This is a genomic window from Blastomonas ursincola (genome assembly GCF_013607875.1).
GTDB lineage: Bacteria > Pseudomonadota > Alphaproteobacteria > Sphingomonadales > Sphingomonadaceae > Blastomonas > Blastomonas ursincola.
This window is the reverse complement of the sequence record NZ_VDES01000001.1, coordinates 280,890-338,560: the sequence shown is the minus strand read 5'-3', so window position 1 is coordinate 338,560 and position 57,671 is coordinate 280,890. Positions and strand designations below refer to the sequence as shown.

Annotated in this window: 49 protein-coding genes and 1 pseudogene (2 of these 50 cut by a window edge); 30 read left to right on the top strand and 20 right to left on the bottom strand. The window is 63.8% G+C overall.

Features of this window, described 5'->3' with window-relative positions; genetic code table 11:
* The 3 genes from FG486_RS01615 to FG486_RS01605 all read right to left on the bottom strand — a co-directional run.
* Positions 1–620: the 5' portion of a tyrosine-protein phosphatase gene (locus FG486_RS01615; protein WP_181266195.1), read on the bottom strand. Its footprint begins 427 nt before the window's first position; 620 of the gene's 1,047 nt are visible here — the first part of the coding sequence; its start codon is at positions 618–620; its stop codon lies off the left edge, out of view.
* 13 nt (positions 621–633) lie between these two features.
* Positions 634–3,306: a TonB-dependent receptor gene (locus FG486_RS01610; RefSeq protein ID WP_181266194.1), complete on the bottom strand. Its 2,673-nt coding sequence runs from the start codon at positions 3,304–3,306 to the stop codon at positions 634–636.
* Between the two features lie 147 nt (positions 3,307–3,453).
* Positions 3,454–4,134 carry an arylesterase gene (locus tag FG486_RS01605; RefSeq protein WP_241695552.1) on the bottom strand — a complete coding sequence of 227 codons (681 nt, stop codon included), beginning with the start codon at positions 4,132–4,134 and terminating at the stop codon, positions 3,454–3,456.
* A 53-nt stretch (positions 4,135–4,187) separates the two neighbouring features.
* On the opposite strand from FG486_RS01605, the gene FG486_RS01600 reads away from it, so the two are divergent.
* Both FG486_RS01600 and FG486_RS01595 read left to right on the top strand, forming a co-directional pair.
* Positions 4,188–4,910, top strand: coding sequence for an ABC transporter ATP-binding protein (locus FG486_RS01600; RefSeq protein ID WP_181266193.1), 723 nt, complete (start codon positions 4,188–4,190; stop codon positions 4,908–4,910).
* Between the two features lie 115 nt (positions 4,911–5,025).
* Positions 5,026–7,557, top strand: coding sequence for an ABC transporter permease (locus tag FG486_RS01595; protein ID WP_181266192.1), 2,532 nt, complete (start codon positions 5,026–5,028; stop codon positions 7,555–7,557).
* A gap of 88 nt (positions 7,558–7,645) precedes the next feature.
* Here the strand turns inward: FG486_RS01595 and bchJ are convergent.
* The 6 genes and pseudogenes from bchJ to FG486_RS01570 all read right to left on the bottom strand — a co-directional run.
* Positions 7,646–8,158, bottom strand: a pseudogene (gene bchJ / locus FG486_RS18085) (bacteriochlorophyll 4-vinyl reductase); the annotation flags it as partial.
* Position 8,159: 1 nt separating this feature from the next.
* Positions 8,160–9,779: a magnesium-protoporphyrin IX monomethyl ester anaerobic oxidative cyclase gene (bchE, locus tag FG486_RS01590; protein WP_181266191.1), complete on the bottom strand. Its 1,620-nt coding sequence runs from the start codon at positions 9,777–9,779 to the stop codon at positions 8,160–8,162.
* A gap of 185 nt (positions 9,780–9,964) precedes the next feature.
* Positions 9,965–11,158: a DGQHR domain-containing protein gene (locus FG486_RS01585; RefSeq protein ID WP_181266189.1), complete on the bottom strand. Its 1,194-nt coding sequence runs from the start codon at positions 11,156–11,158 to the stop codon at positions 9,965–9,967.
* 621 nt (positions 11,159–11,779) lie between these two features.
* Positions 11,780–12,634, bottom strand: coding sequence for a DNA adenine methylase (locus FG486_RS01580; RefSeq protein WP_194249818.1), 855 nt, complete (start codon positions 12,632–12,634; stop codon positions 11,780–11,782).
* Between the two features lie 152 nt (positions 12,635–12,786).
* Positions 12,787–13,626, bottom strand: coding sequence for a phasin family protein (locus FG486_RS01575; RefSeq protein ID WP_181266188.1), 840 nt, complete (start codon positions 13,624–13,626; stop codon positions 12,787–12,789).
* A 153-nt stretch (positions 13,627–13,779) separates the two neighbouring features.
* Complete coding sequence (locus FG486_RS01570; RefSeq protein WP_181266186.1) at positions 13,780–15,600, bottom strand: PHA/PHB synthase family protein; 1,821 nt, start codon at positions 15,598–15,600, stop codon at positions 13,780–13,782.
* 174 nt (positions 15,601–15,774) lie between these two features.
* On the opposite strand from FG486_RS01570, the gene FG486_RS01565 reads away from it, so the two are divergent.
* The 5 genes from FG486_RS01565 (at position 15,775) to FG486_RS01545 (ending at position 20,145) form a co-directional block, all read left to right on the top strand.
* The gene (locus FG486_RS01565; protein WP_060980279.1) at positions 15,775–16,986 is read left to right on the top strand and encodes an LL-diaminopimelate aminotransferase; all 1,212 of its coding nucleotides are present in this window, start codon (positions 15,775–15,777) and stop codon (positions 16,984–16,986) included.
* A 161-nt stretch (positions 16,987–17,147) separates the two neighbouring features.
* Positions 17,148–17,804 (top strand): winged helix-turn-helix transcriptional regulator, encoded by a 657-nt coding sequence (locus FG486_RS01560; protein ID WP_181266185.1) that lies wholly within the window; start codon positions 17,148–17,150, stop codon positions 17,802–17,804.
* Between the two features lie 63 nt (positions 17,805–17,867).
* Positions 17,868–18,557, top strand: coding sequence for a glutathione binding-like protein (locus FG486_RS01555; RefSeq protein ID WP_181266184.1), 690 nt, complete (start codon positions 17,868–17,870; stop codon positions 18,555–18,557).
* Positions 18,558–18,724: 167 nt separating this feature from the next.
* The gene (locus FG486_RS01550; RefSeq protein WP_181266182.1) at positions 18,725–19,351 is read left to right on the top strand and encodes a 2-hydroxychromene-2-carboxylate isomerase; all 627 of its coding nucleotides are present in this window, start codon (positions 18,725–18,727) and stop codon (positions 19,349–19,351) included.
* A complete protein-coding gene (locus FG486_RS01545; RefSeq protein ID WP_181266180.1) occupies positions 19,348–20,145 on the top strand; it encodes a crotonase/enoyl-CoA hydratase family protein in 798 nt (265 codons plus the stop codon). The genes FG486_RS01550 and FG486_RS01545 overlap by 4 nt, the downstream gene beginning before the upstream one ends.
* A gap of 236 nt (positions 20,146–20,381) precedes the next feature.
* On the opposite strand, the gene FG486_RS01540 is transcribed toward FG486_RS01545, so the two are convergent.
* The 4 genes from FG486_RS01540 to FG486_RS01525 all read right to left on the bottom strand — a co-directional run bounded on the left by FG486_RS01540 (position 20,382) and on the right by FG486_RS01525 (position 25,061).
* Positions 20,382–20,909 carry a hypothetical protein gene (locus FG486_RS01540; RefSeq protein ID WP_181266178.1) on the bottom strand — a complete coding sequence of 176 codons (528 nt, stop codon included), beginning with the start codon at positions 20,907–20,909 and terminating at the stop codon, positions 20,382–20,384.
* 306 nt (positions 20,910–21,215) lie between these two features.
* Positions 21,216–22,652 carry an amidohydrolase gene (locus FG486_RS01535; RefSeq protein WP_181266176.1) on the bottom strand — a complete coding sequence of 479 codons (1,437 nt, stop codon included), beginning with the start codon at positions 22,650–22,652 and terminating at the stop codon, positions 21,216–21,218.
* A gap of 71 nt (positions 22,653–22,723) precedes the next feature.
* A complete protein-coding gene (locus FG486_RS01530) occupies positions 22,724–23,740 on the bottom strand; it encodes an SDR family oxidoreductase (RefSeq protein ID WP_181266175.1) in 1,017 nt (338 codons plus the stop codon).
* Positions 23,741–24,005: 265 nt separating this feature from the next.
* Entirely contained in the window at positions 24,006–25,061 is a 1,056-nt protein-coding gene (locus FG486_RS01525; RefSeq protein WP_181266173.1) for a methyltransferase domain-containing protein, read from the bottom strand.
* Positions 25,062–25,146: 85 nt separating this feature from the next.
* On the opposite strand from FG486_RS01525, the gene FG486_RS01520 reads away from it, so the two are divergent.
* Positions 25,147–26,559: a dihydrolipoyl dehydrogenase family protein gene (locus tag FG486_RS01520; RefSeq protein WP_181266172.1), complete on the top strand. Its 1,413-nt coding sequence runs from the start codon at positions 25,147–25,149 to the stop codon at positions 26,557–26,559.
* Positions 26,560–26,653: 94 nt separating this feature from the next.
* Here the strand turns inward: FG486_RS01520 and FG486_RS01515 are convergent, their stop codons facing one another.
* Complete coding sequence (locus FG486_RS01515; RefSeq protein WP_181266171.1) at positions 26,654–27,058, bottom strand: hypothetical protein; 405 nt, start codon at positions 27,056–27,058, stop codon at positions 26,654–26,656.
* A gap of 482 nt (positions 27,059–27,540) precedes the next feature.
* Here FG486_RS01515 and FG486_RS01510 point away from each other — a divergent pair, with 482 nt between their 5' ends.
* From FG486_RS01510 to FG486_RS01465, 10 genes are read left to right on the top strand one after another with little or no spacing between them, the layout of a single operon-like run.
* Complete coding sequence (locus tag FG486_RS01510; protein WP_181266819.1) at positions 27,541–28,161, top strand: XrtA/PEP-CTERM system exopolysaccharide export protein; 621 nt, start codon at positions 27,541–27,543, stop codon at positions 28,159–28,161.
* Between the two features lie 50 nt (positions 28,162–28,211).
* The gene (locus FG486_RS01505) at positions 28,212–29,726 is read left to right on the top strand and encodes an XrtA system polysaccharide chain length determinant (protein WP_181266170.1); all 1,515 of its coding nucleotides are present in this window, start codon (positions 28,212–28,214) and stop codon (positions 29,724–29,726) included.
* Positions 29,727–29,740: 14 nt separating this feature from the next.
* The gene (locus tag FG486_RS01500) at positions 29,741–30,739 is read left to right on the top strand and encodes a P-loop NTPase family protein (RefSeq protein ID WP_181266169.1); all 999 of its coding nucleotides are present in this window, start codon (positions 29,741–29,743) and stop codon (positions 30,737–30,739) included.
* Positions 30,736–32,469, top strand: coding sequence for a hypothetical protein (locus tag FG486_RS01495; protein WP_241695551.1), 1,734 nt, complete (start codon positions 30,736–30,738; stop codon positions 32,467–32,469). Before FG486_RS01500 ends, FG486_RS01495 begins: the two co-directional genes overlap by 4 nt.
* Before the next feature lie 29 nt (positions 32,470–32,498).
* The gene (locus FG486_RS01490) at positions 32,499–33,731 is read left to right on the top strand and encodes an XrtA/PEP-CTERM system-associated ATPase (RefSeq protein WP_181266167.1); all 1,233 of its coding nucleotides are present in this window, start codon (positions 32,499–32,501) and stop codon (positions 33,729–33,731) included.
* A 34-nt stretch (positions 33,732–33,765) separates the two neighbouring features.
* A complete protein-coding gene (locus FG486_RS01485; protein ID WP_181266166.1) occupies positions 33,766–34,662 on the top strand; it encodes an XrtA system polysaccharide deacetylase in 897 nt (298 codons plus the stop codon).
* Positions 34,662–35,756 (top strand): FemAB family XrtA/PEP-CTERM system-associated protein, encoded by a 1,095-nt coding sequence (locus FG486_RS01480; RefSeq protein WP_241695550.1) that lies wholly within the window; start codon positions 34,662–34,664, stop codon positions 35,754–35,756. The genes FG486_RS01485 and FG486_RS01480 overlap by 1 nt, the downstream gene beginning before the upstream one ends.
* A complete protein-coding gene (locus FG486_RS01475; RefSeq protein WP_181266165.1) occupies positions 35,756–36,979 on the top strand; it encodes a TIGR03087 family PEP-CTERM/XrtA system glycosyltransferase in 1,224 nt (407 codons plus the stop codon). The genes FG486_RS01480 and FG486_RS01475 overlap by 1 nt, the downstream gene beginning before the upstream one ends.
* On the top strand, positions 36,979–38,526 hold the full coding sequence (xrtA, locus tag FG486_RS01470; RefSeq protein WP_181266164.1) for an exosortase A: 1,548 nt from the start codon (positions 36,979–36,981) through the stop codon (positions 38,524–38,526). Before FG486_RS01475 ends, xrtA begins: the two co-directional genes overlap by 1 nt.
* Positions 38,527–38,532: 6 nt before the next feature.
* On the top strand, positions 38,533–40,422 hold the full coding sequence (locus tag FG486_RS01465) for an XrtA/PEP-CTERM system amidotransferase (protein WP_181266163.1): 1,890 nt from the start codon (positions 38,533–38,535) through the stop codon (positions 40,420–40,422).
* A gap of 9 nt (positions 40,423–40,431) precedes the next feature.
* On the opposite strand, the gene FG486_RS01460 is transcribed toward FG486_RS01465, so the two are convergent.
* Positions 40,432–41,781 carry an alginate export family protein gene (locus FG486_RS01460; RefSeq protein ID WP_181266162.1) on the bottom strand — a complete coding sequence of 450 codons (1,350 nt, stop codon included), beginning with the start codon at positions 41,779–41,781 and terminating at the stop codon, positions 40,432–40,434.
* Positions 41,782–41,850: 69 nt separating this feature from the next.
* Positions 41,851–42,987 carry a tRNA 2-thiouridine(34) synthase MnmA gene (gene mnmA / locus FG486_RS01455; RefSeq protein WP_181266160.1) on the bottom strand — a complete coding sequence of 379 codons (1,137 nt, stop codon included), beginning with the start codon at positions 42,985–42,987 and terminating at the stop codon, positions 41,851–41,853.
* A gap of 189 nt (positions 42,988–43,176) precedes the next feature.
* Here mnmA and FG486_RS01450 point away from each other — a divergent pair, with 189 nt between their 5' ends.
* Positions 43,177–43,545 (top strand): hypothetical protein, encoded by a 369-nt coding sequence (locus FG486_RS01450; RefSeq protein ID WP_181266159.1) that lies wholly within the window; start codon positions 43,177–43,179, stop codon positions 43,543–43,545.
* A 7-nt stretch (positions 43,546–43,552) separates the two neighbouring features.
* Positions 43,553–43,852: a CtrA inhibitor SciP gene (sciP, locus tag FG486_RS01445; RefSeq protein WP_017670538.1), complete on the top strand. Its 300-nt coding sequence runs from the start codon at positions 43,553–43,555 to the stop codon at positions 43,850–43,852.
* A gap of 115 nt (positions 43,853–43,967) precedes the next feature.
* Here the strand turns inward: sciP and FG486_RS01440 are convergent, their stop codons facing one another.
* The 4 genes from FG486_RS01440 to hisS all read right to left on the bottom strand — a co-directional run bounded on the left by FG486_RS01440 (position 43,968) and on the right by hisS (position 48,484).
* On the bottom strand, positions 43,968–44,858 hold the full coding sequence (locus FG486_RS01440; RefSeq protein ID WP_082751125.1) for a DUF4167 domain-containing protein: 891 nt from the start codon (positions 44,856–44,858) through the stop codon (positions 43,968–43,970).
* A gap of 231 nt (positions 44,859–45,089) precedes the next feature.
* Positions 45,090–45,947 (bottom strand): peptide chain release factor N(5)-glutamine methyltransferase, encoded by an 858-nt coding sequence (prmC, locus tag FG486_RS01435; protein ID WP_181266158.1) that lies wholly within the window; start codon positions 45,945–45,947, stop codon positions 45,090–45,092.
* A gap of 97 nt (positions 45,948–46,044) precedes the next feature.
* Positions 46,045–47,133 carry a peptide chain release factor 1 gene (gene prfA, locus FG486_RS01430; RefSeq protein WP_066281836.1) on the bottom strand — a complete coding sequence of 363 codons (1,089 nt, stop codon included), beginning with the start codon at positions 47,131–47,133 and terminating at the stop codon, positions 46,045–46,047.
* 103 nt (positions 47,134–47,236) lie between these two features.
* Positions 47,237–48,484 carry a histidine--tRNA ligase gene (gene hisS, locus FG486_RS01425; protein WP_181266157.1) on the bottom strand — a complete coding sequence of 416 codons (1,248 nt, stop codon included), beginning with the start codon at positions 48,482–48,484 and terminating at the stop codon, positions 47,237–47,239.
* Positions 48,485–48,554: 70 nt separating this feature from the next.
* Between hisS and FG486_RS01420 the strand changes: the two genes are divergently transcribed.
* From FG486_RS01420 to FG486_RS01375, 10 genes are all read left to right on the top strand, one after another.
* Positions 48,555–50,522 (top strand): M61 family metallopeptidase, encoded by a 1,968-nt coding sequence (locus tag FG486_RS01420; protein ID WP_181266156.1) that lies wholly within the window; start codon positions 48,555–48,557, stop codon positions 50,520–50,522.
* A gap of 60 nt (positions 50,523–50,582) precedes the next feature.
* The gene (gene ppa / locus FG486_RS01415; protein WP_181266155.1) at positions 50,583–51,116 is read left to right on the top strand and encodes an inorganic diphosphatase; all 534 of its coding nucleotides are present in this window, start codon (positions 50,583–50,585) and stop codon (positions 51,114–51,116) included.
* Positions 51,117–51,127: 11 nt separating this feature from the next.
* On the top strand, positions 51,128–51,457 hold the full coding sequence (locus FG486_RS01410; protein ID WP_337957781.1) for a hypothetical protein: 330 nt from the start codon (positions 51,128–51,130) through the stop codon (positions 51,455–51,457).
* Between the two features lie 159 nt (positions 51,458–51,616).
* Positions 51,617–52,816, top strand: a complete 1,200-nt coding sequence (gene sucC / locus FG486_RS01405; RefSeq protein ID WP_060980253.1) for an ADP-forming succinate--CoA ligase subunit beta — start codon at positions 51,617–51,619, stop codon at positions 52,814–52,816.
* 276 nt (positions 52,817–53,092) lie between these two features.
* Positions 53,093–53,842, top strand: a complete 750-nt coding sequence (locus FG486_RS01400; protein WP_181266154.1) for an electron transfer flavoprotein subunit beta/FixA family protein — start codon at positions 53,093–53,095, stop codon at positions 53,840–53,842.
* Positions 53,839–54,768: an electron transfer flavoprotein subunit alpha/FixB family protein gene (locus FG486_RS01395; protein WP_066281825.1), complete on the top strand. Its 930-nt coding sequence runs from the start codon at positions 53,839–53,841 to the stop codon at positions 54,766–54,768. The genes FG486_RS01400 and FG486_RS01395 overlap by 4 nt, the downstream gene beginning before the upstream one ends.
* A gap of 111 nt (positions 54,769–54,879) precedes the next feature.
* The gene (locus FG486_RS01390) at positions 54,880–55,329 is read left to right on the top strand and encodes a hypothetical protein (protein ID WP_137775535.1); all 450 of its coding nucleotides are present in this window, start codon (positions 54,880–54,882) and stop codon (positions 55,327–55,329) included.
* A gap of 336 nt (positions 55,330–55,665) precedes the next feature.
* Complete coding sequence (gene chrA / locus FG486_RS01385) at positions 55,666–56,976, top strand: chromate efflux transporter (RefSeq protein ID WP_181266153.1); 1,311 nt, start codon at positions 55,666–55,668, stop codon at positions 56,974–56,976.
* Positions 56,977–57,091: 115 nt separating this feature from the next.
* Entirely contained in the window at positions 57,092–57,475 is a 384-nt protein-coding gene (locus tag FG486_RS01380; protein ID WP_066281816.1) for a hypothetical protein, read from the top strand.
* Positions 57,476–57,595: 120 nt separating this feature from the next.
* Positions 57,596–57,671, top strand: the 5' portion of a protein-coding gene (locus tag FG486_RS01375; protein WP_181266897.1) for a hypothetical protein. Its footprint extends 578 nt past the window's final position; 76 of the gene's 654 nt are visible here — the first part of the coding sequence; it begins with the start codon at positions 57,596–57,598; its stop codon lies off the right edge, out of view.

Sequence of the window (57,671 nt, the reverse complement as noted above, 5' to 3'; positions counted from 1 at the left end):
GCGAGCAGCTTTTCCATGCCGGTATAGACATATTCGCCCTTCATGCTGCCCATGTTCGCCATTAGGGGTTTCAGCGAATAATCGTTGGAGACAAACAGCGCGCCGGTTCGGTCGTCGAGCTGGGTCGCGGCAACTTCGCGTTCCTCGAGCGAGCGCAGGTCGACGATGGTGCCGATATTCAGCCCGCCGAGCAGCGCATAGTCCTGATCGGTGAGCAGCGGCAGCGCGCCCGAGCGGAAGATCTTGCCCCAGCGCACGGTCTTGCCGCCCGCAGCCTTGTAGCCGCCCAGATCGCGGAAGTTCGATCCCCTGGCCAGCGGCAGCTCGCGCTCGGCGGTCAGCGTGAGCGAGGCATCGCCACCATCGCGCAGCACCAGGAACTGGCGCTTGGATGCGGGCATCGCGACGACCGCCTCGCCCTTGCGACTGGCCTTGACCAGCGGAACGGCAGCGCCAGCGGCGACCGGCGTGTCGGTGACGATGATGTCGACCGGATCGCTGTCCTTCCAGCTCACCTTGACCGTGTCGGCATCGATGCGGCTGACTGTCACGCTATCGATGGCGAGGGCAGGCGCGGCGCTGGCGAACAGCGCGAGGGCGAAAGCGGTCTTGAGGCGCATACAGTCTCTCCTGTCAGAAGCCGAAGCGGATGCCGGCAAGGTAACGCCTGCCGATCTGTTCCACCTCGGTCGGGCGGCCCTTGTTGCCAAGGAAGGCCGTATATTTGGCGTCGGTCAAGTTGTTGAGATCGGCAAACAGGCTGATGTTGGGGGTGATGTCGTAGCGGATCGCGACATCGACGTTCGTGTAGCCGCCGCGGAACTCGTCGCCGGTCACGGTGCCGCCGGTGCCGATCGACAGCGTTTCCAGATAGTCGCTGCGCCACTGATAGCTGGCACGCACCGAAAGCCCGTATTTCTCGTAATAGAGCGAGGCGTTGACGATGGTGTCCGAGGTTCCGGGGAAGCCGATATTGCGCCGCTGATCGGTATCGAAACTGCCTTCGATCAGCGTCAGGTTGCCCTGGAAGCCGAAGCCGTCGAGCGGCGAGGGCAGGAAGGTGAACTGCTGCTGATAGTTGAACTCGACGCCATAGAGCTCGCCCGAATTGCCGTTGAAGCTGGAGGTCAGCAGATAGCGCGAGCGATCGACGCCATTGCTGTTGAACGTATCCGATCCGACGATCTGCGTGTTCGAGAACAGCACGTTGTCGACCCAGCGATGGAAGCCCGAAACCGCAATGATGCCCTGGCCCGGGATGTAATATTCGAGGCTCGCATCGACGCCCCACGTGTATTCGGGGCGCAGCGTCGGGTTGCCGCCGCTGATCGTGCCCGGGCTGTTGGTGTCGTTGATCGCAGAGCCCACGCGGATTTCGCCGAAGCTGGGGCGGGCGATCCCGCGCTGGCCCGCGATACGGAAGACGAGATTGTCGGTGACATCGAAGCGCGCGTTCACGCTGGGGAAGATATCGGTATAATCTTGCGGCGCCGAGAGCGGCACCAGCGTGCCGTTGGCGAGCCGCGCCTGACCCTGGTTCTGCAACCGGAAATGTTCGACGCGCGCACCGGCAATGACCTGGCCGCCTTCAAACACCCATTTGGCCATGCCATAGGCGGTCAGCGTCTTCTCGTTCAGCTGAAAGCGGTTTTCCGCAGGAACGTTGTTGGCGGGGTTGAATCGGCCCTGGCGCTGAAGAGTCGCGAAGATATTGTCGAGATCGGCGCGCATCCGCGTGTTGTCTACATAGTTGAACGTGAGCCCAAGCGGAAAGCCGGTGTCCCAGGGTTTGTTGGTGATATAGCTGGCGGGGTTGAAGCTGAGCCCCGTGCCTGCCAGCGCCTGGGGCGAAAGCAGCACCGCGTTCGAGGTCGCGAAGATGAAGCCGCCAATGTCGCGATCGGCATAGAGCAGGCCGCCGGTGAGCGTCACATCGCCCAGCTCCTTGGCGACATCGAGCTTCACCGTATAGCTGTCGGTAAACACGTCCTGCACGATCGGGATAACGAGTGCCGGCGAAGTGTTGGCGTTGATCAGCGTGGTCTGGTCGAAATTCGCCAGCGCCGGGCCGCGCACGAAGCTGCCCGCCGTTGCCCCGGGCACGGTCTGGAAAAGCTGAACGATCGGCAGGTTCGGGCGGCTGAAATCATAAGTGACCGACGGCGAGGTCGCGGTGGCGGTGCTCGCCTGGACCAAGGGCAGATAGGTGGTGTTTTCGGTGCGGGTATAGTTCGCCGCGAAATTCACCTTCCAGCCATTCTCCTCGTAATCGCCGCCGATGGTGTTGATGAAGTTGCGGGTGCGATAGTTGCCGAGGTTGAACGAGCCGCGGATCGGCACGCGGACCAGATCGCCGCCCGAAAGGTTGCGCGTGCCCGACAGTGCGCGGTCGAGCCGGATCTCGTACTGGTCGCGCTGCTCGTCGTCCTTGAACTCGGTATAGATGGTCCTGGCGTAGAGTTTCTGGCCTTCCTGCGGCGAATATTCGAACGCGGCGAACAGGCCGTTATTCTCGCGCACCAGGCGATACTGGCGGATATCGATTTCGGTCGGGCCGAACTGGGTATCGGTGGGGCCGCTGGGCTCGTCATACAGGCCGACCTCGCGATTGTCCGTCACCTGCTCGCGGCGATAGTGCGATGCGCCCGCGACCACGCCGAACGTGCCGTCGCTGTACGAGACGCGGAGCGAACCTTGCCGCTGGTCGCCTTCGCCGAGCTCCATGAAGCCATATCCGATATCGCCCTGGACGTGGAAACCGGTCTTGCCCTCGAGCGGCGAAAAGGTGCGCAGGTCGATATTGGCAACGATCGCTTCGGCCTGGATATTGGGGGTGAGCGACTTGTTGATCGCCAGCGCGCTCAGGATCACCGCAGGCACCGCGTCGAAGCGATAGGCGCGCGTGAGACCACCTTCGTCCGCGCCGATCATCGGCACGCCGTCGATGCTGACCGAGGTCCAGCGATTGGGCGCGCCGCGCACCTGGATATAGCGTTCCTGGCCCTGGTCGCGCTGCACCGCGACGGCGGGCAGGCGCGAGAGCGCGGCGGCGCTGTTCTGGTCGGGGAAGCGGCCGACCGAATCCGCGGCCGAGATGTCGATCAGATTGTCGGCATTGCGCTTCTGCGCGATCGATTCGCCCTGCGCGGTGATGATCGCGCCCTGGACGATGATCTCGCCATTGCCGTCCTTATCGTCCTCGGTGGTTTCCTGCGCCATGGCGGGCATGCCAGTGGCTGCCACGGCAAAGGCCATGAGTGAGATCGATGTGCGCAGCAGCGCGGTGGCAGATGTTTTCAGAATCATGGCGCAACCCCCGTTGGTGTTCGGGGGCGCAGCTAGGGACGCGCGATGACGCCGCCATGGCGTCTTGATGACGAAATGGTCGAACTTGGTTTACGATATGACTTGCTATCGTAACTGAGGTGTCACGTCTTTGTCGCCAAGACGGGCTCAGCTCTGCAACCTGCTCGCAACCATATCGTCTATCCCGTTGACCACCTTGGCAATTCCCTTCGGATTGGGGTGAATGCCATCGGGCAGCATCAACGCCTTGTCGGTGATCACGCCATCGAGGAAAAACGGATATAATCCCGCACCATATTGCTTCGCCAGCGCGGGATAGATCGGGTTGAACTTGCTCGCATAATCCTGGCCCAGATTGGGCGCGGCGATCATGCCGGTGAGCACAACCGGGATATCGCGCTTCTTGAGCTCGTCGAGCATCGCTTTCAGATTGCTCTGGGTCTGCTCCGGGCTGATCCCACGCAGCATGTCGTTGCCGCCCAAGCCCAGGATGACGAGATCGGGCTTGCGCGGCAGGCCGTCGAGCGCGAAGGCGAGGCGCTGCAGGCCCGCTGCCGTAGTATCGCCCGACACCCCGGCATTGTGCACCTGGACGTTCAGACCCTTGGCGGAGAGAGCCTTTTCGAGCTGCGCCGGGAAGCTTTCGTCCTGCTTGACATTATAGCCGGCATAGAGGCTGTCGCCGAAGGCCATGACCAGCCGGGTGTCGGCATTCAGCGGATTGCGACCGGGCTTTTCGGCTCCAGTTTCCTGGCCCTTTTCGACCGGCGGCTTGGTCGTTTCGTCCGACGGCTGCGTGCAGGCCGCGGTGCAATGGACAAGCAACAAAGCCGCCCCATATAGAATGCTGTTCCGTCCCAAAGCGAAAGCCCTTTCATTTCATGCACGATACGCTCACGCGGCCGCAAATTGCCCCCCATATTGCTATCGCCGCCCGCAATGTCACCCTCTCGCTCGGCGAGGCTGGCCATCAGACGCAGATTTTGAAGGGCATCGATCTGGAAATTCCGCTGGGCCAGTCGGTGGCGCTGCTCGGGCCGTCGGGATCGGGCAAATCGTCGCTGATGGCGATCCTCTCCGGCCTCGAGCGCGCGAGCAGCGGCGACGTGCGCGTCGCCGGGCTCGATTTCGGGCCGATGGACGAGGACGGGCTGGCCCGCGCGCGGCGCGGGCGCATCGGCATCGTGCTCCAGGCCTTCCACCTGCTGCCGACGATGACCGCGCTCGAAAATGTCGCGGTGCCGCTCGAACTCGCCGGGATTGCCGATCCGTTCGGCACCGCGGAGCGCGAGCTCGAGGCGGTCGGGCTCGGTCACCGCGTCACGCACTATCCCAGCCAGCTTTCGGGCGGCGAACAGCAGCGCGTCGCCATCGCGCGCGCCATGGCGCCGGGGCCGGAAATCATCTTTGCCGATGAGCCGACGGGCAATCTCGACGGCGCTACCGGCGAGGCGATCATCGACCTGCTGTTCAGCCGCCAGCGCGCGAGCGGGGCGACGCTGCTCATTATCACGCACGATCCCTCTCTCGCGACGCATTGCGACCGCGTGATCGAGATGCGTGACGGGCTGATTGTCGCGGATCGGGCAGGGGGTGCGGCGTGATCCTCCGCTTTGAACCACTACCGTCATTCCCGCGAAAGCGGGAATCCTGCTATTGCCCGACGGTAAAGCGGGAATCCCGCTTTCGCGGAAATGACGGGAAAAGTGGAGCTTGCGCATGAGCTGGGCGCAGATCTGGCGCATCGCGCGGCGCGATCTTTCTGGGCGGTTTCGTGGTCTTCGCCTGCTCATCATCTGCCTGTTCCTTGGCGTTGCGACCCTGGCGACGATCGGCAGCCTCACCGCGTCGATCACCGGCGAGCTGTCGCAGCGCGGGCAGGTGATCCTCGGCGGCGATTTCGAGGTGACGATGTCGCAGCGCCTGGCAAGCGAGGCGGAGCTCGCCGCGTTCGAGCGCGAGGGCGTGCTGTCCGAGACTGTACGGATGCAGGCGATGGCGCAGCGCACCGCGCCGCGCGCGAGCGGCACCGGCCCCGATGCGATCCTCGCCGAGCTCAAGGGCGTCGATTACGATTACCCGCTTTATGGCACGGTAACGCTGCAATCGGGCAAGTACGCGCCGCTCGACCCCGCCAGCACGGTGATCGGGGCGGGGCTGGCCGATCGGCTCGACCTCAAGCCCGGCGACCGCATCCGCTTCGGCGAGGCCGAATTCGCGATCAGCGGCATCATCCTCGACGAACCCGACAGGCTGGGCGAGGGCTTCACGCTCGGTCCGGTGGCGCTCGTTTCCGATCTCGGCATCCAGCGGACCGGGCTGATCCAGCCGGGCAGCATGTACGAAGCGAAATACCGCGTGAAGGTCGGCCCGCTCGCGGATCCGGCGCAGTCGATCGCGCGGCTGAAGGCGGAATTTCCCGAAGCCGGGCTGGAGCTGCGCGACCGCGATCGCGGCGCACCGGGCACCGCGCGCTTCATCGAGCGCATGGGCCAGTTCCTCTCGCTGGTCGGCCTTGCCGCGCTGGTGATCGCCGGGATCGGCGTCGGCAACGGCGTCGCCTCGTATCTCGCCACCAAGCGCCAGGGCATCGCGACACTCAAGATCCTGGGCGCGGGCTCTGGCGATATCCTGCGCATCTATCTGGTACAAATTCTTGCGGTGTCGGCACTGGCGATCCTGGGGGGGCTGATCGCGGGCGCGCTGATCCCGCCGGCGATCATCGCCGCTGCGGGCGACGTGCTGCCGGTCAAGCCCGGCTTTGCCATCCATCCGCTGCCGCTGGCGGTGAGCGCCGCCTATGGCCTGCTGATCGCGTTCATCTTCGCGCTGCCGCCGCTGGCGCGCGCGCGGCATGTGCCGGCGGCGGGGCTGTTCCGATCGCTGGTCGAGGGCAATCGCTGGCCCGATCGCGCGACGATGATCGCGGTGGGCGTGGGCATTGCTGGTATCGTCACGCTGGCGCTGGTCACCGCGCGCGAGGCGATATTCTCCGCCTGGTTCATGGCGGCGGCGACGGGCGTGCTGCTGATGCTCGCCGGCATCGGCTGGGCGATCCGCTGGACCGCCTCGCGCCTGCCGCGGCCCAAGGCGCCGCTGCTGCGGCTCGCGCTTGCCAATCTGCACCGCCCCGGCGCGCAGACCGGGCAGCTGGTGGTGGCGCTGGGGCTGGGGCTTACGCTGTTCGTCATCCTGGCGGGCATCCAGACGAGCCTCACCAACGAGATCACCCGCACCGTGCCCAAGGAGGCGCCCAACCTGTTCGTGCTCGATGTGCCGGTGGCGCGGGGGGACGAGTTCCGCAGGGTGGTCGAACAGGCCGCCCCCGGCGCGGCGGTCAACGCGGTGCCCTCGCTGCGCGGAACGGTGACCGGGTACAAGAATATCCGCGTTGCGGACCTCAAGGACATTCCCGAGAACGCCTGGGTGCTGCGCGGCGAGCGCGGGCTGACCTATGCCGAGACGCTGCCGGAGGGAAGCGAACTGATCGAGGGCCAATGGTGGCCTAAGGGCTATGACGGCCCGCCGCTCGTCTCGATCGACCGCGAGATGGCCAATGTGCTCGACCTCAAGGTCGGCGACAGCCTGACCGTCAGCCTGTTGGGGCGCGAGTTCACCGCGAAGATCGCCTCGCTGCGCCAGATCAACTGGGACACGATGGGCTTCAACTATGTGATGGTGTTCAGCCCCAACACATTGCGCGATGCGCCGCACAACCTGGCCGCGACGGTCTCGCTCAAGGGCATGGCCGATGCGGACGTGAAGGAACGCGCGGTGAGCAAGGCGGTGCTCGCCGGGTTCGCCTCGAGCTCGGTGATCGAGGTGCGCGACGTGATCGGCCAGGTCACGACCATCCTGACGCAGATCGCGATGGCCATCGCGGCGGCCGGGTCGATCGCGATCCTCTCGGGCATCGCCGTGCTGATCGGCGCGATCGCCGCGAGCCGCCAGGCGCGCATCTATGACAGCGTGATCCTGAAGACGCTGGGCGCGACGCGGCGGCAGATATTGTCGGCCCAGGCGCTCGAATATGGCCTGCTCGCCGCGTTGCTGGCGCTGGTCGCGCTGGCGCTGGGGCTGACCGCGGCCTGGTATGTCATCACCCAGATCTTCAGCTTCAACTGGGCACCCGACTGGCCGGTGGTGATGCTGACGCTGGCGGGCGGGGCGCTGCTGACTTTGGGGCTCGGGATTGCCGGATCGCTCCCCGTTCTGGCGGCACGGCCCGCGCGCGCGCTGCGTCAGCTGTGACCGGCGCGATGCGATAGTGCCAGCGCAACGGATAACGCGGATCGGGCGCGGCGCCGGTGCAGCCTGAACCGCCACGCACCAGCCGCGAATAAAGCCGCGCGAACACAGCTGCGTACCAGCGGAACAGCGTATCGGGCGGCGCGGTGCGGTCGCCCGCGCAGGCACGGTCGATGGTGAAATGCCACGGCCCGGTGACGGTGAACGCGCCAGCGCCGACGAAGGTCCAGGCGTGCCGCTCGATCGCGCGCATCAGCAGCCGTGCGGCGATCGGGGCGGGGAGCCAGCGCAAGGCCAGGCCGGCAAAACGCGGGATCCGGTTGGCGATGATATAGTCCGCGGTGCCGACCGCTGCCGCCACCGCGATGTCCTTCGCCGCCTCCGGATGCAGCATGACCAGCGCCTGGTGCAGCCGCAGCGCCTGCCCCTCGCATATCATCGCCTCGCCCGAGGGCAGCGCGTCGATCCCCGCCACCTCCAGGACCTCGCGCGCCGCCGCTGCGCCGATCGTGGCTTCCATTGCCCATGCCATTTGCAGCACGGCATTGGGGCCGATCAGCGCGCCGGCATTCCCCCAATGGGCGCGCGAGGGAGCGTCAGCCACCTCACTCGCCCTTCGGCGCTTCGCTCAGTTCAATGCGATCCCTTGCCCGCTCCTTCATCTGCGCGCGGACGGCGGCGCGGCGTTCGCTGGCGCGCGCGGCGCGGTCTGCCGCCGTTTCCCAGTCGGATGCGGCCTGCTCCACGCCCACGCGCTTCTCGTCGAAATGGAAGTCGACGCTCTTGGCGGTCTGCGGCCCCCAATAGCCCGCCTTGCCCAGATCATAGAAGGTGCGGCGGAAGCCTGCGCGCAGGAAGGCATAGAGGCAGCCCAGCAGATAGCGCCGCCTAAAGCCTGTGCCGCGCCAGGGATAATGGAACAGGGCCTTGCGCATGTAGAAGCGGCGGTAATTGGCCATCACCCGGTCGAGCAGCTCGCCGCGCTCCATCGCCGCGGGCTTCATGATCGGGGTGACGAAATTGTACTTGCTGAAATCATGGACCTCGACCTTTTCCTTCAGCTCCTCGAACAGCGGGGTGAACGGCCAGGGCGTGTACATCGACCAGTTGGCGAGATCCGGCTGCCAGTCCCAGGCCATGCGCCAGCTTTCCTCGAGCGTCTCGGCGGTCTCGTTCTCGAGCCCGACGATGAACTGCGCTTCGACGAAGATATCGGCCTCGCGCAGCAGGCGGATCGCGGTCTTGTTCTCCTCGACCTTGGTTTCCTTGTTGAACAGGTCGAGCCGCATCTGCGCCGCTGCCTCGGTGCCCAGGCTCACGTGCACCAGGCCTGCCGAGCGGTAGAAGCCGAGCAGCTCCTTGTCGCGATAGATATCGGTGACGCGGGTGTTGATGCCCCATTTCACCTTGTCCGGCAGGCCGCGATCGATCAGCTCCTGGCAGAACTCGATGAATTTCTTGCGGTTGATCGTCGGCTCCTCGTCGGCGAGGATGAAGAAGCCGACGCCGTGCTTCTCGTGCAGCTCCTGGATCTCGTCGACCACCAGCTTGGGATCGCGCACGCGGTAATCGCGCCAGAATTTCCATTGCGAGCAGAAGGAGCAGGTGAACGGACAGCCGCGAGCCAGATTGGGGATGGCGACGCGCGTGCCGAGCGGGATATAGGTGTACTGCTTCCAGTCGAGAATGTCCCAATCGGGCTTCAGGCTGTCCATGTCCTTGATCGTCTCGGCCGCCTTGCTGGCGATGACCTGATCCCCCTCGCGCCAGGCGAGCCCGGCGATCGCCGCGCGATCCTGCGGCCAGCGGCCCTGCGCGATCGCGGTGAACAGGTCGACCGCGATATTCTCGCCCTCGCCGCGCACGATGACATCGATATGCGGCGCTTCCATGAGCACCTGCTTGTACATGAAGGTCGCATGCACCCCGCCCAGCACGCGCACCGCGTTCGGCACGGTGAGCGCGGCGAGCTCCAGCACCCGTTCGGCGGCATAGATGCTGGGGGTGATCGCGGTGGTGCCGACGATATCGGGCTGCAGCGCCGCCATGCGCGCGGCGAGATCGTCATCCGACACCCCCTCGGTCATCGCGTCGATGAAATGGATGTCGTTAAACCCTGCGCGCCGCAACGGCCCGGTGAGATAGGCCACCCAGGCCGGCGGCCACGTCCCCGCTATCTCCGCCCCGCCCGAGCGATAATTGGGATGCACGAACAGGATACGCATGGGCCCCTCCGGAGACTCGGGGGTAATGCCCCGTCAGCGTCGCAGGATGGGGGAGGGGGGAGGCGCGATCATTGAGGTGGATCAAATTTTGGGGGGACATTCCGAGTTACGATTGACAATAGCCTTCCGCACCGAGTGTCTGGCCCCAAGGATGATCTTCATTAAATTCAAGAAAAATATATATATCACTCAATGAGATCATAAATTTTTGCCCTACCCGTCAGCAACTTATAAAATAAAGACTGTCCTGAACTGCCTGGCCGAAATGTCTTTGTATTAAGAAGGTCGTCTGTTAGTTCAATATGGTCAAAATATCGGGAGAACTCATCTGGCTCTGGAATTCTGCCAAAATCCTCTCCAACAATATCAATGTAAATATCTCCTAAATATCTCATTAACGCCTTAAACGCATTTGAGCGGGGAATGAAGTTGCCTTTCCTGTGTACATCATCCCAAGACTGTGGCCATTTATTTCGGACAGCAATAAAGAAATTTAGAATAATCTCAGTGATTCCAAAATCATCTTCATCAATAAACATGCGTCTAAATGGTGTCTTTTTAAGCTCTAGATTAGTTGGTAACGGTAATTTCTGACGATCCAAAATTTTATTACGATCTTTCATTGGTTCTCGAGATATAAGTTTAACCAAAGACTCAACAAATGCTGCTTGTGTGATGGTTTCGGAGTCGCGATTCTTGGTGCGTACACCAAGCCTTTTTATACGATTCCTAAGTGGGCTGACATCAAGGCGATCCATTGCCACGGCGACATCGTGGCATGTTTTGAACGGACTTCTGCTCTTCGCAAATTCTTGCAGATCATATGCAAGGCTTCGATTTACTTTGGTCTGGGCCAAATTCACAGTTGCAAATATTTCAGCCTGAGTCGAGATGTCAGCTCCGACAAAAATACAAGCATTGAGCTGAAAAAGCTGATCTTCATCAAAGTCGAATTCTAGATTCCGATCGTCATTTAAGAAGGCGGCTAGCCTATGTTGGCCATCCAATATTTTTGCAATTTCATGGAATGGAATGGGTGTGTCATCTGTGCCTTCTTCAGGTACAAACGGAGAAACCGTCATCGTGCCATTCTCACGGTCCAATTCAACGCACCGATCGTCAATCGCCACGATAATTCCAGTTGGAAATGTCGCATCGGGGCCTTCGAGGTAGGTGCGAATTTCTTGAATCCGTGCAGGATTCACTGGACGCTGGATGCCCAAATAGCGCTCGACGTCGCGATGTTCGTGAGCGAGTCGTCGGACGTCAGCATAACTAATGCTAACTAATTCTCTAGCTGGGATCGATGAGATATAAAATTCATTCGATTTCTGCTGAACAGGCATCACAGAAAAAGTTAATTTCTGTTGATTAGCCATTTTTCTTTTCCCTTAATCTGCCTGCCATCCGTTTTACAAAGTCATCAGTTTCACGTGAAGATTTCACCCATAGATCAGTGTCTGTGGGAGCATCAATTAGATTAACGCAGTACCAATATAGAATAGAAACAAGATAAATAAATATAGCTTTGTCGTGCAGAACTCGATATATATTTGTGTTGTCAAATTCGAGAAAGGTGGTCTTGAGTCCAACAAACAGGAGAACGCTAATTACGAGAATTAGACCGGATGGCCACAAGATTCGATGATAATGACGAAGCGTAGTGCGGAATTTTCTAATTCGGTCTTGGTCTGAGTCCCGCATCAAGGTGTTAAATGCGTCAATAAAGACAAATAGAGCCGGTGCAATAAAGGATGTCGCGTAGACAAATTGCTCTGACGGTGAAAATGGTGATCCAGCAATGGTTGATATTTTTGATATAGAATCCGTGTTGGCCGGCCTTGCAAGTGCTATCGTTATTAGCACTGGCAGTGACGAAATTAGCCAAAGAAAAAATGTCTTGTAGAATGCTGCGCGATGGGAGCTAAATGGGTGGGCGGCGAATGTCGGCCAAACTGTCCATGCAATCATGACAAGCAATGCCACATAAAAAGAGATGTTTAGTAGCACTTTATGACCACCTCCAGCTCTCGACGACGAAAATTCGGCGCTGCTGCAAGAACGCTACTTCGTTCTACTCTTATGATCTCGCCTACGTTTTTGTATAATTCAAAAATAGAATCATGAGCTGCATTTGAGACGACGATGTATGCCCCTCGGTCTTGGGCTCTTCGTATTTCGTCACGAAGTCGAATTTGGTCAGACCATTTAAATAAGTGTTCATTGTATTTTATAAAACCATTGTTATTATGCTTAACGGTGTATGGCGGATCAACGTAGACAAAATCACCACTCTTTGCATATCGCAATATACTCTGAAAATCTGCGTGCTTTATCGTAACGTTGCAAAGGGCAGCGGCATACGTCCTTAGTCCATCAGGATAGCTGATTCTATCTTTTGTCCCAATGGGTACATTGAATTTTCCCTTTAAGTTAACTCTATATATTCCATTGAAACATGTTCTATTCAGATAAATAAATCTCAATGCAGACCAGAATTTGCTTCCGTGATCGCGAGATCGAATTTTGTAGTACAGCTCCGGATTGTGCCATTTTTGGAATACTGCGAGCCAGCGATCAAGTTGCTCGTGATTATCGCGAACAGTTCGATACGCATTTATAAGTTCAAAATTTACATCCGACAAAACTGCATCGTTACACCCTAGCGAAAAAAATAACGACCCGCCGCCCAAGAATGGTTCGATGTATCGTTTATAATTTGGAGGAACCAGCTTTTGAAGCACCGGTAGAGCCCAGCGTTTGCCACCCGCCCACTTTAGGAACGGTTCCGTGGCAGCTTGGTACGGTCCGCTCCTGGCTTGAATTGCCGTCGGATCTGCAATGCTACTCGACAAATGCGATCTCTCCAAAACAGGCTTATCGAAATGATTTTCGGACCGGATGTCTTTTAACTGCAATTTGGAGGTGGGATCAACTGTGTACGAAAAAAACCGCCCCGGTCACCCGGAGCGGCTTTCTGAATTCCCAGCGGGAAGGGGCGTAAGGGTTACGCGGCCTTTTTGAAGCTGTCGACCGCGACGCTGACGCGGTTCGAGATCGGCTGGAACACGTCGCCGGCCAGCTTGATGAACGCTTCGCTGTTCTTCGAGGTCTGGGCGACGGCGGTGTCGAAGCTCTTCTTGACCAGCTTGGTCTGCAGCTCGATGAACTCGGTCGGCGACTTGACGGTGGTCATTTCCTTGAGCGCCGCGGTCAGCTCTTCAAAGCCCTTCTTGGCGTCTTCGGCATAGGCCTGGCCCATTTCCTGCGCGCCCTTGGCAGCGATCTTGCCCGATTCGACCAGGGCTTCGACATTGCCCTTGTTGAACTCGCTGGCCTGCGAGACCATTTCGGTGCCCTTTTCATAGGCGGTCTTGGCGCGGGTCGACATGTCGCCCATCAGGCCCTTGAGGCGCTCGGTCATGGCTTCGGCGGCCTTCTTGGTTTCGGTGGTGATGGTTTCTGCGGTGGTCATGATCTTCGATTCCTTCTTGATTGCGGGTGCGGCGGCCTTGGCGGCGACCGGTGATGCGTTGACTGCGGACTTCTTGGACGTGGTCTTGGGCTTTGCCGGTTTGGCGGCAGGCTTGGCCATCTTTGGTTCCGCGGCCTTGGCGACGGGCTTGGGAGCCTCTGCCTTGGCTGCGGGGACAGGCTTCGCCGCCACGGGCGCCGGGGTTACGGCAGGTGCCGCAGCCGGGGCGATCTTCGGCGCGACCACGGGGTCGGCAGCCTTGGCAGGTTCGGCCTTGGGAGCCGCCGGAGCGGCTTCCGCTTTCGCACTCGCGGCAGCGGCATAGGCCTTGCCGGCGTCCCCGACGGCGGGCTGTTTGCTTTGATCGGACATTGCGGTCTCACTCTCGTGCTGCTTCATGCTGCACTGCACAATAGTGATCGACCGGCTTGACGTCAAGGAAAATGTTGCACTGCACAAAAGGCGGGCGAGCGCAATAACCTGCTGCTGATTTTATAGCGCAGCCCGCAAGCCGCGGCAAGCGGGTCAGCGCGCCTTGACGTAGCGTCCCGGCGCATCCTCGATGGCTTTCAGCTTGCCCTTGCCGGGGATGCGCGCACCCTTGGCCTTGACCGTCTTGGGAGCGTGCGCCTTGAGCCATTCGATCCAGTCGGGCCACCAGCTGCCCTTGGTCTCCTTAGCTCCTGCGACGAAATGCTCGAGGCTGTTCGCGGGCGCGTCATTGGTCCAGTACTGGTATTTCTGCATCGAGGGCGGGTTGACCACGCCCGCGATATGGCCCGAGCCTGCAAGCACGAAGCGGGTGGGGCCGGAGAGCGCCTCGTTCAGCCGCCACACGCTTTCCAGCGGCGCGATATGGTCCTCGCGCCCTGCCTGGATATAGGCCGGGGTCTGGATGAGCCTGAGGTCGATCGGCGTGCCGTCGATCACGATCGATCCGGGCTGGACCAGCCGGTTGTCGCGGTACAGGTCCTTCAGATACGACTTGTGCCACTTGGCGGGCAGGTTGGTGGTGTCGCCATTCCAGTGCAGCAGGTCGAACGGGGGATAATCCTCGCCGAGCAGATAGTTGTTGATCACATAGTTCCAGATGAGGTCGCGCCCGCGCAGCAGGTTGAAGGTCGCGGCCATGTAGCGCCCGTCGAGATAGCCCGCGCTGCCGAGCTGCTCGATCAGCGCGAGTTGCTCGTCATCGACGAACAGGGTGAGGTCGCCTGCCTTTTCGAAATCGACCTGCGCGGTGAAGAAGGTGACCGATTTCACCCGCTCGGCCTCGCCGCGCCTGGCGAGCAGCGCCAGCGTCGCGGCGAGCGTGGTCCCCGCGACGCAATAGCCGATGGTGTGGACGCTCGGCACGTCGAGCAGGTCGCGCACGGTATCGATCGCCTCGATCTGCGCCTTGACATAATCGTCCCAGATCACCTCGGCCATGCTCTCGTCGGCGGACTTCCAGGAGACCATGAACACGGTGACGCCCTGTTCCGTCGCCCATTTGACGAAGCTCTTCTGCGGGTTGAGATCGAGAATGTAGAAGCGGTTGATCCAGGGCGGGAAGATGACGAGCGGCGTCTCCACCACCTCGTCGGTCGCAGGCGCATATTGGATGAGCTGGAACAGCGGGCTTTCGTACACGACCTTGCCCGGCGTCACCGCGATGTTGCGGCCGAGCTCGAAGGCATTGGGGTCGGTGTGCGTTAGCTGGCCCTTGCGCATGTCGGACAGCATATGGTCGAGGCCCTTGAGCAGGTTCTCGCCCTTGCTCTCGACCATCTTTTCCATCACCAGCGGGTTGGTCAGCGCGAAATTGGCGGGGCTCGACGCGTCGATCATGCCTTTCAGCGCAAAGCGCAGCTTTTCCTTCTGCTTGGGCTCCAGCCCTTCCAGCCGGTCGGCGACGCGCAGCATCTGTTCGCTGACCATCAGATAGCTCTGCTGGATCAGCGCATAGACCGGGTTGTCGTGCCACTGGCGCGCGGCAAAGCGGCGGTCGCTTCGCAGCTCGGGCACCTGCGCCGGCGTCGCGGGCGGGCCGCCCTCATGCTCGGCGATCAGCGCAGGCGGGGTGATCGCGCCAATGAAGCCCTGCCACAAGGTCATCCCGTCGCGCCACATATCGGCCTGGGCATCGAGCATCGCCTGCGGCATCGAGCCCATCCAGGCGGGGAGTTTCGCCTGGAACGTGGCAGGGTCGGTGAGCTGGGGCAGATCCTTCTGCGCCATCTGCTGCGCCATGGTCGCGGCATGCTCCAGCATCATCTGCTGCGCGCGGCCGAACACCCAGGTCCAGTGCTGCATCTCTTCCAGCGTGGGCAGTCCCGGCGGGGTGAAGTCGTTCTCGGCGGACATGGGCGGCCTCTCGTTCTGGATGCTTTGCCTTGTCCTAGCAGCGCCGGGTTGCAAAGATAAGTCCCTGATAATTGCTCGATGACCGCCGCAGAATTCCCGCTTTTGCTCGACACGCGCGCGCACATAGGTCAAGGATGCCGCTCCATTCACGGAGAACTGAAAAGCGAAATCGATATGTCCGACGAATTCTACCGCATCAAACGCCTGCCGCCCTATGTGATCGCTGAAGTCAACGCGATGCGGGCCGCGGCGCGAGCGGCCGGAGAGGACATTATCGACCTCGGCATGGGCAATCCCGACCTGCCGCCGCCGCCGCATGTGATCGAGAAGCTGTGCGAAGTCGCGATGAAGCCCGATGCGCATGGCTATAGCCAGTCCAAGGGCATTCCGGGCCTGCGCCGCGCCCAAGCGAACTATTATGCGCGCCGCTTCAATGTGGAGCTCGATCCCGAGACCGAGGTCGTGGTGACCATGGGATCGAAGGAAGGCCTGTCGAGCCTCGCCACCGCGATCACCGCGCCGGGCGATGTCGTGCTCGCGCCCAATCCCAGCTACCCGATCCACACCTTCGGCTTCATCATCGCCGGCGCGACCATCCGCTCGGTGCCGACCACGCCGGACGAGAATTACTGGCGCTCGCTCGACCGCGCGATGGCGTTCACCGTGCCGCGCCCGTCGGTGCTGGTGGTGGGCTATCCGTCAAACCCCACGGCCGAAGTGGTCGACCTCGCGTTCTACGAGCGGCTGGTCGCCTGGGCGAAGGAGAACAAGGTCTGGGTGCTCTCGGACCTGGCCTATAGCGAGCTCTACTATGACGGCTGCCCGACGCCCTCGATCCTGCAGGTGCCGGGCGCGAAGGATGTCGCGATCGAGTTCACCTCGATGTCCAAGACCTATTCGATGGCCGGTTGGCGCATGGGCTTTGCCGTGGGCAACCGTCAGCTCATCGCGGCGCTCACCCGGGTGAAGAGCTATCTCGATTATGGAGCATTCACGCCGATCCAGGCGGCGGCCTGTGCGGCGCTCAACGGGCCGCAGGACATCGTGCAGAAGAACCGCGAGCTCTATCACAAGCGGCGTGACGTGATGATCGATGCGTTCGGCCGGGCAGGGTGGGACATCCCGGCCCCGCGCGCTTCGATGTTCGCCTGGGCCCCGCTGCCGCCCGCGCTCAAGCATATGGGATCGCTGGAATTTTCCAAGCAGTTGCTGCAGCATGCCAAGGTCGCGGTCGCGCCGGGCGTGGGCTATGGCGAGGATGGCGAGGGCTATGTCCGCATCGCGATGGTCGAGAACGAGCAGCGACTGCGCCAGGCCGCGCGCAACGTGAAGCGCTATCTTGCCAGCATGGGCGTCAACACGCCGGGCCAGGCGGTCGGCTCCTGATCGCGATGGCAGGGTAGCTCCGTTTCGGACGCGACTGTGCTCCCATTCGGGCGATGAACGCGGTTTAACGCTCCCCAGGCCGAAGCGTCGGCCAAGGGGTCGTTATGAACGTGCACTATCGACCAGCGCTGTCGACTGCGCCCGCAACCGGGGGCGGCTCCATGTCACCCTGGCTGCTGGTGGGCAGCGAACCCACCGAACTGGAACGCCTGGCGCTGGCATTGGCGCGCTTCGGGATCGACGCGCAGCCGCATTTCGACGGACCGGCGCTCGTGCGATATCGCCCTGTGCTGTGCGATGCCCGATGCCGCGCCGTCGTGCAGAGCTGGCTCGATGACATTCCCCAGCGATCGGCCCCCCTGTTGTTCGTCGGTGCCGGCACCAGCGGCACCCGCGCCCGCCTGATCGAGGCCGGGGCCGACGATGCCATTTCGGCACGGGTCGGTCCGGATGAACTAGCCGCCCGGATGAAGGCCGCCGCTCGGCTCAATGCAGCGCTGCAGGGGCATATCCGGCTTGCGAATTTCACCTTCGACACCGGCCTGCGCCAGGTGCGCTGGCAGGGAGAGACGCTGTCGCTGATGCCGCGCGAATATGATCTGCTGCTTGCGCTGGTGCGCCATGTCGGCGAGATCGTCAGCCGCGACGATTTGCTCCACGCCATCTGGCAGACGCCGTTCGATCCAGGCACCAACAGCGTCGAGGTGCATATCTGCAAGCTTCGTCGCAGGCTCGCCGGTATGGCAGATCGTGTCTGGATAGAGACGGTGCGGCATCGCGGCTATCGTCTTGTCCTGGCGGCCGCATCCGGGGGGTGACACGTCGCGCGCATTGATTATGGTCAGTTGCAAGACGCAATGCGAATCTGCGCGGGAGAGGCCATGATCGATCTGTATTACGCCCCGACACCCAATGGGTGGAAGATATCGATCATGCTCGAGGAATGCGGGCTGCCGTACACGGTCCGTCCGGTCAATATCGGCGCAGGCGAGCAGTTTGCACCCGAATTCCTGAAGATCAGCCCGAACAACCGCATCCCGGCCATCGTCGATCATGCTCCCGAAGATGGCGGCGATCCGGTCAGCGTGTTCGAGACCGGCGCGATCCTGCTCTATCTGGCGGAGAAATCGGGACGGTTCATGCCTGCCGACCTTCGCGGCCGCTACCAGGTGATGCAATGGCTGATGTGGCAGATGGGCGGGCTGGGGCCTATGCTGGGCCAGAATGGCCATTTCAAGCTCTATGCGCCCGAAAAGCTGCCTTATGCCATCGACCGCTACGAGCGCGAGACCGCGCGGCTCTATGGCGTGCTCGACCGGCGGCTGGGCGAGGCGGACTATGTCGCGGGCGCGGATTACACCATTGCCGATATGGCGATCTTCCCGTGGATCATGACGCACAAGCGGCAGGAGATCACGCTGGACGACTATCCGAATATCAAGCGCTGGTACGCCTTGTGCCGCGAACGCCCGGCCTTGCAGGCGGGCCTCAACGTGATGAAGGACGCGATCAACCGCAACCCGCAAGCGGACGAGAAGGTTCGCGAGACGCTATTCGGGATCAAGGCGTGACCGGTTGCGCGGACGTCCCTCGAAGAGTTCATCCTGAGCGGCTGACCTGTCAGCCAGCCGAAGGGCTCGGGACAAACGGATGGAGAAACCGCCTTTCTCCCCACCTTTCCGAGTTCCCGAGCGAAGTCGAGGGACCTGTGCGAAAACCTATGCCCCAAGGATAACCCATGACCCCCCAGATCGAATTCTGCTTTGACCTCTCGAGCCCCTGGACGTACCTGGCCTTCCACAACATTCGCCCGCTCGCCGCGCGCGAGGGCGCGACGATCCGCTGGACGCCGATCCTGGTTGGCGGGGTGTTCAATGCCGTCAACCCGTCGGTCTATGCCGCGCGCGAGGCCTTAGACAGCCCCAAGTTCCGCCATATGGGCAAGGTGATGCGCGACTGGGCGCGGCTGGCTAGCGTGGAGCTCAAATTCCCTGCGCCCTGGCACCCGCTGAAAAGCGTGCATGCGATGCGCGCCTGTTGCGCGCTGGAGGACGATCAGGGCGCGCTGGAGCGCTTTGCCGAAGCCGCCTTCCACGCCTATTTCGTCGAGCAGCGCAATCTCGACGATCCGTCGGAGATCAAGGCGGTGGCCGATGCAATCGGCATGGATGGCGCGGCTCTGGTCGAGGCGGCGAACAGCCAGCCGGTCAAGGATCGCTTGCGCGCCAATACCGAGAAGCTGGTGGCGCGGGGCGGCTATGGATCGCCCTCGATTTTCGTGGGATCCGCCGATATGTATTTCGGCAACGACCAGCTCCCCTTGGTGGAGCAGGCACTCAAGCGCAACGGAGAGGCAGTTTCATGAACGACCGGGTCAGCATCACCATCGAGAACCATGTCGCCGATGTGCGGCTCAACCGCCCGGACAAGATGAACGCGCTCGACCCGGCGATGTTCGACGGCATCATCTGCGCGATCGACCGGCTCGAAAAGGAGCCCGGCGTGCGCGCGGTGGTGCTGTCGGGCGAGGGACGCTCGTTCTGCGCGGGCCTCGACATGGCGAGCTTCACTGCGCCGGCGGGCGGATCGGATGGCTCAGCACCGTCGAAGCTCACCGACCGGCCCTATGGCAATGCCAACAAGTTCCAGCAGGTCGCGTTCGGCTGGCGCAAGCTGCCGATGCCGGTGATCGCGGCGGTGCACGGCGTGTGCTTCGGCGGCGGGCTGCAGATCATGTCGGGCGCGTGCATGCGCATCATCGCGCCCGATGCGCGGCTGTCGATCATGGAGATGCGCTGGGGGCTGATCCCCGACATGGGCGGCTATGCTTTGTGGCGCGGCACGGTGCGCGACGATGTGCTGCGCGAGCTTACCTACACCAACCGCGAGTTTTCTGGTGAAGAGGCAGGGCGTGTCGGCTTTGCCACGCATCTGGATGCAAATCCTTATGCCCGCGCGATGGCCATCGCGACCGAGATCGCGACCAAGAACCCGGACGCCATCCGCGCCGCCAAGGACCTGTTCAACCGCACCCCGGACATGGATACCGATGCCATCCTGATGGAAGAGAGCGTGCTTCAGGACAAGATCATCCGTACCCCCAATCAGATGGAAGCGGTGTTCGCGTTCATGCAGAAGCGGGCCGCGAATTTCAGCTGAGGGGTTTTCCTGTTCTCCGGCGAAAGCCGGAGTCCAGGGGCGGTCAGGTGTTGCAGCCGCTCTGGATTCCGGCACTCGCGAGCGTGCTGCAGGAGCGATCCATTCAGAAGGCAAAGTGTTTTTGAGTGGTTGCAACGTCCGCTTTTGGCGTTGATTTTACTCGGGACCAATGACCATTTCTGGGTGGAAAGCGGGCATTCGCCATCACCCTTGGTTCACGCTTGTTTATGGCGAATTTAGCGGTCAGCCTTGCTCGATTTTTGATTGCGACATTTCCAATCGGCGATATTTTTTCCTTCAATCGCTGGGCACACGAATTCGTATCGGTCGTATTCGTCGTCCTCTATCGCGATGTCGAAATTGTCCAACGCACCATTGTCCATGAAGACGGCCCCCGTCGCGTCGCAAGCAGCTTCGGGTTGGTCGGGAATGATACAGCCGACCGGATAGTGGTCGACTTGCGAGTAGCCGGTATTTTCGAGGTCTTTGACGGTCGGCGCATCAACTTCTGCGACGACGGCATACGGGGCCAGATCAATGTAAGGCGGATCGCCAACTGACCGTCCATCCTTGGCTGCGTCACTGGTTTGATCACAAGCGGAGGCAGCGATTGCCCCGACGAACATTACAATCCATTTCAGCATTACCAATCCCCGAGCAAGCTCTTGATGATGGCGAGATGGACGGGTTGGCGCAACGTCCGCAATGGGGTCGCTTCCTGAACGGCAGGTTTTTTTCAGACCTGCTCCATAGCCGCCACCCACCTCCGCTCAGCCTGAGCTTGTCGAAGGCCCCGCTATTCGGCGAGCGTAGGCGCGGGTCCTTCGACTTCGCGGGCTGAGGCCCGCGGCTCAGAGCCTGCCCTGCACTTGTTTCAGGGATGAGCGGGGGTGGGCTGGTGTTGGCAGCGGGGGTGCTCAAAGATGCGCCGCTTTTGACCCCACTAACGTGATAGCCACCTCATTTGTGGCCCAAGGCTTGGCCGCGACTGATCGCCCAAGTGCCCAGCAACACCCTGATGTCCCCAACAGGCGCAAACCGATGCTCTCCCGCGAACGAACTGCAGTGCCTCAATCCCGGTAATCGAGCGGCGGCTTGCGATCGCCGAGCAGCGAATTGTACGTGTAGTTCGGCCCCAAAGCTTGTTTGAACGCCGCCGTGGCCTCGTCGCGCAGGGCGGGGTTGGTGTACAGCTCGATCGCCGCCAGCGTCATCGCCTTGGCGGCGACCTGCGCGCCCTTGAAGCCGATCGACATGCCGCTCGCCGCGGCCGATTGCCAGCTGTGCGAGGACGTGCCCGGCACCCAGGTCGCGGTCCGCACGCCCACGGTGGGCGTGGCATAGGAGACATCGCCGACATCGGTCGAGCCATAGCCCAGGGTCACGTCATAGGGCTGAATCTCGCCCTGGCTGCCCAGCGGCAGGTCGGGCTTGTCGAAGCTCGCGCGGATGCCCTCGGCGAACCTGGTTTCCTCGGGCGTGTAGCTGATCCCGCCGACCTGGCGCAGCTTCATGTCCATCATCTTCGCCAGCGGCTCGTTGACCAGCAGCGCGTTGTTGCCGTGGATGATCTCCCATTCGACCTTGGTGCCGGTACCCTGCGCCGCGCCTTGCGCCGCCGCCTCGAGCCGGGTCCAGATGCGGCGGACCTCGTCGGCATCGGGGTGGCGGACATAATAGAAGACCTCGGCGAAATCGGGCACGACATTGGGCGCGCTGCCGCCTTCGGTGATGACATAGTGCATGCGTGTCTGCTGCGGCACATGCTCGCGCATCATGTTGGCCATCATGTTCATCGCCTCGACCCCGTCGAGCGCAGAGCGCGCGCGCTCGGGCGCGCCTGCGGCATGGGCGGAGACGCCGGTGAAGCGGAACTTGGCCGAACGGTTGGCGAGCGACGTGCGCGCCGCCGCGCTGTTCTCGTCATCGGCATGCCAGTGGATCGAGAAATCGACGTCCTTGAACAGGCCTTCGCGCACCAGATAGACCTTGCCGCTGCCGCCTTCCTCCGCCGGGGTGCCATAGAGCCGCACCCGGCCCGGCGTACCCGTGGCCTTGAGCCAGTCGCGCACCGCGAGCGCCGCGCCCAGCGATCCTGCCGCGAACAGATTGTGCCCGCAGGCATGCGCCGCGCCCTTGCCGGGCAGTTGCGCGCGCGTCGGCAGCGCATCCTGGTTGATGCCGGGCAGCGCGTCATATTCGGCGAGGATCGCGATCACCGGCCCGCCGCTGCCATATTCGGCGATGAATGCAGTGGGGATGCCCGCAACGCCCGGGGTCACCTTGAAGCCTGCGGTCTTCAGCCGCTCCTGCAGCAGCGCGCTTGACCGTTCCTCCTTGTAGCCGACCTCGGCCCATTCCCAGATCTGCCGCGCGACCTTCGCCGTGTCGTCATAGCGCGCATCGATCGCCTTAAGTGCCTGCGCGGCGGCGGCATCCTCGGCCTCGCCCGCGAGCGCGGCGGAGGGCAGGGCGAGAGCGAGCGTGGCGAGGAGAATATGTTTCATGGATACGGCCCCTTGGGTGAATATGGGCGCATCATGTTGAAAGCGAAGGAAAGGCGCAAGGGGGCTGACGGCTAGCGCCAATCCAGAAACCCGACCTTGATGCAATGGTCGATCATCCGGCGGAAGGCGGCGTCATCGATCGCCGGCGCGCTCATTCCGCCGATACGCTCGAGGCTGTCGCCCGCAAAGCAGGGGCTGCGCAGGAAATAGTCGAAGAATTGCGGGCCGATGCGCCGATGCACCATCGCGGTGCGGCGGTCGAGCATGGCGGCATCATAGACCTGAGGGTCGATCATCCGTGCCGGGACGGTGCCGGGATAATCGGCCACGATCCGCAGCATGTCCGCCATGGCGAACGGGGCAGAGCCTGCCAGATGCACCCGCGCGCCGTCGAACGCGGCCATATCCGCTGCCATCGTCATCAGCCCGGCGATGACATGGCAGATGGGAACGATCGCGAAAGCAGCATCGCGCGCGGCGGGGACAGCGCCGAGCAGCGGCGATCCGAACAGCCGGAACAGGTGGTGAAAGCCGTCGATCCGCGCGATCGCGCCATCGCTGAGCCGCCCGACGATGATCGCGGGGCGAGCGATCGCGGCGACTAGCCCGTCGCGCCGTGCCGCCTCGACCAGCGCTTCGGCGCGCGCCTTGCTTGCCTCATAGCCGTTGGTGAAGCTCGCATGCGGATCGGCCGGCGCCTCGCCGATCACGCCATCGGCGCGGCCGCAGACATAGGCGGTCGAGACGTGGAGCAGAGGGCAGCCCCAGGCGCGGGCAAGCGCGATGGCATGCGCGGTGCCGCCGACATTGATCGCTGCGTGCACCGCATCGCTGGCGGCGAAATCGACTGTCGCGGCGCAATGGATCAGCAGATCGATGCCGGCGGGCGGCTCGGCCATTCCGAAGCCCGGCTGTGCGACATCGCCCTGCAGCGCGGTCAGCGCGCCGATCCGGTCGCGACCGTCCATGTCGAGCACGTCGCGCCCTTCACCGCGCACCAGTGAGGAGACGCGGTGCCCGGCATCGAGCAGCGCCCCCGCCAGCGCGCCGCCGACAAGGCCCGTGGCCCCGGTCAGGAAGACGTGCATGCTCTGCTCCGTCCCGAAGGCCCAAACCACATCCGCTCAGCCTGAGCTTGTCGAAGGCCACGTGCAAGGGCCCCATATCGCACATCGTCATTCCCGCGAACGCGGGAATCCCGCTTTATTGCTTGCTTGGCGCAGAAGCGGGACCCCCGCCTTCGCGGGGGTGACGAGACGTTGGTAGGCGCGCGCGGCGCAAGGCCTTCGACAGGCTCAGGCTGAGCGGGCGTTGGGTGCATGGGGTGAATCAGGCGAGGGGACAGGCGACCGCTCAGCAGCACCCGGCAGCCACCACCCCGCCATCGCCCGCCGCCTGCGCGAAGGGCAACCCTCCGCCGCATCCCGCAAACACACCATAATGCGTCGAGAAATCGCCGATGAACTGGAAATGCGGCGCAAAGCGCGTGTCGGCCAGCATCTTCCAGCTGTTGCCGCAGATCGGGAAGATGCGGCCGCGTTCGATCTCGTGATGCTTGTCGAGCGTGAACACGCGCTCCTCGCCCTCGACCGTGCCCAGGTAGACCACCGCCTGGCCGTAATCCTCGCATTCGGGCTCCAGATCGTCGAGCTTGAACAGGCGGTAGGTGGCGGAGAAGAAGTCGATGCCGTCGAGCATTTCGGCAATGCGTGCGTCGCCGATGCCGAGCGGGCGGTCCTTGACGAGGCGTGGGTCAGTGAACCCGGCGGCCTTGGAAAGCTTGAGAAAATCGCCCCAGTAGAGCGCGCCGGACAGGCACTCGCCGTGCAGCACCGGGTCGCTGAGCAGATGCTGCGGCACGCGGCGGCTCGAATAGACGTCTGAGAAATACATCTCGCCGCCGGGCTTGAGCAGCCGGTGCGCATCGGCAAACACCTTGGCCTTGTCCGCCACCAGATTGATCACGCAGTTAGACACGATGATGTCGAAGCTGCCGGGCTCGAGGTCCAGCTCATCGAGCTTCTCGATATCGCCTTCGACAAAGCGCACGTTCGACCTGGCATAGCCGAACGCCTCGCGGTGCCATTCGAGATGCGCATTGGCGACCGCAAGCTGTTCGGGCGTCGCGTCGACGCCGACGACCTCGCCATGCTCGCCGACCAGCTGCGCCAGGATATAGGCGTCCTGGCCCGAGCCCGAGCCGAGATCGAGGATGCGCGCGCCTTGAATCGCCGAGGGGGCGATCAGCCCGCAGCCATAATAGCGCGCCTTGACGTCCGGATGGACATTGGCCAGCGCCTTGATGACGGCGAGGGGAGGGCGCTCTGCCGTGGTGCAGGCATCGGTGCGCAGGTCCGCCGATTCCGACAGCACCTTGCCATAATATTCGCGCGAATTTTCAAGATTCATGCTGGATTCCCCTCGCCATGACGCACAAACACTAGCCTTGCGCCCGCCGGGTAACCAGCGGCAAATTGAAGGCGAAGGGCAGTCCATGGCATATACGCATGACGTGATCGTGATCGGGGCGGGGTCGGCGGGCCTGGTCTGCTCGGGTGGCTGCGCGATGTTCGGGCTGAAGCCGCTGCTGATCGAGCGCGCCGCAATGGGTGGTGATTGCCTCAACACCGGCTGCGTGCCCAGCAAGGCGCTGATCTCCGCCGCGCACCGTGCGCACGACCTGCGCACCGCGAGCGAGTTCGGCATGGCCTCTGTCGAGCCCGTCGTCGATTTCCGCGCGGTGCACGATGCGGTGCACCAGGCGATCAAGACCATCGAACCGCATGACAGCGTCGAGCGCTTCGAGGGCATGGGCGTCGAGGTCGTGCGCGGCGACGCGACCTTTACCGGGCCGAAAAGCGTGGTGGTCGATGGCAGGACCTATAGCGCGCCGCGCATCGTCATCGCGGTGGGCAGCCGCGCCTTCGTCCCGCCGATCAGGGGGCTCGATGCGGTGCCCTATCTCACCAACCACAATGTCTGGGATCTGACCGAGCTGCCGCAGCGGCTGATCGTGCTGGGCGGCGGGCCGATCGGCATGGAACTGGCGCAGAGCTTCCGGCGGCTGGGGTCTCAGGTCGTGGTAGCGACACTCGGGCGGCCTTTCCCTAAGGACGATGCCGATGCCGCCAGGATCGTGATCGAGCGGCTCGAAAGCGAGGGGGTCGAGATCATCCTCGATGCCGAGGGCGATTCGGTCGAGAAAACTGCCGATGGCCTCAAGCTCACGCTCAAGGACGGGCGCACGCTGGAGGGATCGCATCTGCTGATCGCCACCGGGCGCGAAGTGAATTTCGACGGGCTGGGGCTGGAGGTCGCGGGCGTAGCCTTTGACAAGAAGGGCATCCGGGTCGATGCCCGGCGGCGGACCAGTGTTCGACACATCTATGCGATCGGTGACTGCCGAGACGGCCCGCGCTTCACCCATGCCAGCGGATACGAAGGCGGCAATGTCGCGCTCGAGATCAGCTTGGGGGTCCCCACCAAGGCCAATTATTCAGCGCTCCCCTGGGTCACCTATACCGATCCCGAACTCGCGCAGGTCGGCCTGACCGAGGAGGAGGCGCGCGGCCGGTTCGGCGACAAGGTGACCGTATGGCGCGAGGATTTCGACCATAACGACCGCGCGGTGACCGAGCGCGAGGTCACCGGTTTCGTCAAGCTGGTCAAGAAGGGCAGCAAGGTGATCGGCGGCACCGTGGTCGGGCGCGGCGCGGGCGACCTGATCCTGCCGATCGCGATGATGATCGCGGGCAAATCCTCGACCTTCGGCGTTGCCAGCCTGATCGTGCCCTATCCCAACCGCTCGGAGCACATCAAGGCGGCGGCCTTCGCGTCGGATGAGGGCAAGGTGTTCAACAAGTGGTCACGCGGCTGGGCGCGGTTTCTGGCGCGGTTGAGGGGGTGAGGGGTTGGACGCGCGGGGAGATGGTGCATCAGGTTTCGGGTGACGAGCTCTAACGGGCAGATGACGGGGACTGGGTAGGAAAGCTCCCGTCTAGCTAGAGTCGGCCAACGAATTCATTGGTAGCTTTGTTGTAGCAGAAGGCCGGCGAAGGACGATGAATGAGAACATCGCTTCGCAACACGACAATCACTATGCAGCGTTTCGTTTGACCTTCAAAATAGAAACCTGCTGTTTCAGCGTATCGATCATAGATCTTGCGTTCTTCTGGATCGATTCGGCGTAATGCGTCATCTAGTAGAAGGGCGTCTACATCACTACCAATTCGCAAACCGTCTCGTCGGACAAACTTCGTGTCTGTCGAAATGTTCGGTGAACATGAGATCGACAATAGCGCGATAGATAAAGATAATAGCCCTCGCATGACGCCGTTCTGCGGCAAGATATTGAAGTCCGCAATGGGTCGTTTGTTGAACGGCAGCTTTTTTCTAAGCTGCGCCAAGCCGGCCAGCCCGTCCGCTCAGCCTGAGCCGGTCGAAGGCCCCGGGCTGGCGGTCCAGATATTGTGCTCGTCACCCCCGCGCAGGCGGGGTCCCACTTTCTTTACGATAGTCGGGCAACAAGCGGGATTCCCGCGTTTGCGGGGATGGGGGCGGAACGGTGTTGCGGGGCCTTCGACAGGCTCAGGCTGAGCGGGGATGGTTATGGAGTCCCGTGCCTCACCGTCTGGAGATGGGCCCCTGCCTTCGCAGGGGACCCGTTGGTGCGAAGACGCGCCTGGAAGGGGTGACAGCGCTGGCCCGCGCCCCACCCGCCGCAATCATCGTAAAATCATCTTCGCCATCAAACACTAACGCTATGTTCACCCTTTTTCGTCATAGCTGCTGCCAATCTGCGTGAACCCGGCCCGGCAAACCGCTGTGCCCAGGGGATTCGCGGGGCGACGAAAAAGGTGTTGAAATGGAACTGCTCCGTCTGTTGAAAATGGCCATCGCGGCCCTGGCGACCACCGCTCTGCTGGCGGCCTGCGCCACGACCTCGACCGGCCCGCAGCTTCCTCCGGCATCGTTCGTTTCGCTCTCCGATGGGCCCGGCGAGGAATATATCATCGGGCCGCTCGATGAATTGACCGTGTTCGTCTGGCGCAATCCCGAGCTTGGCGCGAAGGTGCAGGTGCGGCCCGATGGCCGGATCACCACGCCGCTGATCACCGACATGCCCGCCGTCGGCAAGACCCCGACCATGCTGGCCGAGGACATCAAGCTGCAGCTGTCGCAGTATATCCAGGAGCCGATCGTCTCGGTGATCGTCAACAGCTTTGCCGGCACCTTCTCGCAACAGGTGCGCATCGTCGGCGCGACCGAAAAGCCCGCATCGATCCCGTACCGCGCCAACATGACGCTGCTCGACGCGATGATCGCGGTCGGTGGCCTGTCCGAATTCGCCGCGGGCAACCGCGCCAAGCTGGTGCGCTTCGACAAGGTGTCGGGCCGCCAGCAGGAATATCCGATCAAATTGGGTGACCTCATCAAGAAGGGCGACAGCCGCGCGAACGTGCTGCTGCAGCCCGGCGATGTCATCATCATCCCCGAAAGCATGTTCTAAGGCCCAAGCCTGACCGCCCGCAGCGCAACAGCGAAAGAAAAGCCTGACCGATGAATGGCCTGTACGAAGAATTCCGGATCGCGGTACACAGCGTGTGGCAACGCCGCTGGATTGCCATGGCGATCGCCTGGGTAATCTGTCTCGTCGGCTGGCTGGCGGTCGCGATGATCCCCAATACCTATGAATCGCAGGCCAAGCTGTTCGTCCAGACCAAGTCGATCCTGCCCGAGAATACCGGCGTCAATCCGGCCGAGCAGCAGAAGCAGATCGACACGGTGCAGCAGACGCTGACCTCGGCTGCGAACCTGGAAAAGGTCGTGCGCGGCACCGATCTGGGCAAGGGGCTTGTGACTCCGCGCGAGATCGAGGGCGCGGTGAACGGCCTGCGCAGCGCGATCAAGATCAAATCCGAACAGAGCAACCTGTTCGAGATTTCTGCCACGATGACCGCATCGGGGCGCTCCGACGGCGAGGCGGCGAACCTGTCGCGCGCTGTGGTGCAGAAGCTGATCGACCTTTTCGTGGAGGAAAACCTGGCCGGTGGCCGAGGCGAGACAAGCGACACGCTGCGCTTTCTGAACGAGCAGATCGCCAAGCGGCAGAAGGAACTCGAGATTGCCGAGCAGAAGCGGGTGAAATTCGAGACCGAGAATCTCGGCATGCTGCCCGGCATCGGCTCGGTGAGCCAGCGGCTCGAACAGGGCCGGGTCGAGATCAACCAGATCGATTCGCAGCTGATCGCCGCGCAGAGCGCGCTGGCTGCGATCAACGGCCAGATTGCCGGCACGCCGCAGACAATCGCCGGTGGCACGACCGGGGCCGTCAATCCGCTCGCGCAGGCCCAGGGTGAGCTTGCTGGAATGAAGGCGCGCGGGCTGACCGATCAGCATCCCGATGTCCAGGCGATCAAGAACCAGATCGCCGCGCTCAAGGCCGCAGGCGCGGGGGCGAGCACGGCCTATGGCGTGCCCAATCCGGCTTACAGCTCGCTGGTCAGCATGAAGGCCGAGCGCCAGGCGGCGGTCTCCGCGCTGCAGCAGCGCAAGGCTTCGCTGCAGGGCGAGATGAACGCGATGGTGGCCAAGCAGATCCAGGAGCCGGGTGTAGCCGCCGAGCAGGCGCGCATCGCACGCGACTATGAGGTTCTGAAGGCGCAATATGACAAGCTGCTCGCCGATCGCGAGCAGGTGCGGCTGCGCGGCCAGGTGGAGACGCAGACCGACGCGGTCCGTTTCGACCTGATCACGCCGCCGTCGAGCCCGCGCACGCCGATTGCGCCCAAGCGGCCGCTGCTGCTCGCTGCGGTGCTGTTTGCAGGCATTGCCGGTGGCATCGGCGGAGCGTTCGCGCTCGGCCAGCTGAGCGCCAGCTATCCCACCTCGGCCAAGCTGGAGGCGGCCTCGGGCCTGCCAGTGATCGGATCGATCTCGCAGATGCTCACCCAGGCGCAGCGCGACGAGCGCAAGCGCAAGCTGCGCATCTATATCGGCTCGGGCGGGGCGCTGGTCGGTGTCTTCCTGGTGCTGCTGATCATCGAGTTCATCCAGCGCGGTTCGGTGGTTTGAGGGGCGAAAGAGACATGACCATGCACGATCCTATCAAGTCGCCCGACAAGGACGAAGGCCCGCGCTCGTTGATCGAGCGCGCTTCGCAGATGTACGATTTCCGCAAGGCGCTGAGCCCGGAAGCACCGAAACTGCCCGAAGCGCCGGTCGCGCCGCCCGCGGCGGTGGCCATGCCGGCTCCAGCTCCGATGGTGCCGCCGGTTGCGCCTGCGCCGGTTGTGGCCGCTCCCGTCGTTCCGCCGGTTGCCGCCGCGCCCGTCGCGCCGCGCGCGCCGGTGCTGCCCGTGGCCGAGGTCGATCGCGACCTACTGCGCGAATCCGCGTTCATCGTGCCCGATGGTCCGGTGACCAGCATCTCCGAAGAGTTCCGCATCGTGAAGCGCCGCCTGCTCGCCAGCGTGCAGGCCGAGATCAATGCAGGCCTCGGCGTTGCGGCGCAGCGCATCCTGATCTGCTCAGCCAATCCGGGCGACGGCAAGACCTATAGCGCGATCAACCTCGCGCTCTCGATCGCGACCGAAAAGGACCATGACGTCGTGCTGGTCGATGCCGATTTCGCCAAGCCCAGCATTCTTTCCTCGCTGGGCATTGCCGGGCAGAGCGGGCTGATGGACGCGCTGGCCGATCCGGCGGTGGACGTGCAGGACCTGATCATCCCGACCGACATTCCGGGGCTTTCGGTGCTCCCCGCCGGGCGTCAGACCAATACCGACAGCGAATATCTCGCTTCGGCACGCACCCAGGAGGTGCTGGCCAGTCTGACCGCCGGACGTCCGGGCCGGATCGTGATCTTCGATTCGCCGCCGCTGCTCGCGGCATCGCCTGCTGCGACGATCGCGCAGCATGTCGGCCATGCGCTGATGGTGGTGCGCGCCGATGTCACCAGCGAACGCGCGCTGCGCGATGCGCTCAGCCTGATTGCCGGATGCAACCAGATTCAGCTGCTGCTCAACGGGGTGAAATTCTCCCCCTCGGGTCGCAGCTTCGGATCCTATTACGGATATGGAGAATGACCATGGCAAGATGGTCGGATTTCAAGGGTAGCAGGGCGGGCCTTTCGCTGGCCGCGCTGGCGGCGGCGGCGGCCATGCCCCAGTCCGCTCTGGCGCAGCAGGGCGGCGGGGTCGATCCCGGTATCGGCCAGGGGCAGAGCCAGGGGCAGGGCGGTCGCAGCGGCGGGCTGGCCAATGGCCGCCGGTCGGTCGTCGTACCCTATCTCGAAGTCGGCCAGGTGCTGAGCGCCGATCTCAAGAATGGCGGCGACCTTTTGACCTACAGCCTGGCCGCAGTCGGCGTCGATGCGGCGGTCGCGACCTCGCGCGCCGAGGCGCAGGTCAGCGTTCGCTATGAGCGGCGCTTCTCGTGGAATGACGATTTCGGCGACGAGGACGCGATCAGCGGTATCGCGCGCGGCAATCTGCAGATCATCCCCAACACGCTGTCGCTCGAGGCAGGTGCGCTCGGCATACGCTCGCGCGTCGACAATCGTGGCGCAGCCCCCAGCAACCTGATCGGCGGATCGGACAATGTCACGCAGATCTATTCGGTTTATGCCGGCCCGACATTGGCGACGCAGGTCGGCACGGTCGATGTCAACGCGCTCTACCGGATCGGCTATACCAAGGTAGAGGCCGACGCGGTCGCCTTGCCCGCAGGCGCGCTGCCGCTCGACCTGTTCGACGACAGCGTCAACCATGCCGCGAGCCTTGCCATCGGCCAGCAGCCGGGCGGCTTCCTGCCCATCGGCTGGTCGGTCAGCGGCGGCTGGTATCGCGAGGATGCAAGCCAGCTCGACCAGCGCTTCGACGACAAGATCGTCCGCGCGGATGTCACCGTTCCGGTCAGTGCGACGCTCGCGCTGGTCGGCGGCGTGGGCTATGAGGATATCGAGATTTCCGAGCGCGACGCGGTGCGCGATGCCACCGGCGCGCCGGTCGTCGGCAATGACGGACGGCTTGTCACCAACCGCAATTCGCCGCGCCTGCTGTCCTACGACCAGGATGGCCTGATCTGGGATGTCGGCGTGCTGTGGCGGCCCAGCCGCCGCACCTCACTCGAGGCGCGGGTGGGCAAGCGCTATGACAGCCTGACCTATTACGGCACCTTCAGCTACACGCCCAACCAGCGCGTGGCGGCGAACGTGACGGTGTACGATCTGGTCGCCGGCTTCGGATCGCGACTGAACGACAATCTGGCGGGCCTTCCCACGCAGTTCGATGCGACGCGCAATCCGCTCAGCGGCGACCTCAACGCGTGCTTCTTTGGCGTGGGCGGTGGCGGCAACTGCCTCAACGACGCGCTGCAGTCGGTCGCTTCGTCGGCCTTCCGCACGCGCGGGGTCACCGGGCAGATCAGCCTGACCAGCGGCGACTGGCAGCACGGCTTTGGCGCAGGCTATAGCCGCCGCAAATTCTTTGCGGCCGACAACGGCGCTCTGGCGGGTTTCGACCAGACGATCGACGAAATCTGGTTCGCCAGCTATGTCGGTGCCAAGCAGATCGACGCGCGCTCCAGTATCACCGGCACCATCTATGCCAACTATCTGGAAAATGGCCCTGGACAACTGCTCAACGGCGGCGCCAGCGATGTTCTGGGTCTCGGCACCAATCTTGCCTATGGCCGCAACTTCACCAACCGCTTCAACGGGACGCTGGCGCTGGGGCTCGACTATTTCGATCCCAAGGGCTTCGAAAGCAATCTGGTAGCCTCCGCGCTTCTGGCGCTGCGCTATTCGTTCCAGTAACATTGACGTGATGATCAGGGGGAAAGCCCATGTTTGAGACCCATTATGGCCTGACCGGACGGCCCTTTCAGCTAACCCCCGATCCGCGTTTCTATTTCGAGAGCGCGACCCACCGCAAGGCGATGTCGTATCTCGGCTATGGCCTGGCACAGGGCGAAGGCTTCATCATCATCACCGGCGAGATCGGTGCGGGCAAGTCGACGCTGGTCGCGCATCTGATGCAGACCGTGGACACGGCGCGGCTGACCGCAGCGCAGATCGTCACCACCCAGCTCAAGGGCGATGACCTGCTGCACATGGTCGCGAGCAGCTTCGGCGTAGCCACGGCGGGGCTCGACAAGACGGGCACGCTGGCCGCGATCGAGCATTTCCTCCACACAGAAGCACGCGCCGGTCGTCGCTGCCTGCTGGTGGTCGATGAATCGCAGAACCTGCCCATGCCCGCGCTCGAAGAGCTGCGCATGCTGTCGAACTTCCAGCTCGGCAGCCATCCGCTGCTGCAGATCTTCCTGCTCGGCCAGCCCGAATTCCGCGCGATGGTGCACGGCGCACCTGGCCTGGAACAGCTGCGCCAGCGGATCATCGCGACGCACCATCTGGGCGCGATGGAACTCGCCGAAGTGCAGCCCTATGTCGAACACCGGTTGAAGCTGGTCGGCTGGACCGGACGCCCGGCCTTTGCCGACGATGTCTGGGCGCGCCTGTTTGCCGAAACCGGCGGCATACCGCGCAAGGTCAACATGCTGATCAACCGCGTGCTGCTGATGGCGGCGGTGGATGCTCGCGAAACCATCGACGCGTCGCTGATCGATGCCGTGCTGGCCGATCTGGCCATGGACCAGATGAATGACGAGGACTGGCAGAACGAGGCCATGCTGGCGAGCGCTGCGCGCCATGCCGAATATGCTGCTCCTGTCGCTCCTGCTCCGGAAGCGGCAGCGCCAGCAGCTCCGTCCGCCGTTCCAGAGGTCAGCCGCAGCGATTTCAACCATTTCGTCCGCGAGGTGCGCGCCTTTGCCACCGAACAGCAGGATGCGCGCGCGCTGCTGGTGCAGGAGTTGCAGGCCGCGCTTGATCGGGTCGATGCGCTGGAATCGCGCCCCGCACCCGTCACCGATGTCGAGCCGCTGGTCCGGCGGATCGAGGCGCTGGAAAGGCTGCAGGCCGAACAGCAACAGACGCTGCACCGTGTGCTTGCGCTTCTGGTCGGCTGGGTCGAAGACGATTCTGCTGGCATGTGGCCCAAGGGCCGGGCAGCCTGACCGGAATGATTTTGCCCCATGGGGCCGGGAGTGAATGACCGTGCGCGAAGCATCGCTGGGCCAGCATCGCACTGCCGACAGGCGCATCGTCAACGGCCTCTCGGTTGATGTCGAAGAGTATTTTCAGGTCGGCGCGTTCGAGAACACGATCGATCCGGCCGACTGGGATGGCATTGCCAGCCGCGTCGAGCTGAACACCGGCGCGGTGCTCGACCTGTTCGCGCGCTGCGGGGTCAAGGCGACCTTCTTCACATTGGGCTGGGTCGCGCATCGGCACCCGGCGCTGATCCGCCGCATCATCGCCGAGGGGCACGAGATCGCCAGCCATGGCTGGGACCACACGCGCGTCTTCACGATGACGCCCGACCAGTTCGCCGAGGATATCGACAAGGCGCGCAAGGCGCTCGAGGATGCGGGCGGCGTGGCGATCAAGGGCTATCGCGCGCCGAGCTTCTCGATCGACCAGCGCACGCCTTGGGCGCACCCGATCCTCGCCGAGCGCGGCTATGCCTATTCGTCGAGCGTCGCCCCGATCGCGCACGACCATTACGGCTGGCGCGAAGCACCGCGCTTCGCCTTTCATCCGGTCGAGGGATCGGACCTGATCGAGCTGCCGGTGACCACGGTGCAGCTCGGCGAGCGCCGCTTCGGCGCGGGCGGCGGCGGGTTCTTCCGCATCCTGCCCTATGCGCTGTCGCGCTGGGCGCTGAACCGCGTGAACATGACCGACGGTCAGCCCGCGATCTTCTATTTCCATCCCTGGGAGGTCGATCCCGACCAGCCGCGCGTCGAAGGTGCGCCGCTGCGCTCGCGGCTGCGGCATTATACCGGGCTGGACGCGATGGCCGACAAGCTCGAGCGGCTGACGCGCGACTTCAGCTGGTGCCGGATCGACGAGATCGCGCTTCCGCTCGCGGCGGGCAAGCTGTGATGTTGCACTTCGCGCCGCCCGTGATGGCCGCACCTGCGGTCCGCATCGTTCCGCTGGGCGATGCGCAGGAACGCGCGCGGCTCGCGGCCTGGATCGAAGCGCACCCCTCCGCCACCGCGTTTCACCGGCTGGTCTGGGGCGAGGCTGTCGCAAAGGCCACCGGGCATGAGCTGCTGGCACTGGTGGCGGGAGATGCTGCGGGTTCGATCACGGGCTATCTGCCGCTGCATGTCGTGCATTCGCCGCTGTTCGGGCGCGCGATCGTCTCGGCGGGCTTTGCGGTCGATGGCGGCATCCTCGCCGATGACGCGGCGACGGCCGCCGTGCTGGCCGACGCGGCCTGGCTGCAAAGCGAGCGCCATAGCGCACCGACGCTCGAACTGCGCGGCGGCTTGCTGCCGCACGACCCGCGCTGGACGATCAAGTCGGACGCGCATGCTGGGTTCATCGCCGATCTGGTTGCCGACGGTCCCGATGCCGACCAGAAGCAGCTCGAATGGATTCCGCGCAAGCAGCGCGCCGAGGTCCGCAAGGGTCTGGCGAATGGCATGACCGTGCGCACCGGCACGTCCGCGCTCGACCGGCAACAGCATTATGCCGTCTATGCCGAGAGCGTGCGCAATCTCGGCACGCCGGTCTTTCCGCGCGCGCTGTTCGATGCGGTGCTCGATGGCTTCGGCGACGATGCCGATATCCTCACGGTCCTGAAGGACGACGTCCCCGTGGCGAGCGTGCTCAGCCTTTATCATCGCGGCACCGTGATGCCCTATTGGGGCGGCGGGGTCTGGGCGGCGCGAGGGCTGCGCGCCAACGATGTCATGTATTATGCGCTGATGAACCATGCGCGCGCGCGCGGCTGCGCCCGGTTCGATTTCGGCCGGTCGAAGGTCGATAGCGGCGCGTTTGCGTTCAAGAAGAACTGGGGCTTCGCGCCTGCGCCGCTCAGCTATGCGGTGCGCAATGCCGATGGGCTGCCGCCGCGCGACGTCAATCCGCTGAGCCCCAAATATCGGCTGCAGATCGCGCTTTGGCAGCGGCTGCCGCTTGGCATCGCCAACCGGCTTGGTCCCTGGATCGCCAACGGGCTCGGCTGATGGGCGAGCTGCTCTTCCTGGCGCATCGAATCCCGTTTCCGCCCGACCGCGGTGACAAGATCCGCTCGCACGCGATCCTCAAGGCGCTGGCAGCGCGCGGACCGGTGCATGTCGCCACCTTTGGCGAGACGGACGCGGACATGGCCGCCGAGGCCGACCTGTCAGCGATCGCAGCCAGCCACCTGCTGGTACGGCGCACGATCTCGAACCTGCGCGCCGGGCTCAACGCCTTGCCCAGCGGCAAGCCGGTGTCTCTGACCGCCTTCGATAGCCAGGATATTCGGCATTATATCGCCCGGCTGCTGGCGACCCGTCCGATCGACGCGATCTTTGTGTTCTCGGGTCAGATGGCGCAGTTCATTCCGCCCAGCTTTGCCGGGCGCGTGGTCATCGATTTCGTCGACATGGATTCGGCCAAGTTCGCTGCTTATGCCAAGGCGACCGCCGGTCCGATGAAGCTCGTCCACGCGCGCGAGGCGCGGCTGCTCGGCGCGTTCGAACGGCAGATGGCGCGCAGAGCGCAGCTCAGCCTGTTCTGCAGCCCCACAGAGGTGGCCGAGTTCCGGCTGGGCCTTGGCGATCCGCAGGTGTGCGTGGACCCGGTGGTCAATGGCATCGATACGGCCTTCTACGATCCCGTCGGTGTCGGCCCTGCGCCTTATGCGGGCGAGGCGGGGCCGCATCTCGTGTTCACCGGCCAGATGGATTATGCGCCTAATGTCGATGCGGTGGTCCATTTTGCCGAGGCCGTGCTGCCCGCCGTCCAGAAGCAGCTGCCCGATGCGCGGTTTCATATCGTCGGCCGCAATCCCGCTCCTGCGGTGCGCGCGCTCGAAGGGCGTGCCGGGGTGCATGTGGTGGGCGCGGTCGACGACATCCGCCCGTGGATCGGTTCGGCCGACATGGTGGTCGCGCCTTTGCGCATAGCACGCGGCATCCAGAACAAGGTGCTCGAAGCCATGGCGATGGCGCGCCCGGTCATCGCATCGGGCGCGGCAGCCGAAGGCATTGTCGCGCAATCGGGCGCGCATTTCATGGTCGCGCGCGACGATGCGGCCATGGTCGATGCCGTTTGCGCGCTGGCGGCCGATCAAGACCGTGCTGCCGCTATCGGGGCAGCGGCGCGCGCGCATATGCTGAAGCATTATCAATGGGATGCGCAGCTCGCTCCGCTGCTCGCCTGGCTCGACCAGCCACCCGCCCTGGTACCGAGCGCAGCCTGATGGCGAGCCTCGCTGCAGACATTCCCGAAACCGCCGAACCCAAGCCGCTCAGCTCCGCCTGGCGCTCGGCGCTCATCCGGCTCGGCATCGCCTGGATGGCGATCCTTGCGGCGTTTGCACGCGATGCGCTGGATATGGTGGCAATCTGGTGGGACAGTTCGACGTTCAACCATATCCTGCTGATCCCGTTCATCCTTGGCTGGCTCGTCATGCAGCGCACGCAGGAGCTCAAGCGGATCACGCCCTCGCTCTGGTGGCCCGGTCTGCTGGTCATGGCGGTAGCGAGCGGTGGCTGGGTGCTGGGCGAGGCGGCGGGCGTCGCGCTGGCGCGGCATCTGGCGCTCGTGATGCTGCTCCAGGGCAGCACGCTGGCGCTGCTCGGCCCGCATGTCGGCCGCGCGCTGCTGTTCCCGCTCGGCTATGCCTTCTTCCTTGTGCCCGTGGGCGAGGAGCTGGTCCCGCCGCTGCAGACGATCACGGCGGATATCTCGATGCTGCTGCTCGGCTGGTCGGGCATCCCCGCGCATATCGAGGGCGTGTTCATCTCCACCCCGACCGCGCTGTTCCGCGTCGCGGAAGCCTGTTCGGGGGTCAAGTTCCTCATCGCGATGGTCGCCTATGGCGTACTGGTCGCCAATGTCTGCTTCAACAGCTGGCCCCGCCGGATCGGCATCGTCGCCTTGTCGATCGTCATCCCGATCCTCGCCAACGGCGTCCGCGCCTTCGGGACGATCTATATCGCCGACCTGTACGGGCTCGATTTCGCGGCAGGCTTCGACCATGTCTTCTACGGCTGGATATTCTTCGCGATCGTACTGATCCTGGTGATGGCGATCGGCTGGCGCTTCTTCGACCGCCAGGTCACCGATCCGTTCCTCGATCCGGCGACCGCAGACCGCCTTGCGCAAGCCTCGCGCAAGCTGCCGCCCCAGGATCGGCTGGTGATCGCGGGCGCAGCGCTGCTGCTTGCGGCGCCGCTGGGCTGGGCGCTGATGGGGCTGCCCGATCCCGCACCGCTGCCCGCGCGCAACAGCCTGCCCGAAATCGCAGGCTGGCAGCGGGTGGGCTATGCCCCCGACACCGCCTGGATGCCGCGCGCCCAGGGCAGCGACCGGCGCTGGATCGCCAGCTATGTTCGCGAGGGCCAGCGCGTCGATGTCTATGCTGCGCTGTTCGACGGCCAGTCCGAAGGGCGCGAGATTACCGGTTATGGCCAGGGCGCGCTCGATCCCGACGGCCGCTGGTCGTGGGTGGAGCAGGGGCCAGCGGTCGCTGACGGCAAAGCCGATATCATAACCGGACCGGGAAGAGTGGTGCGTGATGTAGCGACCTTCTATCGCGTCGGCGGTGTCGTCACCGGCAGCAATCTCGGCATCCGTCTGGAATCGCTCAAGGCGCGGTTGCTGCGACAGAGCCAGCCAGCGATGATCCTGATCGTCTCGGCCCAGCGCAACGGCGATGGTGCGGCGCGTCCGGCCATCGATGCGCTGCTGCGCGATGCGGGCGGGGCCCAGAAACTCACTGATACCATCCTGGCGGGGCGCTGATCGGTCATGTGCGGCATTGCAGGCATCTTTCACCTCGAAACCGCCAAGCCGGTCGATCCGGCGCGTATCCGGCTGATGACCGATGCGATGCTGCACCGGGGTCCGGACGGCCATGGCTGCTGGACCGCGCCGGGCGTGGGCCTCGGGCATCTGCGGCTATCGATCATCGATCTGGAAGGCAGCGCGCAGCCGATGGCGAGCGCGGACGAGGCCGATGTGCTGAGCTTCAATGGCGAGATTTACAATTTCCAGGAGGTGCGCGCCGAGCTGAGCGCACTCGGCCACGTCTTCCGCACCTCGGGCGATACCGAGGTGATCCTGGCGGCCTGGCGGCAATGGGGCGTGGATTGTCTCGACCGGCTCAACGGCATGTTCGCCTTCGCGATCTTCGACCAGCGCCACCAGCGGCTGTTCATGGCGCGCGACCGGCTCGGCGTGAAGCCGCTGCAATATGCGAGCCTTCCCGATGGCAGCGTGATCTTCGCCTCTGAGCTCAAGGGCCTGCTCGCGCATCCGGCGCTGCGCCGCGCGCCCGACATCCAGGCGGTCGATGACTATCTCGCCTTCGGCTATGTTCCCGACCATCGCTGTTTCGTCAGCGGCGTGAAGAAGCTGCCTGCCGGGCATTATCTGATGCTCGAGCGCGGCAAGCCGCTTCCCGAACCGGTGCGCTACTGGGATGTCGATTTCTCGCGCCGGGCGAAGGGATCGGTCGCTGATCTGCAGGCGGAGCTGCTGCACCATATGCGCGAAGCGGTCGCCTCGCGCATGGTCGCGGACGTGCCGCTGGGCGCGTTCCTCTCGGGCGGGGTGGACTCTTCCACCGTGGTCGCGCTGATGGCCGAACGCTCGACCCAGGCGGTGAAGACGTGCAGCATCGGCTTCGATGTCGCAGCATTGGACGAGAGCGATTATGCCCGACGCATCGCCGAACGCTTCGCCACCGATCATCGCAGCCGCACCGTCTCGCCCGACGATATCGCGATCATCGATGCGGTCGCCGCGCAGTTCGACGAGCCTTTCGCCGACGCCTCGATGCTGCCCACCTTCCGCGTCTGCCAGCTCGCGCGCGAAAGCGTCACCGTTGCGCTGTCGGGCGATGGCGCGGACGAGGCACTGGCGGGCTATCGCCGCCACGTTTTCCACCATGGCGAGGAGCGGGTGCGGAGCCTTTTGCCGCAGGGCTTGCGCGGCCCGGTCTTCGGAGCGCTCGGCGCGCTCTACCCCAAGGCGGACTGGGCGCCGCGCCCGTTGCGCGCGAAATCGACCTTGCTGTCGCTCGCGCGCACCGGAGCGGAAGGCTATACGGACGCGGTCGGCGTGACCAACCATGCCGCGCGGCATTCACTCTATTCGGACAGCCAGCGCGCCGCGCTCGGCGGCTATCGCGGCGAGGATCACATGATCGCGCTGATGCAGGCGGCTCCGGCGCGCTCGGGGCTCGATGCCGCCCAATATGCGGACATGAAGCTGTGGCTGCCCGGCGACATCCTCACCAAGGTCGATCGCACCAGCATGGCCGTCAGCCTGGAGGCGCGCGAGCCGCTGCTCGATTACCGGCTCATCGAGTTCAGCGCCTCGCTGCCCGAGGCGATGCGCGTGCGCGGCGGCCAGGGCAAATGGCTGATGAAGCGCGCGATGCGCGGCACCTTGCCCGACGACATTCTCTATCGCCCGAAAATGGGCTTTGTCAGCCCGATCGCGCAATGGTTCCGGGGGCCGCTCGCCGATCAGGCACACCGGATCGCCAGCGGGTCGGCGCTCGCGCGCAGCGGATGGTTCAACACCGCGCGCCTGACCGAGATCGCAGAGGCGCATATTTCCGGGCGCAGCGACAATGCCCGGCTGCTCTGGCAGCTATGGATGCTCGACAAGGCGCTCGACCGGATATTTTGACCCGCGCCGTCAGAAATTCACCACCATCTGGCCATAGGCATAGCGCGTATCGCCAAAGCCGGTGGCGTTGGGGGCTTCATCGAGCAGCTGCCCGGTCGTAAGTATCGCGGCGCCCGCCTCGAGCCGAAGGCGTTTTTCGATCAGCCAGTGGCCCAGCCGCACCTCGACCATATGCCCGGCAAAGCGGCCCGAGCGTCCCTTAGGATCGACGGGTCCATTGTTGCCGAACCGGTCACGGCGATTGTGCACCCAGGCGGGGCGCCACAGGGTCATGACATCCCAGCGTGGCGCGGGGGCAATCTCGCCGCGCAATCCGGCCGCGAGCAGGTTGGTGCGCGCGAGCGGACCGAAAATGCCGCTAGGGCCAAGCTCGAACCGGCGCGGACCGAACAGCGTATCGAACCGCGCGAAACGATCGGGTGAACGCGGGTCATCGCCGCTGGCGAGATCGAACAGCGCCGAGATGCGTGGCTTGCCGGGCAGGGCGGGGCTGTAGCCGAACTCGGCATGTGCGAAGAACGCGCGGACGTCCAGGCGGCGCGCATTGGCGGCGACAGACGCGCGTACCGTGCCGGTCTGTACCGCGCCTTCGAGATCCATATCCCATTGGCCCGGTTGGGGAGCACGGTGGAGCCTTGCGCCCCAGGTGAACAGATGCCGGTTGCGCGTCGGGCCGTTGACGCCGTCGCGCTCGTTCAGGCCGAAGACATTTGTCTGCAGCGTCACGCCGTCGAAGAGATCGGGCCGGGTATAATGTGCGCCCCAGAACGTCAGGTCGAGGCTCTCGCGGTCCAGGCGGACCTCGTTGTCGAGCAGCTCGTCTCGGTCGACCGGCAGCCGCACATGCGGCAGGGCGTAGAAGGCGACGAGATGGTCGCCGACCTTGCCACGCCAGTCGAGCCTCACTCCGGTAAAGCTGTTGATGGTGTTGCGGAACGCGTTGCGACCGGCCAGTCGGCGCGAGCCCAGATTGAGGTGGAAGCGTCCCGCGGTCAGTTCGACCGGTCCGTCCGAATAGCCGATCGAGGCACGGCTTAACTCGAGGGCATTGACCTCGCTCGTGCTGACCGCGCCGGGTGCGTCGGCAAAATAGGCGCGGGCGTCGATCAGTTCGGCGGAAAAATGCCAGGGGCCGGCGCGATAATCGGCGGCAATAGCGGTCTGAATGGTGACAGCATCGTCGCGCGAGGGCAGGCCAGGGCGGAACTGGCCTTCGAGAAGCTCGTAGCGCACGCGCAGGCTGCCAGTGATCGTGAACGGGCTGGCCTTCTCCGCTTTCCGTCGATCGCTCGAATCCGGAACCGGCGCAGTGCTGGGGGCCATGGTCTGCGCGTCAGCGGGCGCGACGGATATCGTCACCCCGATCGCCAGCAAAGGTGCAAATGCGCGCAAATTCCTTCCCCCGACGGGAACCTAGCGCACAATCGCTCAGGCGGCGAGTGCAGGTTCGACCGGCTCGGTCGAGGCGATCCAGCCGCCGCCGAGCACGCGGTCGCCTGCATAGAGCACCGCGGCCTGGCCGGGCGCGACGCCATATTCGGGCTGGAGGAAGACGAGCCGCCGGCTGGCTCCGCTGCCCTCGATCGTCACGGGTGCGGGCCGGGCGAGCGAGCGCACCTTGGCTTCCATCGGGCCGTCATAGCTGCCGCCGATCCAGTTCATGTCGACGATCTGAGCCGCGCGCGTCGCCAATGCCGAGCGCGGGCCGACGATCACGCGGCGCGTGTCCGCATCGAGCTTCACGACATACAGCGGCACCGGCTGGCCGCCGATCTCCAGCCCCTTACGCTGGCCGATGGTGTAGTGGATCAGCCCCTTGTGTTCGCCCAGCACGCGGCCGTCAATGTGCACGATCTCGCCGCCGGTATCGGCATCGGGACGCACCTTGCGCACCACCGAGGCATAATCGCCATCGGGGACGAAGCAGATATCCTGACTGTCGGGCTTGGCCGCCACGGTCAGCCCCATGTCCTGTGCCATCGCGCGCACCTGAGGCTTGGGCAGGCCGCCGAGCGGGAAACGCAGGAAATCCATCTGATCGTCGGTGGTGGCGAACAGGAAATAGCTCTGGTCGCGCGCCGGATCGTGCGCACGGTGCAGTTCGCTGCGGCCATCGGCGCCGACCACCCGGCGGACATAATGGCCTGTCGCGAGGCAATCCGCACCCAGATCGCGCGCCATCTGCAGCAGGTCGGTAAACTTCACGCCCATGTTGCACTGGATGCAGGGAATGGGGGTACGCCCCGCCATATATTCGTCCGCAAAGCGCTCGACCACGGATTCGCGAAAGCGGCTTTCATGGTCGAACACATAATGCGCGATGCCCAGGCGATCGGCGACCGCGCGGGCGTCGCGGATGTCCTGTCCGGCACAGCACGATCCGGCGCGCTTCACCGCCGCGCCATGATCATAAAGCTGCAGGGTGATACCGATCGTTTCTGCACCGGTGGCGGCGGCAAGGCCTGCGACGACCGATGAATCGACTCCGCCAGACATGGCCACGACGATTCGCCGTGCCTTCATGTCGCCGTCGAGCTGAAATCCGGAAAGGTCGGGGCTGTGCATGCGGCTGCATGTAGCGGCGCTCAAGCCCCAGTGCCACCCCGTCGCGGCAAAAAATTGCCGCAGGTTGATACTGTGAAAACCCGTGTTTTCCGGCGATTTCGGACCAGTCTTAGCGCCAATTAACCAAGTCTAATCAGCCATGAAGGCTGCCTTTACCTGGTCTTACGGTTTGCCTGATACACCCTGGGCATGGACATGAACTTCCCCCATGACTCAGTCCACCTGGCCCAAGGCGTGCCGATCAACCTGCGCGCCCTGGATATGGACATCCTGCGTGCGCTGGCGTGCGCGCCGGTCGTCTCGCGTTCCGACCACCCCCCCATGGTTAAGAACGCAGGCGACTCGGTGGGCGTGCTGGCCGCGTGGCTGGCTGGCCGGATTCGGGCCGACCAGGTCGTGCGGGGCAGCTTCAATCCGCACTTTGCCGACGCGCTGAACCGTTTCACCCCATCGGAACAGCATGGTCAAAATGACGTTTACCATTGTGCTTCAGTCAATCGAAAAGCCGATTGGTTACACCCTGGCCACGCGCAAAGTTGCAGTAACCAGGCCTTTTGAGGACGTGATGATCGAGAATCAGAAAATCAAACCGGCACAGGTCATCGGTCCGCTCGGCGAACCGCTGACGCTGGACAACCTGCCGGCCCCGGGCACCAAGCGCTGGGTGGTGCGTCGCAAGGCGGAAGTCGTCGCGGCCGTCAATGGCGGTCTGTTGACGATCGACGAGGTATGCGAACGCTATGACCTGACGCTGGAGGAGTTTGCCTCGTGGCAGCGTGCGGTCGACCGGTCGGGCATGCCGGGCCTGCGGGTCACGCGTATCCAGCATTATCGCGATCTCTACGAGCGCCAGCAGCGCTACTAAGCTTCCCCCTCCAAGCGAAACAATAAAGGGGCGCGGTCCGCATATGGACCGCGCCCCTTTTCTTGTTCTGCGGAAAGCCGGACCCGGACCGGTGGTGCCGGTGCGGCCCCGCGGCTTATTCGGCCGCTGCCGCTTCCATGTCGCCCGACTCCGCAGCCTTGCGGCGCGGTGCGGCACGACGCTTGGGCTTTGGCGCTTCGGCCTCGACCGGCGCTTCGCTGGCGCTGCCGATCGCGGGCGGCAGGATCATCGGATCGAGCGCATTGGTGCCTTCCGGTTCAGCAGCGCGGGGCAGGCGGCCGCGACCACGCAGCGTGCGGCGCGGTTTGGCGTCGCCTTCGCTTGCGTCCGCAGTCTCGACCGGAGCCGGGGCGGCCACCGCCTCATCCTGACGCACTTCGGTATCCTGACGCTGGCGGGGCTGACGCTCCGCGCGCTCCTGACGCGGGCCCTCTTCGCGATCACCGCGAGGGCGGCGCTCGCGGCGCTCGCCGTTCTGGCGATCTCCGCCCTGGCGCTCATTATTCTGGCGGCCCTCGCGCTGCGGATTGTCGCGACGCTGGGTGCGGGGCTCGTCCTGCTCCTCGCCATCCTCGTCCTGGCTCCGCGCACTCGCATCATCGGCCTGATCCTGCGCATAATTGCGCTGTCCCTGGCCTTGCGGCGCGCCGTAGATGCCGTCGTCCTCGTCGTCGGCATAGTCGCCGCCAAGGTCGCGGCCCTGATCCTCGCGGGGGCGGCGATATTCGTCCTGACGGGCACGGTTGTCGGCGAGCACGCGGAAATAATGGTCGGCAAACTGCAGATAATATTCGGTGGCCACGCGGTCGCCGTTCATCTGCGCATCGTGCGCCATCTTCTTGTATTTCTCGAGCATCTGCGTGGCATTGCCGCGCGCCCGGCTGTCGATCCGGTTGCCCTGATCCATGCCTCCGCCGCGACCATTGTTCTGCGGACGGTTATTGCCACGGCCGCGACGACGGCTCGTTCCACGATTGTTGTTCAAAGTTGACGCTTCCTTATCAGTCGCAAGTGTCCTGCGTGTCCTCTGCGCGTCCGTGCAGGCGCTGCCCAAAGGCGCGCCGCGCGTCCCAAGCCTTTCATCCGCTTTGAGTGGCCGTGATAAGCTGCCCGAACAAGATGATTGGGGTCAGCAAGCGTGATGGGCCCTTCGCCGGCATCAGCGTTCTTGCTGTACAGGTGGTAGCGGGTCGCCAAGGGCTTGCCAAGCGAAATATCAGGTGGCTGCCCGGCGGCGCAACATCAGTGCGCGGTCATGCCCGGCCAGATCGCGGCGGCATTGCGCGTCATACCCATACGCGGCGGCGATGGCCGAGACCGCTTCCCGCTGGCTCGCGCCGATCTCGAAGATCGCCACGCCTCTATCGGCGAGCAGCGCGGGCAGGGCGGGGATCAGGATTCGATAATCGTCCAGCCCCTCGGCGCCTGCGAACAATGCGGAGTGCGGCTCGTGCTCCATGACCTGGCGGGCAAGCGCGGCATCGGCCTCGATATAGGGCGGATTGGCGAGGATCAGGTCGAACGGGCCGGGCAGGCCTGCGGACCAGCCCTGTGTCCGCCAGTCGCCGTGCACCATCTGCGCGCGATCCGTCAGGCTGGTTGCCTCTGCATTGGCACGTGCGATCTCGAGTGCCTGTTCGCTGGCGTCGATGCCGACGCCGCTGGCGTGCGGAAATTCGCTGAGCGCCGCGAGCAGCAACGCCCCCGACCCGGTACCCAGGTCGAGAATGCGCGTCGGCACTTGCTCGGCAAAGGCCTCGAGTGCGGCTTCGATCAGCGTTTCACTGTCGCTGCGCGGGATCAGGACGGCGGGCGACACGGCGAGAGTGAGCGTCCAGAAATCCTGCCTGCCGGTGATATAGGCGACAGGTTCGTGCGCCGCGCGCCGCGCCAGCCGCTCGGCAAAGCCGGAAGGCACCGGGTCGCGCGTGCGCATGAGCAGCATCGTGCCGCGATCGACGCCCAGCGCATCGGCCATCAGCAGCTCGGCATCGAGCCGGGGTGTGTCGGATATTCCCGAAAGGTCCGTCGCCGCTTCGCGCAAGGCATCGGCGATCGTTGCGCTCTGCGTCATCCGCGAGAACGCGGGAATCCCGCTTGTTCGCCGGTTTTGAAAGGACGCGGGACCCCCGCCTGCGCGCGGGTGACGGCGAGATTCGATCCCGAAAACCTCACCCCGCCATATCCATGTTCGCCAGGCGCGCCGCCTGGTCCTCGGCGGTCAACGCGTTGATCAGCTCGTTCAGCCCCCAGCCTTCGAGAATCTCGTCGAGCCGGTGCAGCGTCAGGTTGATGCGGTGGTCGGTGACGCGTCCCTGCGGGAAATTGTAGGTGCGGATGCGTTCCGACCGGTCGCCCGATCCGACCATCGACTTGCGCGCATCGGCTTCGGCATTGGCTGCCTTGCTGCGTTCGAGCTCATAGAGCCGCGCGGCGAGCACCTTCAGCGCCTTGGCCTTGTTCTTGTGCTGCGACTTCTCGTCCTGCTGCGTCACCACCAGGCCCGAAGGGATGTGCGTGATCCGCACCGCGCTGTCGGTGGTGTTGACGTGCTGGCCGCCCGATCCCGATGCGCGATAGACATCGATGCGCAGGTCGTTGTCGTTGATCTGCACGTCGACCTCTTCGGGTTCGGGCAGGACGGCGACGGTGGCCGCGCTGGTATGGATACGCCCGCCGCTTTCGGTCACCGGCACGCGCTGCACCCGGTGCACTCCGCTTTCGAATTTGAGCTTGGCGAACACGCCCGATCCGTTGACCGAGGCGATGACTTCCTTGAACCCGCCCACATCGGCGGCGTTGGCTGACAGGATCTCGATCTTCCAGCCCTGTTCCTCGGCAAAGCGCGTGTACATGCGCAGCAGGTCGCCGGCGAACAGCGCCGCTTCGTCCCCGCCGGTCCCCGCGCGGATTTCGAGCATGGCCGGGCGGTTGTCGGCGCTGTCGCGCGGCAGCAGCTTGATCGCGAGGGTCCTCTCGGCGGGAGGCAGGCGCTCGCGCACCGTCTCTGCCTCTCCGGCGGCAAGCTTGACGATATCAGGATCGGACTCGTTGTCCGCCATCAGCCCTTCGAGTACTTCCAGCTCGGCGCGCAGGCGGCGCACTTCGGCGGCGGCGCGGGCGACAGGCTCGAGCTCGGCATAATCCTTCGCTGTCTGGACGAACTCGTCGCCCACCAGCGTGCCCGACGCCATCAGCGCCTGCAGTTTGCCGAAACGCGCCTCGATCTGCGCAATGCGTTCACCGGAAATCCGGGTCATTCTTGTGTCTCCCCCCGAGTTTCCACCCAGTCCGCCAGCGCGATTCCCGACGCTGACTTGCTGCTTATCGGCAGAATAACGGCATTTGTCATGGTCTGTGCCATCAAACCGTTGAAATACCGTTCAACAACGCCTCGACCCTGGCCTGCAATTCACTTTGCGGGGCCGATCGAATATTGGCCTTGGCCTGATCGCCATCATGCTGGAAGGAAATCAGAACCTTGGCATCGATCTTTGCTGCCTTGTCGTAACGCTTGCGCGGCGATCCGGTCGCGATCATGTCGGCTGAAATGCCTGCATTGCGCAGCCGCGCCTGGGCCGATGTCGCTGCGCCAAGCGCGCGATCGTCTTCCACCGCGATGATGACATCGAGCCCAAAATCGCGGCCCGAAATGTCGCACAGCATCGCCAGCCGCTCGATCCCTGCGGCCCAGCCGACCGCCGGGGTCGGCGACCCGCCGAGATTCTCGATCAGCCCATCATAGCGCCCTCCGCCGAGCACGGTGCCCTGCGCACCCAGCCGGTCGGTGACGAACTCGAACGCGGTGTGGCGATAATAATCGAGCCCGCGCACCAGCCGTGCATTGCGCGTCCAGGAGACGCCTGCGGCATCGAGCCCGCTGGTTACCTTGTCGAAAAAAGCTGCGGCCTCGTCGGTGAGAAAGGCATCGATATCAGGCGCGGCATCGGCGATCGGTCGGTCCTGGGCTTCCTTGCTGTCGAGGATGCGCAGCGGGTTGCGATCCAGCCGGTCCTGCGAGTCCTGCGAGAGATCGCCCCTATGCGCCTGAAAATGCTCGATCAGCGCCGCGCGCCAGGCGTCGCGGCTGGCGGCATCGCCGAGCGTGTTGAGCTGCAGCGTCACGCCCTCGCTGATGCCCAGCTCGCGCAGGATCTGGTCGGCCATCACCAGCAGCTCGACATCGGCCTGCGGATCGCCCGCGCCGATGATCTCGGCATCGATCTGGTGGAACTGGCGATAGCGGCCCTTTTGCGGGCGCTCGTAGCGGAAGAGCGGGCCGTGCGTCGCAAGCTTGATCGGCGCATATTGCTGCCAGCCATTGGTCAGATAGGCGCGGACCAGCCCGGCGGTGAATTCGGGGCGCAGCGTCAGCGAATCGCCGCCGCGATCGTCGAACGTGTACATTTCCTTCGACACGACATCGGTGGTTTCGCCGAGCGAACGCGCGAAGACCGGGGTCGCTTCGAACACCGGCATTTCGACGCGGCGGAAATTGTACAGGCGGCGCACCCGCTCGAACGTCTCGACCACATGGCCGAACCGTTCCTGGTCTTCACCGAATATATCCTGGGTCCCGCGGATCGCGCCTGGTGTGCTGATTTTGGCCATATTGCGCGCCATTAGCGACTTTTTGGTGCCACGCCAAACCGGCGGGTGCATTTTTTTGGCGGGCATGCTTATGGTGCTGCAAACACGCACATTCCAAAGGGTCCCGAAATTGCGTCAGTTCATCGCTTCCACCGCCATCGTCCTCGCCCTGCTGGCCAGTCCCGTTTCCGCCCAGAACAGCAAGCCTCAGCCCGTGCCCGTCAAGGACATCGTGCCCGCCGCGCGCGACATTCCGTTCCCCGGCGCGATGGCGCTGGAGGTGGACGCGACCGATGTCGATCGCGCGATCTTCCGTATGAAGCAGACGATCCCCGTACCCGACGATGCCCGATCGGCAGGGCGGTTCACCTTGCTCTATCCGCAATGGCTGCCCGGCAACCATGCCCCGCGCGGCGAGATCGAGAAGCTGGTGGGGCTGAAATTCAGCGCCAGTGGCAAGCCGCTGGCCTGGCGGCGCGATTCGCTCGACGTCAACGCCTTCCACATCACCTTGCCCAAGGGCGTGCGCGAGGTGGTGGCGGAGTTCCAGTTCGTCAGCCCGACCGCCGGCAATCAGGGTCGTGTGGTCGTCGCGCCCAAGATGATGAACCTGCGCTGGAACAATGTGTCGCTTTACCCGGCGGGCTATTTCACCCGCAACATCCCGGTCGATGCGACGGTCACCTGGCCCGCAGGCTGGCAGGCCGGCAGCGCGATGCGGCCCAAGCGCACCACCGGCAACAAGGTCGCTTACGAACGGGTCGATTATGACACGCTGGTCGACAGCCCGATGTTTGCGGGCGCGCATTTCAAGAGCTTTGCGCTGTCCGACAAGGTGACGCTCAACGTCGTCGCCGATGCGCCCGAATATCTTGCCGCCACGCCCGACCAGATCGAGGCGCACAAACGGCTGGTCGCCGAGGCCGAGCATCTGTTCGGCGTGCGGCATTATGATCGCTACGATTTTCTGCTGTCGCTGTCCGACGAGATGAGCGGCATCGGCATCGAGCATCATCGCAGCAGCGAAAATGGCGTCGGCACCGGCTATTTCACCGACTGGGCCAAGGGGCCTGGATCGCGCAACCTGCTGCCGCACGAGATGACGCACAGCTGGAACGGCAAGCACCGCCGTCCGCAGGGCATCTGGGCGCCCGATTTCCGCACGCCGAGCCGCGACGACCTGCTCTGGGTCTATGAGGGGCAGACCCAGTTCTGGGGCTATGTGCTGGGCGCGCGGTCGGGGCTGTTCAGCTATCAGGACACGCTCGATGCCTTTGCCAGCATCGCTGCCGGGCTCGACCGCAGGGCAGGGCGCGACTGGCGCCCGCTGGTCGACACGACGCACGACCCCATCATCGCCGCGCGCCGCCCCAAGGGCTGGACCAGCTATCAGCGCAGCGAGGATTATTACAACGAGGGCATGATGATCTGGCTCGAGGCCGACCAGATCATCCGCCGCGAGTCGGGCAATGCCCGTTCGCTGCAGGATTTCGCGCGCAGCTTCTTTGGTGGGCGCGAGGGCGACTGGGGCGTGGTCACCTATGAGCTGCCCGATGTCGTCGCTGCGCTCAACGCTGTCCAGCCCTATGACTGGCAGGGCTTCTTCCAGAGCCGCGTGTTCGAGGTGACGCCAGAGGTCGGCAAGCAGGGTTTTGCGCTTGGCGGATACGAGCTGGTCTATGTTCCGGAGGCGAGCAATTTCATCCGCTCGGGCGAGGCCGCCTCGGGCACCACTGATCTCAGCCATTCGATCGGCCTGATCGTCGAGAAGGACGGCAAGATTGCGCAGGTCATGTGGGGCAGTCCGGCATTCGATGCAGGCATGACCGTGGGCGACCAGATCACCGGGGTGGCCGGACGCGACTATTCGGGCGAGGCGCTGAAATCCGCAGTCGCGGCAACCTCCAGCACCGGTACCGTCCAGCTTCTGGTCAAGCGGGGCAAGCGTTACCGCGAAACCGCACTTTCCTATCGCGGCGGCTTGCGCTATCCGGCGCTCCGCAAGACGGGGCAGGGCGAAACCGGCCTGGACCGCCTGCTTGCGCCGCAAACCCGCTGAACGCTGAAGGAACGGGCAGCCCGTTCTTGCGGGGATAACAGAACAAAGGCATTCAACCTCATGCTTATCAAAGAGATTCCGATCGGCAAGAACCCGCCGAACAATGTCAACGTGATCATCGAAGTGCCCACCGGTGGCGAACCGGTGAAATACGAGTTCGACAAGGCCTCGGGCGCGCTGTTCGTTGACCGCATCCTGCATACGCCGATGCGCTATCCCGCCAATTACGGCTTCATTCCGCACACGCTTTCGCCCGATGGCGATCCGCTCGACGCGCTGGTGGTGGCCCGTTCGCCGTTCATGCCCGGATCGGTGGTGCGCGCGCGTCCCATCGCGGTGCTGAACCTGGAAGACGAGCATGGCGGCGACGAGAAGGTCGTCTGCGTGCCTGATACCGCGACCTTCCCTTATTATTCCGATGTGCGCGAGAAGGAGGACATGCCCGACATCGTCTTCGCGCAGATCGAGCATTTCTTCACCCACTACAAGGATCTGGAAACCGAGAAGTGGGTGCGAATCGGCAAATGGGGCAATGCCGAAGAGGCACGCCGCATCATCACCGAGGCGATCGAGCGCGCCCAGGCCGCCAAGTAAGCAGGCCGGTCATGGGCATGGGGATCGCAGCCTTTCGCAGCGTCGGCAGCCTTGCCGCGCTCGGGGCTGCGATCCTCGCGCTTTCGGCCTGCGCCACGCCCGAGGCGCGCACGCGCGCGGCGCTGGAGCGTACGGGGCTGAGCCGTCCGGTCTCGGCCTGCATGGCCAGCCGCATGGTCGACCGACTTTCGCTGGTGCAACTCCAGCGCCTGGGGCGTCTTGGCAAGCTGCAACAGGCGGGCAGTTTCGACGAATTCCTGCGCCGCACCCGGGCGCTGGGCGATCCGGAAATCCTGGGCGTCGTCAGTTCGTCCGGCCTGATTTGCGCAGTGCGCAACTGACAATCCAAAAACCGCCACGCCCTGTTCGTTTGCAGGGTTTCCTTTGGTGCGCGTCTATGCTTTAGCGCGGCCACATACGTTCATCGACCGATTAACGGTCGGGTTTGGACCGAAAACGAGTCGTCCGCCCGGCCACATCAGAAAGGCATGGGAGCCCTCATGAACATCCACGAATATCAGGCCAAGGAACTGCTCGCGAAATATGGCATCGGCATCCCCGCCGGCCATGCCGCGCTGACCGTCGAAGAGGCGGTTGCCGGCGCCGAAAAGCTGCCCGGGCCGCTCTACGTCGTCAAGGCGCAGATCCATGCCGGCGGTCGCGGCAAGGGCAAGTTCAAGGAACTGGGTGCCGATGCAAAGGGCGGTGTGCGCCTCGCCAAGTCGCTCGACGATGTTCGCAAGGATGCGGGCGAAATGCTCGGCAACACGCTGGTCACCATCCAGACCGGTGACGCCGGCAAGCAGGTCAACCGCCTCTACATCACCGATGGCGTCGACATTGCCGCCGAATATTATCTGTCGATGCTGGTCGACCGCAAGACCGGCCGCGTCGCGATGATCGTCTCGACCGAAGGCGGCATGGACATCGAGCAGGTCGCGCATGACACCCCGGAGCGCATCACCACGATCACGATCGACCCGGCGCAGGGCTTCATGCCGCACCATGGCCGCGCCGTAGCCTTCGCACTGAAGCTTTCGGGCGACCTGAACAAGCAGGCGGCCAAGCTGGCGCAGCAGCTGTATACCGCGTTCATGGATCTCGATTGCGCGATGCTCGAGATCAACCCGCTGGTGGAAACGAAGGACGGCAAGCTGCTCGTCCTCGATACCAAGATGAGCTTCGATTCGAACGCGCTCTATCGCCACCCCGATGTCGAAGCGCTGCGGGACGAGACCGAGGAAGACCCGATGGAGGTCGAAGCCTCGAAGTACGACCTCGCCTATATCAAGCTCGATGGCGACATCGGCTGCATGGTCAACGGCGCGGGCCTGGCCATGGCGACGATGGACATCATCAAGCTGAACGGCATGTTCCCCGCCAACTTCCTCGATGTCGGCGGCGGCGCGAGCAAGGAGAAGGTAACCGCGGCGTTCAAGATCATCCTGTCCGATCCGGCGGTGAAGGGCATCCTGGTCAACATCTTCGGCGGCATCATGAAGTGCGACATCATCGCCGAGGGCATCGTCGCGGCGGCCAAGGAAGTGAACCTGTCGGTCCCGCTGGTCGTGCGCCTGGAAGGCACCAACGTGCAGCAGGGCAAGGACATCCTGGCGAACAGCGGCCTGCCGATCGTCAGCGCCGACAATCTGGGCGATGCTGCCGAGAAGATCGTCGCGCAGGTGAAGCAGGCGGCTTGATTGCATCATCACACCCTCTCCCTTGACGGGAGAGGGTTGCGAAGACTTGGTGAGCGGAACGCGAACCTAGTCGAAGCTGGGAGAGGGTGGCTGCGCGGCGCTTGCGCCCAGCACTGGCCCTCTCCAATTCCGACTAGGCAGTCCTTCGACAAGCTCAGGACCGCCAAGTCTCCATATCCTCTCCCGTGAAGGGAGCGGATGGGCTGTACGCCACCACTTGACGTTTACGTGAACGGAAACTAGATAGCGTTCACGATCATTAGGGAAGGAAGCGCCATGAAGATCCTTGTGCCCGTGAAACGGGTCATCGACTATAACGTGAAGCCGCGCGTCAAGGCGGATGGCACCGGGGTTGACCTGGCCAACGTCAAGATGAGCATGAACCCGTTTGACGAGATCGCCGTCGAAGAGGCGCTGCGGATCAAGGAAGCGGGCAAGGCAGAAGAAGTCGTCGCCGTGTCCGTCGGACCTGCCAAGGCGCAGGAAACGCTGCGCACCGCGCTCGCCATGGGTGCGGACCGCGCGATCCTGATCGAGACCGACGAAACCGTCGAACCGCTCGCCGTCGCCAAGCTGCTCGCCAAGGTCGCGGCCGAAGAAAATCCGGGCCTGATCCTGCTCGGCAAGCAGGCGATTGACGATGACAGCAACCAGACCGGCCAGATGCTCGCCGCGCTGCTCGGCTGGGGCCAGGCAACCTTCGCCAACACCGTGTCGGTCGAAGGCGACAGCGTCACCGTCGCCCGCGAGATCGATGGCGGCCTGCAGACCGTGAAGCTCAACACCCCTGCGATCGTCACCACCGACCTTCGCCTCAACGAGCCGCGCTATGCCTCGCTGCCCAACATCATGAAGGCGAAGAAGAAGCCGCTCGATACCAAGACCCCAGGTGATTACGGCGTGGATATCGCTCCGCGCCTGACCACGCTCAAGGTTACCGAGCCGCCGGTGCGCAGCGCCGGGATCAAGGTTGCCGATGTCGACGCTCTGGTCGGCAAGCTCAAGGAAATGGGAGTCGGTGCATGAAGACGCTTGTATGGGTTGAGCATGACAATGCGGTCATGAAGGATGCAACGCTCGCGGTCGTCACGGCGGCGGGCAAGCTGGGTGAAGTCCACGCCCTGGTCGCGGGCAAGGGCTGCGGCGCGGTCGCCGAACAGGTCGCCAAGGTCGCTGGCGTCGCCACCGTCCATGTGGCCGACGATGCCTCGCTCGAGCACGGCCTGGCCGAAAACGTCGCGCCGCTGGTCGCCAAGCTGATGGAAAGCCATGACGCGTTCCTCGCGCCCGCCACCACCACCGGCAAGAACATCGCGCCGCGCGTCGCAGCCCTGCTCGACGTGATGCAGATTTCGGACATTCTCTCGGTCGAAGGCCCCAAGACCTTCACCCGTCCGATTTATGCCGGCAACGCGATCGCCACGGTCGAATCGTCGGATGCCAAGCTGGTCATCACCGTGCGCGGCACCGCCTTCGACAAGGCCGCGACCGAAGGCGGCTCGGCGGCTATCGAGGCTGTTGGCGGCGCATCGGATGCGGGCCTGTCGACCTTCCTCAGCGCCGAAATCGCCAAGAGCGAGCGCCCGGAACTGACCAGCGCCAAGATCATCGTCTCGGGCGGCCGCGCGCTGGGTTCGGGCGAGAAGTTCGAGGAAGTCATCACCCCGCTCGCCGACAAGCTCGGCGCCGGCATCGGCGCCTCGCGTGCGGCGGTGGATGCGGGCTATGTCCCCAACGACTATCAGGTCGGCCAGACCGGCAAGATCGTCGCGCCGGAAGTCTATGTCGCCGTCGGCATCTCGGGCGCGATCCAGCACCTTGCGGGCATGAAGGACAGCAAGACCATCATCGCCATCAACAAGGACGAGGACGCCCCGATCTTCCAGGTCGCCGATATCGGCCTGGTCGCGGACCTGTTCACCGCGGTGCCGGAGCTGACCGGCAAGCTGTGATCGGCTGATCCGGTTTGGAAATTGCGAAAAACCCCGGCGGGCAACCGCCGGGGTTTTTTGTTGACAGTAATGTTGGATCACTGTTCCCTGCGCTAACAGGGGGAGCAATCCATGCGATCATTCGGTATTTTCTTGATAGTGGCGGGTATGATTATCGTCGCCATTGGCTTCTATCTTGAGACCAGTATAGAGATCGAGTCTAGTTTTAGCGCTATTGATGGTTACACGCCGCCTTCCTCAGTGGTCAACATCAGCAAGCTTCAAAATCAGGAGCTTATTGTGATTACCGGGCTTTTCACAGCACTAGCAGGTGTCATATTGGCTAGCGTGGGCGAACTGATTAATAGGCTGGAAAATTCTGGAGTAATTCAGCCTGTCGCTGCCCAGCAACCGTTCGCTCATGCTGAGAGAGAAGGGCAAGCATGCGCATGGTGCGATCAGACTGTTCACATGCCAAATCTGCCATGTTCGAACGCCAATCGGGATCACCTGGCCAGCAAATACCCGAGCATGAACAACCGCAAATGCCGTGCAGCGATTGAATCTCAAGGCTTGGTATAGGGTATTCTCGCACGCCTCTTTGCTGGACCGTTTTCCCAAGCATGCCGGAATCCAGAGCGGCCATTAGCTATGCTTTTTTTTGGGCTCCGGATTTCGCCGGAGAACGGATGTGCAGCCGGACAATTCATGGCGGGGCCTTCGACAAGCTCAGGCTGAACGGAGATGGGTTTGGGTCAATTTCGGCCAATGCTATGCAGCCTCTTCCATGCCTCTCTCCAACCTGATAGCCAATCACCCACCGGGGCAGGGCGAACCCCCGGTCAGGTGCTTTCAGCTCCCAAGCTTTGCCGTTCATCATGATCCGCGCGAGGGCGCGGAGGAACGGTTGCGGGGTTTATGACGAGCGAACATCCGACATTTGGGGAAAGCGTGCGCGTCTTCGCGCGGATCGGGCTGCTGAGCTTTGGCGGGCCGGCGGGGCAGATCGCGCTGATGCATGACGAGCTGGTGGACAAGCACCGCTGGGTCGACGAGCCGCAATTCCTGCATGCGCTGAATTTCTGCCACTTGCTTCCAGGGCCAGAGGCGCAGCAGCTGGCGACCTATATCGGCTGGCGGCTGCACGGACTGCGAGGCGGGCTGATGGCGGGAACGCTGTTCCTCCTGCCCGGCGTCGCGATCATCATGGCGCTGTCGATGCTCTATGTCGCGGCGGCGGGGCTCGACTGGTTCGCGGCCTTGTTTCTGGGGATCAAGGCGGCGGTGCTCGCGGTGGTGGTGCAGGCGCTGATCCGGATTGCGGGGCGCGCGCTCGATACCGCCTTCAAGCGCGCGCTGGCGGCTATTGCGTTTGTCGCGCTGGCGCTGTTCGATCTGCCCTTTCCGCTGGTGGTGCTGGGCGCGGGGCTCGCGGGATGGTTGGCGGCGAACTGGCGGCCGGGCTGGCTGGCGCTGAAGCCGGTGGGGCAGGGCGAAGACGTGACGCCGCGCCCGTCGGTCGCCGCCACGTTGCGCATCATCGCGGCATGGGGCGCCATCTGGGCGCTGCCGCTGCTCGCTATCTGGGCGACGCTGGGTGACGACCATGTGCTGATGCAGATCGGCCTGTTCTTCTCGCAGCTCGCGGTCGTCACCTTTGGCGGGGCCTATGCGGTGCTCGCCTATATGGCGCAGCAGGCGGTGCAGGGCTTCGGGTGGCTGAGTGCGGGCGAGATGGCCGACGGGCTGGGCCTGGCCGAAACGACGCCGGGACCGCTGATCCTGGTGACGCAGTTCGTAGGCTTTCTCGCGGCCTATCGCGATGCCGCGCCGTTCACGCCGCTGGTCGCCGGACTGCTCGGTGCGCTGCTCACGATCTGGGTGACGTTCGCGCCGTGCTTCCTGTGGATATTCACCTTCGCGCCCTGGATTGACCGGCTGCAGCACGCCCGGCGGTTAAAGGGCGCGCTGGCGGCCATCACCGCATCGGTGGTCGGCGTCATCGCCAATCTGAGCCTCTGGTTTGCGCTGCACGTCATCTTCACCCGCGTGGAGGAGCGCGAGTTGGGACCGCTTCGCTTCGACTGGCCGGATTCAGGATCGATCGATGGACTGGCTCTGGCGCTCGCGGTTTGGGCGGCGGTGCATCTGCTCGTGCTCAAGCGATCGGTGGTCGAGGTACTGGGCGTTGCTGCGGCTCTGGGCCTTGTCGTCAGTATGTTCATCTAACTAGCTTAGATTATGAACGAATGCTGTCATCCCAATTCAGCCTCGCCACATCGGCGAATCGCTAAACCGTATTCATCCCGCCAGCATCGGTGGAAGAGACGGAAGGAATTGGACGATGGCAAAGGCAAAGGGTGTTATCGGCGCAGCGCTGCTCGGCGCTGCTGCCATGGTTTCGGCAGCGGTCCCTGCGGCAGCCCAGTGGCATGGCGGTGGCCCCGGTTGGGGTGGCGGTGGCGGCTGGGGCGGGCGCGGCGATCGCGCGGTGAACCAGTGTGTGCGCGCCGCCGAGATCGAGGCACGTCGCTTCGGCCGCTTCGCCCAGGTTACCGACATTCGCGATATCGACCGCACCCGCTTCGGCCTGCGCGTGCAGGGCCGCATCGTGGTGGAAAATGGCGGTCGCTGGCGCGGCAATACCGATCGTGGCCGCTTCACCTGTTTCGTGGATCGGGGCCGGGTCTATGACGTGCGTCTCAGCGGGCTCGGCAATTTCCGCTAAGACAAGGGTCTGACCCCTTGCTCCCTGGCGGTTCAGCCTGGCGACAGGCTGAACCGCCTAAACCTGAACTCGAAGGTACAGCGCCGTTGCGCCCGGGCCTTGCCGATAGAAAGGCATGCAATGTTGAAAGCACTGACAGGTCTGGGCGCTGCGGGCGCGATGCTCGTGACCGGCATGACCCCGGCGATGGCCGCGC

Excerpts from the sequence above, each read along its gene's own strand:
- FG486_RS01495 (WP_241695551.1), top strand. The coding sequence starts at position 30,736 with ATGACCATGGCAAGATGGTCGGATTTCAAGGGTAGCAGGGCGGGCCTT.
- FG486_RS01585 (WP_181266189.1), bottom strand. The coding sequence starts at position 11,158 with ATGGCTAATCAACAGAAATTAACTTTTTCTGTGATGCCTGTTCAGCAG.
- FG486_RS01555 (WP_181266184.1), top strand. The coding sequence starts at position 17,868 with ATGATCGATCTGTATTACGCCCCGACACCCAATGGGTGGAAGATATCG.
- xrtA (WP_181266164.1), top strand. The coding sequence starts at position 36,979 with ATGGCGAGCCTCGCTGCAGACATTCCCGAAACCGCCGAACCCAAGCCG.
- FG486_RS01550 (WP_181266182.1), top strand. The coding sequence starts at position 18,725 with ATGACCCCCCAGATCGAATTCTGCTTTGACCTCTCGAGCCCCTGGACG.
- FG486_RS01530 (WP_181266175.1), bottom strand. The coding sequence starts at position 23,740 with ATGCACGTCTTCCTGACCGGGGCCACGGGCCTTGTCGGCGGCGCGCTG.
- sciP (WP_017670538.1), top strand. The coding sequence starts at position 43,553 with ATGATCGAGAATCAGAAAATCAAACCGGCACAGGTCATCGGTCCGCTC.
- FG486_RS01610 (WP_181266194.1), bottom strand. The coding sequence starts at position 3,306 with ATGATTCTGAAAACATCTGCCACCGCGCTGCTGCGCACATCGATCTCA.
- FG486_RS01390 (WP_137775535.1), top strand. The coding sequence starts at position 54,880 with ATGCGATCATTCGGTATTTTCTTGATAGTGGCGGGTATGATTATCGTC.
- FG486_RS01600 (WP_181266193.1), top strand. The coding sequence starts at position 4,188 with ATGCACGATACGCTCACGCGGCCGCAAATTGCCCCCCATATTGCTATC.
- FG486_RS01510 (WP_181266819.1), top strand. The coding sequence starts at position 27,541 with ATGGCCATCGCGGCCCTGGCGACCACCGCTCTGCTGGCGGCCTGCGCC.
- FG486_RS01450 (WP_181266159.1), top strand. The coding sequence starts at position 43,177 with ATGGACATGAACTTCCCCCATGACTCAGTCCACCTGGCCCAAGGCGTG.
- FG486_RS01380 (WP_066281816.1), top strand. The coding sequence starts at position 57,092 with ATGGCAAAGGCAAAGGGTGTTATCGGCGCAGCGCTGCTCGGCGCTGCT.
- bchE (WP_181266191.1), bottom strand. The coding sequence starts at position 9,779 with ATGCGTATCCTGTTCGTGCATCCCAATTATCGCTCGGGCGGGGCGGAG.
- ppa (WP_181266155.1), top strand. The coding sequence starts at position 50,583 with ATGCTTATCAAAGAGATTCCGATCGGCAAGAACCCGCCGAACAATGTC.
- FG486_RS01465 (WP_181266163.1), top strand. The coding sequence starts at position 38,533 with ATGTGCGGCATTGCAGGCATCTTTCACCTCGAAACCGCCAAGCCGGTC.
- FG486_RS01575 (WP_181266188.1), bottom strand. The coding sequence starts at position 13,626 with ATGTCCGATCAAAGCAAACAGCCCGCCGTCGGGGACGCCGGCAAGGCC.
- FG486_RS01560 (WP_181266185.1), top strand. The coding sequence starts at position 17,148 with ATGTCACCCTGGCTGCTGGTGGGCAGCGAACCCACCGAACTGGAACGC.
- FG486_RS01395 (WP_066281825.1), top strand. The coding sequence starts at position 53,839 with ATGAAGACGCTTGTATGGGTTGAGCATGACAATGCGGTCATGAAGGAT.
- FG486_RS01595 (WP_181266192.1), top strand. The coding sequence starts at position 5,026 with ATGAGCTGGGCGCAGATCTGGCGCATCGCGCGGCGCGATCTTTCTGGG.
- prfA (WP_066281836.1), bottom strand. The coding sequence starts at position 47,133 with ATGACCCGGATTTCCGGTGAACGCATTGCGCAGATCGAGGCGCGTTTC.
- sucC (WP_060980253.1), top strand. The coding sequence starts at position 51,617 with ATGAACATCCACGAATATCAGGCCAAGGAACTGCTCGCGAAATATGGC.
- prmC (WP_181266158.1), bottom strand. The coding sequence starts at position 45,947 with ATGACGCAGAGCGCAACGATCGCCGATGCCTTGCGCGAAGCGGCGACG.
- FG486_RS01565 (WP_060980279.1), top strand. The coding sequence starts at position 15,775 with ATGTCCGACGAATTCTACCGCATCAAACGCCTGCCGCCCTATGTGATC.
- FG486_RS01535 (WP_181266176.1), bottom strand. The coding sequence starts at position 22,652 with ATGAAACATATTCTCCTCGCCACGCTCGCTCTCGCCCTGCCCTCCGCC.
- FG486_RS01505 (WP_181266170.1), top strand. The coding sequence starts at position 28,212 with ATGAATGGCCTGTACGAAGAATTCCGGATCGCGGTACACAGCGTGTGG.
- FG486_RS01490 (WP_181266167.1), top strand. The coding sequence starts at position 32,499 with ATGTTTGAGACCCATTATGGCCTGACCGGACGGCCCTTTCAGCTAACC.
- hisS (WP_181266157.1), bottom strand. The coding sequence starts at position 48,484 with ATGGCCAAAATCAGCACACCAGGCGCGATCCGCGGGACCCAGGATATA.
- FG486_RS01475 (WP_181266165.1), top strand. The coding sequence starts at position 35,756 with ATGGGCGAGCTGCTCTTCCTGGCGCATCGAATCCCGTTTCCGCCCGAC.
- FG486_RS01520 (WP_181266172.1), top strand. The coding sequence starts at position 25,147 with ATGGCATATACGCATGACGTGATCGTGATCGGGGCGGGGTCGGCGGGC.
- mnmA (WP_181266160.1), bottom strand. The coding sequence starts at position 42,987 with ATGCACAGCCCCGACCTTTCCGGATTTCAGCTCGACGGCGACATGAAG.
- chrA (WP_181266153.1), top strand. The coding sequence starts at position 55,666 with ATGACGAGCGAACATCCGACATTTGGGGAAAGCGTGCGCGTCTTCGCG.
- FG486_RS01485 (WP_181266166.1), top strand. The coding sequence starts at position 33,766 with ATGACCGTGCGCGAAGCATCGCTGGGCCAGCATCGCACTGCCGACAGG.
- FG486_RS01420 (WP_181266156.1), top strand. The coding sequence starts at position 48,555 with ATGGTGCTGCAAACACGCACATTCCAAAGGGTCCCGAAATTGCGTCAG.
- FG486_RS01480 (WP_241695550.1), top strand. The coding sequence starts at position 34,662 with ATGTTGCACTTCGCGCCGCCCGTGATGGCCGCACCTGCGGTCCGCATC.
- FG486_RS01525 (WP_181266173.1), bottom strand. The coding sequence starts at position 25,061 with ATGAATCTTGAAAATTCGCGCGAATATTATGGCAAGGTGCTGTCGGAA.
- FG486_RS01400 (WP_181266154.1), top strand. The coding sequence starts at position 53,093 with ATGAAGATCCTTGTGCCCGTGAAACGGGTCATCGACTATAACGTGAAG.
- FG486_RS01410 (WP_337957781.1), top strand. The coding sequence starts at position 51,128 with ATGGGCATGGGGATCGCAGCCTTTCGCAGCGTCGGCAGCCTTGCCGCG.
- FG486_RS01545 (WP_181266180.1), top strand. The coding sequence starts at position 19,348 with ATGAACGACCGGGTCAGCATCACCATCGAGAACCATGTCGCCGATGTG.
- FG486_RS01570 (WP_181266186.1), bottom strand. The coding sequence starts at position 15,600 with ATGTCCGCCGAGAACGACTTCACCCCGCCGGGACTGCCCACGCTGGAA.
- FG486_RS01500 (WP_181266169.1), top strand. The coding sequence starts at position 29,741 with ATGACCATGCACGATCCTATCAAGTCGCCCGACAAGGACGAAGGCCCG.